Origin of the sequence: Streptomyces parvus (assembly GCF_032121415.1) — a bacterium.
Lineage (GTDB): Bacteria > Actinomycetota > Actinomycetes > Streptomycetales > Streptomycetaceae > Streptomyces > Streptomyces globisporus_A.
On the sequence record NZ_CP135079.1, the window covers coordinates 7064147 to 7121261 of the forward strand.

Here is a 57115-nt window from a genome sequence, read left to right on the forward strand (position 1 = left end):
CGTCGCGGAGAGAGCGGCGTGCACGGTCCTGACGACGGACACGACGGTCGCCGCGTGACCGGTGGTGATGGAAGGAACCGCGTCCGTCGTTCCGACGGCCCGCAGAACGTCGAAGCCGTAGCCGGTGAGCGAGGGGATCATTCCGGCCAGGGACACGGTCCGCGCCCCCAGGGACGAGGCGAGCTCCACCCCGCGCGTGGTGTGCCCGAGCAGGGCGGCGCCGGGGGCGAGTTCGTCCGCGAACAGCGGGACGCACACGAACCCCGAACGGCCCAGCGGCGTACGCAGCGTCTCCAGGAGCCGCGGCCGTCCGTCGGGGAACAGCCAGGTCCGCAACTCCTCGCGCGGCAACGCCCCCTCCGGCAGACCCGCCTGCCGGGCGAGGTCGGCGGGGGGCGGCAGATAGCCGACGAGCGCGGCGTCCACCGGCTCGTTGCGGCCGAAGCGGTCCGGCTCGCCGAGCCGGCCGGGGCGACCCGACCCGTCGAACCCGTCGGTACCTGTCCCGGGCACGAGCGAGGCCGCCGCGCGCGCCAGACCCTCGCGTACGGCGTCCGCGAACGCGGCCAGCGCCTCCGGGGTGAACGCCGTGGCCACCGCGCGAACGGTGACCCTCAGCCGCCCGCCCTCCGGACCGGCGGACAGGAACACATCCGTACCGGCCGGAGGTGGCGTGTACACGCTGTTGCCGTCCTCCCGGCTGAGCGTCAGCGCCTCTCCGCTCTCCGGGCCCAGGGCGGAGAAATCCAGATAGGTGAAGAAGAACTGCGATGCCAGGGGCAGCCCGTTGGGAAGCGAGGGCACGGCCCCCTCGTACGCCCGCGCCTCGGCGGCCTCCGTGGCGAGGCGCCGCAGGTCGTCCTCGAACCCCGTGCCGTCCTTGCGCCCCGACGCCGGACCCGCGGGCCGGAGCGGAACAGCCGTGGCGAAGGGGCCGAACACGCGGTGTACGTCGGGCAGGGCGTCGTCCCGGCCGCTCACCGCGAGACCGAGGACCAGATCCGCCCGGCCCGTGGTGGCTGCGAGCGCCCGGTAGTAGGCGGTGAGCACGGGGGCGTGGAGGGTGGTTCCGCCGCGCGCGGCGAGTCCGCGCAGCGCATCCACCTGGTCGGCGTCGACCGTGAACCCGTGCGTGTGGAACAGCGGGTTCGCCGGGGTGCCCGGCCGAGCGCCGGTGTCCGTACCGGCGGAGAGTACGGGCGGCCGGTAGGGGGCGCTCAGCCGGACCCACCGGTCCTCGCGGGACGGGGCCGTGGGGGGTACGGCGGGCGGGACTGAGCGTGCCGCGAGGCGGACGGCGTGGTCGCGGAAGGTACTGCGCAACGGCGCCCGAGCCGGTACGTCGCCCCGCGACAGGGCGTCGTACACGGTGATCAGCTCGCGTACCAGGAGCGCGGCGCTGTATCCGTCGCCGATGATGTGGTGGGCGTGTGCCACCAGGACGTGTTCGTCCGGGCCGACGGTGAGCACCCGCAGGCGCAGCAGGGGCCAGGCCCAGGGTTCGAAACGGCGCGCCCGCTCGGCGGTGACGCGCCCCTCCACCTGCCCCGGGTCGGTGAGGGTCTCGAAGTCGACCGGCAGGCGCAGTGAGGAGGGCAGCTCCTGCTGGACGGCCGGGCGCGCCCCGGCCGGGAAGACCGTGCGCAGCATCGGGTGGCGCACGACGAGCGAGTCCACCGCCCCCTGGAAGCCGGCGGTGTCGAGGCGGCCGCGAAGGCGGAACCGTGCGAGCCAGGACGACGTCGTGCCCGGCGCGATGGCCTCGGCCAGCAGGAACCCCCGTTGGGTGGGGGTGAGCGGGAAGGGCGTGAGGGCCCCGGCACCAGCGACGGCGTCGGCGGAGGCACCAGCGGCGGTATCGGCCGCGTTGTCAGAGGCTTCGGCCGCCGCCGCGTCCACGGCGGCGGCGAGGGCCGCGAGCGTACGGTTGCGGTAGATGACGGTCGGCCGGGGGAGCGGCCCGCCCTGCCTCTCCAGCCGGGCGAACACCTCCAGTACGAGCAGGGAGTCACCGCCCAGGACGAAGAAGTCGTCCTCGCGGCACACGTCCTCGGCCTGGAGCAGCGCGGACCAGATGACGGCGAGCCGGATCTCGGTCGGCGTGCGGGGTGCGGTACGGGTCGCCGGCGCAGGGGACGGTGAACGGGGCGGCGTTTCGCCGAGGGCCGGCAGCGCACGCCGGTCGATCTTGCCCGTGCCCGTGAGCGGCATCGTGGCGACACGGGTGATCCGGGACGGAATCATGTACGCGGGCAGCGACTCCGCTAGATGACGCCGCAGCGCCACGGCATCCGCTCCGGACGAATCGCAGGCTCCGGATGCATGCGACGATCCGGGCCCGGGCGTCACGAATGCGGTGAGGCGCCCGTCCTCCGCGAGAACGACGGCGTGGGTGACATCGGGATGCGACTGGAGCACCGCTTCGATCTCGCCCGGCTCGACCCGGTTGCCCCGGATCTTCACCTGGTCGTCCAGCCGCCCGAGGAACTCCAGGGTGCCGTCCTCGGACCACCGCGCCCGGTCGCCGCTTCGGTACCAGCGCCGCCCGTGCCGAACGGTGAACGCGGCCTCGGTCAGGGCCGGTTCGCCGAGGTACCCCGGGGTCAGACCGATGCCGGCGATGAGGAGTTCGCCGGCCTCGCCGGGCCGCAGCGCCTCCCCGTCGGGACCGACGACCTCCACCTCCGTACCCGACACCGGGCGGCCGATGGGCAGTCGCCGTATCCGGTCGTCGGGCCGGTCGCGGATGATGTGGCAGCTCGTGTTGATGGTGGCCTCGGTGGGGCCGTACAGGTTGGCGATGCGCTGACCGTCGCCGAAGAGGTCGAACCAGCGGCGTACGTGCGCGGGTGACAGGGCCTCGCCGCCGACATGGACCCACCGCAGCGCGGACAGGTCCGGCAGCGCCGCGCCGGTTCGTACCCGTGCCTCGGAGGCGCTGAGGAGCTGTTCCCAGAGCGTGGGAACGGAGCTCCAGACGGTGATCCGGCGGCGTTCGACGTAGGTCAGCAGACGGTCGGGGTCGCGCAACAGGTCCCAGTCGACCGTGACCACGGTGGCGCCGACGAGCAGCGGGGCGAGGAGCTGGCGGACGGAGGCGTCGAAGCAGGGGGACGCCGTCTGGGCGAGCCGGTCGTGCTCGTCGTAGCCGAAGGTGCCGATCGCCCAGTCGAGGTAGTTCTCCATGGACCGGTGGGTGATGGGCACGGCCTTGGGTCGGCCGGTGGACCCGGAGGTGAAGATCACGTACGCGATGCTGTCGGCGTCGGCGTGCGTGTCCACGCAGACGGCGGTGGTGGAGTCGGTGCCGACCGGGCCGCCTGGCGCAGGGGGCGCCCCGTTCCCGTACCGCACAACATCCTGATCCCGCGGGAGGGGCGGCTCCGGTCCGTCGACGGGCACCAGGGTCACGTCGCCGAGCGTGTCCCCGACCGCTCGGGTCGCTGCGTGGCAGAGCACCGCACGAGCTCCGGAGCGCGTGAGCTGGTCGACCAGGCGCGCGGTCGGGTGCCCGGCGTCCAACGGAACCCAGCCCGCCCCGGCGCGCAGGGCCGCGACGACGGCCACGACGGTGTCGGCGCCGGGCTCGGTGAGGAGCCCGACGAGGCTGCCCGGGGTGACGCCGCGGGCGAGAAGAGAGGCCGCGAGGGCCTGCGAGGCACGGTCGAGTTCGCCGTACGTCAGGGTGGCGGCGCCGGTGTCGACGGCGACCGCGTCCGGGGTGGCGCGGAACCGCTCGACGAGCCGGCGTACGAGCGTGGCGGAACCGGCGGCCGGAAGGGGCGCGGCGGCCGCCGTGAGGACCGTTGCGGCCAACTCGTCGTGGAAGTCACGGTCCAGGCGGGCCACCGTCTCCGGGGCGAAGAGCCGGACGGGGAAGTTCCACGAGAAGCGCAGGACCGCCTCGTCCTGCCAGCACAGCAGGCTCAGCCGGGTCGCGGCGGTGGCGGTGCCGGCGGCGGTCGGCCGCACGCTCACCGGGCACCGTTCGTCGAGGGCGGCGGGGAAGCGCGAGAAGCTGAAGCCGGCCGGGCTGACCGTCCGGGGGCCGGGCCCGGCCGGGTCCGTCGGCAGCAGCCGTGCCAGGTCCAGGCCGGTGAGGCCGGCGTGCCGCTCGCTCTCCAGCCAGATCCCCGCCAGCCGTTCGGCCAGGGCCCCGACGGACTCGTCCGGGTCCGTCGAACACAGCAGGGGGAGGGTGTCGGCGAGCGGCCCCACGAGCCGGTCCAGGCCCGCCAGCCGGTCGTCGCGGCGGGCGCGGGCGACGTTCACCGCGATCTCCCGCTGCCCGCTCCACCGGGCCAGACAGCGCACGTGCACGGCGAGCAGCAGATGGAAGAGGCTCACTCCCTGATCGGCGGCCCGCTTCTCCAACGCGGCGGTCAGCGCGGGGTCGAGACTGCTTTGACGTGTCGTCAGAGGAGCCGAGGGAAGGGCGCACGGATCACCGTCGTACGGCAGGGGGAGCGGCTCGCCACGGGAGGCCAGCCGGCGGGCCCAGTACCGTCGGTCGGCGGCGAGTTCGCGCACGCCGTCCGTGGAGGACCGCTGTTCGGCGGCAGCGGCCGCGTACTGCCCGAAGTCGATGCCGAGCGCGGGCAGTGCCGGTGCGTCCCCGTGGGCGAAGGCGGTGTAGAGCGACCACAGCTCCCCGGCGAGGACGTTGAGGCTGTATCCGTCCCCGGCCGCGTGGTGGATCACCAGCACCAGATGGGACAGCTCGGCGCTCTCCCGCGCGAGGACCGCCCGCAGGGGAGGCTCGGCGGAGAGGTCGAACGGCCGGTTGCACAGGGCCGTTTCCAGCTCTTCGATACGACCGGGGAGCTCGCGGACCTCGTACCAGGTGGACAGGGCGGAGGGCGGCGCGACGTACTGCACCGGTGACGCGGAACCGATCCCGTCCTCGGTGCCGGCGGTGTTCTCGATGCGGATCCGCAGCATGGTGTGCCGGTCGGAGAGCGCGGAGAGCGCCCGCCCCAACAGCCGGATGTCCAGGGGGCCGCGGACGGTCTGGCGGACATATCCGTGAGCCGGGACGTCCGGGTGGAGCCTGCTGCTGGTGTGCAGGGCCAGTTGGACGGGGGTGAGCGGGAAGGGGGACCCGTCCGGGACGGGGTCCGGCGTACGCGGGAGGGCTGCGGAGACGAGGGCGGCTGTGCTGTCGAGGTGCGCGGCCAGTTCGGCGACGGTCCGGTACTCGAAGAAGAGAGTTGCGGGCAGGGTCGTGCCCAGCTCCCGTTCGAGCTGCCTGACGAGGTCGACGGCGGCGAGCGAGTCGAGGCCGAGGGCGAGAAACGGTTCGTCGTCCGGAACCTCGGTGGCGGGCAGTCGCAGCGCCGAGGCCAGCAGGCGCCGAAGCAACGCGGCCGTGCTGATGTCGGTGTCCCCGGCCGACGTACGGCCCGAAGCCGCCGCACCCGGTCCTGATCCCGTTCCCGTGACTTCCGTTGTCGTGGTCGGGGGCTCCGGGGATTTCGGGGCCACGGGCGGCGGGGGCGGCGTCGGATCGGCGAGCAGCAGCTGTGCCGCGTCGACGCCGCACGCGGTACGGAGCGCCGCCAGTGCGGGAGCGAGAGCAACGGGCCGCCCCCCGGCGCTCCGTACGGTGGTGGAACCCGCTCCCGTCCCGGATACGAGCGCCGCCGCCATGCCCGTACCGGCCAGGGCGGCGAGGTTCACGGACTGCCAGGGCCTGCCCGCGTGCCGTTCCGAGGCGGCGAACGCGTCGAGGAAGGCGTTGGCAGCGGCGTAGTCGCCCAGGGCGCCCGCCAGTCCGGGCAGCACGGCACTCACGGAGGAGAAGGCGACGCGGATCGCCGGGTCGATTCCGTGCCGGTGCAGGGCCAGCGAGAGGAGCAGGGTGCCCCGGGTCTTGGCGGCCAGGGCGTCCGCCGTCTCCTGCGGGCGCCTGTTCCGCAGGGTGCCGGGTCGTACGACACCTGCGGCGTGGAAGAGGGCGTCGATGCGGGGCAGGTCGGCGAGGAGCACGTCGACATCCCGCTCCACCGCGACGTCGGCCACGCGGTAGTGGACGGTGGCGCCCAGTGTACGGAGTTCGTCGGCCAGCCCCTCGGGAAGCCCGGGGGAGCGCCCGGTGAGAATGAGGGTGGGCCGGCCCCGGCCCGCGAGGTCCCGGGCGAGTGCGGCGCCGATTCCGCCGCCGCCCCCGGTGATGAGGAAGGTGCCGTCGGGCGGCAGCGGGGACGGCGTCGCCCCGGCCGGTGCTGATGGGTCGGTTGCCGACGGTACGAAACGGCGGGTGAGCCGTCGTCCCGCGCGCCAGGCGACGACGGTCGTGCTGCCCGGGGCACCACCGGACCCCAGCTCGGCCAGCACGGCCGTCAGACGCTGGGACGGGGTGTCCAGCGAGCAGAGGTCGAGGGCGGTGGCCGCAGCGCGCGGAGTCTCCTGCGGCAGCGCCAGCAGGAGGCCGCCGAGGACGGCATGGGCGGGCCGTGGCCTTTCCCGTACGGTGCCCGTGGCATACACGTCCTCGGTCACCACCAGGAGCCGGTCCGCGTGCGTCTCGTCGAACCGTGCGAGGGCCTCGCCGAAGGCGGCCGACGCGGCATCGTGGACCCGGCCGAGGGCGTCGCCGGTGTCCTGGACGGGGGCAGGCCCGGCCACCAGGACCACGGCATCCGGACGCCCGTCGTCACCCGCTTCGTACCGACGTACACCGGCGGCGGAGAGTTGCGAGGCGAGCCGGTCGACGGACGCGGGGTGGGGCCCGGTCAGCAGCACCGAACGCACGGACCCCGCCGCTTCCGCTCCGGGTAGGGCGTCCTCCTCCCACAGGACCCGGTGCAGGAGGGGACGCGCGGGCGGATCGGCCCAGTAGCGGCGGCGCTGGAAGGGGTAGGTGGGCAGGGGGACGCGGTGGTGGCCCGCGTCGAGCGCGGTCCGGTCCAGCGGCATCCCGAGCGACCAGAGCCGGCCGACGGTCTCCAGAAGGTCTCCGCGCCCGCTGTGCCGGTCGTCGGGCAGGGGCGCGTCAGCCGCTCGGTCGGCGGAACGCCCCGCCAGCGCGCACACCACCGTGACGCCGCCGCCGGACTCACCCGGCGCGTACGCCCTTGTGGCCGCGCGGACCGAACCCGACAACGTCGCCCCGTGGCCGACCTCCACGAAGGTGTCGTACCCCTCCCGGGCCAGACGTTCCGCGGCCGCCCCGAACAGCACCGGGCGCTCGGCGTGGTCGCGCAGGTACTCCGGATCGAGGACCGGTTGCCACGCGGCGGTGACCGTGCTCATGAGGGGCACGGACGGGGCTCGCGGAGTCAGCGCACGGGCCGCGTCGGCGAGTCGGTCGGCCACCGGCCGCATCAGGGGTGAGTGGAAGGCCCGCGAGACCCGCAGCCGGCGCGTGGGGACGCCCTGGGCTTCGAGGTCCAGGGCGGCGCGTTCCACGGCGGAGACGGTCCCGGACAGGACCTGGAGTCCGGGACCGTTGTACGCGGCCACGGTGAGGCTTCCGCCGGACTCCGCCATCGCGGCTGCGACGGCCTCCTCACCCCCGCGAACGGCGAGCATGGCGCCGGGAGCGGTGAACACGCCCATGAGACGGCCGCGTTCGGCCGCGAAGCGCACCGCCTCCCGGAGCGTCAGCACCCCGCTGACACAGGCGGCGGTGATCTCCCCGACGCTGTGCCCGACGACCGCTTCGGGCTCCACACCCCAGGTGCGCAGTTGGCGGGCGAGCGCCACCCCGGAGGCGACGAGGAGCGGCTGGGCCACCTCGGTCATGGCCTGGGCGGCCGGATCCACCTCCGGGTCCAGCCCCCAGTCCAGCAGGGGCCGCCCGCAGACAGGGCCGAGGAGCGCGGACGCCTCGTCGAACGTCTCCCGGAACACCGACGCCGTCCGGTACAGCGCCCGGTCCTGGCCGGGGGACTGGGCCCCCTGCCCGGGAAACAGGAAGACGACACGCGGCCGGGAACGGACGACGTTCGCGGCGGGCACGCGGGTCGCGGCTGTTCCGGCGCGTCCGCCCGCCCCGCCGGTCCCTCCGGCGAGATCGGCGAGCCGTTCCCGTAGATCACCGTCGGCGACGACGGCGAGCCGGTGGGGCCCCTCGTCCCGGGACGTGCTCGCGGTCCGGCAGACGTCGCCCTCGCGCACGCGCGGACGGCTTTCCAGATGCGTGGTGAGCCGGTCCACCGCGTCCCGGAGCGCACCCGCACTCCGCGCCGAGATGGTCAGCAGATGAGGCCCCTCGACAGGGACTTCCCGCGCGGAACCCGGCGACGACGAGGCCGGGCCGGCCGACGGCGGCGGGGTCGGGGCCTGTTCGAGCACGGCATGGGCGTTGGTGCCGCCGAAGCCGAACGCGTTGATCCCCGCGACGAGGGGCCCGGCGGACGTCCAGTCCCGAGCCTCGGTGACCACGCAGAAGCCCGCAGGAGCAAGGCCCGCGGCGGGCGGGGTGTGGTGCAGCGACGGCGGCAGCCGACGGTGGCCCAGAGCCAGGACGACCTTCACCAGCGCAGGGAGCGCGGCGGCGTTCAGTAGATGCCCGATGTTCGTCTTCACCGAGCCGAGCAACCGCGGCTCGCCGCCGGGCCGTACGGGAAACGCGTGGGCCAGCGACCGCAACTCGATCGGGTCGCCGACGGCTGTGCCCGTCCCGTGGGCCTCCACATAGGTCACCGCTGCGGGATCGAGGCCCGCCGCCTCGTACGCCCGGGTGATGACCTCGCGCTGCCGCAGCGGATTGGGCGCCATGAGGCTCATCGACCGGCCGTCGTTGTTGACGGCCGTCCCCCGGACCACCGCGAGCACCTCGCCGTCCGCGAGCCGGGCCGCGTCGAGACGGGTGAGGACGATCGCCGCCCCGCCCTCACCGGGGACAAAGCCGTCCGCGTCGGCGCTGAAGGCGCGGCTGCGCCCGGTGGGGGACAGGGCCTGCGCCGCTTCCAGGAGCCGGTGCGGGGTCGAGGTGAGGTGGAGGTTGACCCCGCCGACGACGGCGAGGTCGCACTCGCCGTCCAGCAGGCTGCGCCGGGCCAGATGCAGAGCCACCAGCCCCGACGAACAGGCGGTGTCCACGGCGAGTGCGGGACCGTCGAGGTCGAGGCTCTGCGAGACGCGGGCGGCGATCAGGGAGGGCAGATTGCCGGTGAGCGCGGTCGGCGGGGGAGAGCCGTCGGCCGAAGCCCGGTCCAGGACCTCGCGGTAGCCGCTGTCGCCGACCGCCGCGAACACACCGACCCGGCGACCGCGCCGACGGGGCCCCGCGTATCCGGCGCGTTCGAGTGCCTCGTGCGCGAGTTCCAGAAAGAGCCGCGCCTGCGGGTCGATCGCGCGAGCTTCGTCCTCGCCGATACCGAAGTAGTCGGCGTCGAAGGCGGCCGGGTCCTTGAGGAGCCCCGCCCAGCGCTGCCGGGGAGCGGCCTGACGGCCGCGGGCGTCGTCGTCCCAACGCCCGTACGGTACGGGGGTGATGGCGTCACGTCCGTCGATGAGCAGGTTCCAGAAGTCCTCGGGGGTGTCGGCGCCGGGGAACCGGCACGCCATCCCGATGACCGCTGCGACGACTTCCCCGCGTTCCGGGGCTTCCCCGGCCTCGGGGGCGGACGCCGCGGGTCCGGGCGCCACCCTCAGCAGGTGGCCGGCGAGGGCGGCCACCGTGCCGTGGTCGCGGATGACCGCCGGAGGCAGCGTCACCCCGAAGGCGTCCTCCAACGCCACCAGGACCTCCATCGCCTTGAGCGACGTCCCCCCGAGGCTCCCGAACGACTCATCCACACCGATCGACCCGGTGGGCCGGTCCAGCACGCGCGCCCACACCTCACGGACGGCCTCGACGGTTCGAGCCCGCGCCCGGGGCACCTCCGGGCGGGGCTCCGCGGACAGAGCACCGTCGCCGGCGCCCGTCGGCCGCCCACCCCCCGACAGCCGGCCCGTCGCGATCGCATCGGGCCCGAACACACCGGCCTCGAAACGCTCCCGCAACCGTCGCCGCTGCAGCTTGCCGCTCGTCGTACGGGGGAACGCCCCCGGCGGCAGGGCCAGCACCCGCACATCGTCGTGCAACAGCGCCTCGCGCACCCGCGCCGCGACGCGTTCGAGCACGTCCGGCGCGTCGCGAGGGGGCCGCGCCCAGGGGACGAAAACCACGACGCGCTCCGCACCGGTGACCGGATCGGTCGAACCGACCACCGCCGGGGCGCCGGAGGGCAGCCCGGGTGTCGCCGCCGCGACCTCTTCCAGGTCCGTGGCGTGGAAGGTGCGGCCGTTGAGGAACAGCACGTCCTTGTGCCGGCCCGTGACGCAGAGCCGGCCGTCCCGCAGGAACCCGAGATCACCGGTGCGCAGCCACCCCTCGGTGAACGTCTGCGAGCTCACGCCGGGAAGGCCGTGGTAGCCACGGGCCAGCTGGGGGCCGCAGACCATGATGTGCCCGACCCGCCGGTCCCCGAGGACATCGCCCTTGTCATCGACGATGCGCACGGCGCAGCCGGCCACCGGACGCCCGACGTCCATCAACTCGACCGCGTCTTCGCCCGGTTCGGCGTCCACCGCCACGCCACCGCTGAGCGACGCCCGGTCCAGGACCAGCGGCTCGGCCACTTCCCCCGGCGGCGGGAAGGTCACCGCGAGCGTCGCCTCCGCCAGGCCGTAGACGGGCTGGGCCGCCGCCGGATCCAGCCCCGCAGGCCGCGTCTTGGCAGCGAAGGCACGCCACACCGCGGGCGCGATCGGCTCCGCCCCGACCAGGAGCAGCCGCACGGCCGAGAGGTCCAGCCGGGCCAGGACGTCGTCGGGAACGCGCCGTACGGCCAGCGCCAAGGCGAAGTTGGCCGCCGAGAGCACCGTGGCCCGGTGCCGGGCCGCCACCTCGAACCACAGGCGGGGCCGCTTGGCGAACGACAGCGGACCGATCTTGACCTGCCGGGCCCGGGCGGCCAGCGGAGCGAGATGCGTACCGATGAGCCCCATGTCGTGGAAGTACGGCATCCAGCTGACCAGCACGTCGTCGGCGTTCAGCGCCGAGGCGGCCCGTATCTGCTCCAGATTGGCCAGCACCGCACGATGCGTCACCTCCACCCCCTTGGGCGCACCGGTGCTTCCCGAGGAGAACTGCAGGAACGCCACGTCGTCGCGCCCGCCGGGTGCGGGTTTCCGCAGCACCGGCCCGGAGCGCAGGGCATCGAGGGCCAGGGCGCGTGCGCCGTCGGGAAGCTCATCGACCAGCGGCGCGGTCGAGGCGTCCACAACGAGGGGAGGCCGCCCCAGTCGCTCCCAGACCGGCAGGACCCGACGGGCGTCGGCGGCCAGCGGAACGGGAACGAGACCGGCCGCCACCGCGCCCCAGAACATCGGCTGGAAGTCCTCGCTGCGATCGGCGAGCAACGGCACACAGGTCCCGGGCGCGACGCCCGCCTCCCGGAAGCCGCCGGCCACCCGCAGAGAATCGTCCAGAAGTTCGCGCAGCGTGACCGTCAGCTCGCTTCCGTCGCCACGGACATGCACGACGATCTGCCCGGGGGCTTCACGGACCGCGTCCAGCAGTACATCCAGCAGTGTCATGTGGTGCTCCACCGGTCGATCGATCCGTTCTGCGCGAGTTTCCGGAGTTCCCGGATGTTCTCCGAAGAATGATCTTAAAAACGCGTGGGCCGGGCGGAATCAACCGTCGGGAGGAGAACGCGTGCACCCTGGGACCGACAGGGCGGGGGAGTTCGGGCCGCGGGCCGGACCCGGGGCCGCCGGCGTACCGTGGCCCGGCCCCCGGCGGCCTCGCACCCCGCAGGCCGGGAGAGCGATCTGCCCGGCCGGTCATGGGCCGGCCGGGCAGGGTCGTACATCGGTGCGCGCTCGCCTACGCGCCGGTCGGCGCCGCCTGCTGCACGACCTCGAAGGACCACACCGTGGACCCGCTCGCCGCCGGCTTGGGGCGTTCGCCGCCGGAGGCGTCGCCGCCCTGGTGGGCCGCCTTCATCGGACCCTCCATCCACGCCTGGAAGGAGGCCTCGTCACGCCAGCGCGTGTAGACGAGGTAGTCGTCCGTGCCCTCGACGGGCCGGAGCAGCTCGAACCATTCGAATCCGTCGGAGCTCTCGACGGCATGGGCGCGGGACGCGAAGCGCTTCTCCAGCGTCTCGCGCTGTTCCTGGGGGACGGTCAGCACATTGATCTTGACTACGCTCATGGCACCATCCTGCCGTACGGGGTCCGGACCCCGTCGCTTCAGGGGGAGGGAAGAGTTCGCGCCGGTCCCCCGTCCCCGCTCCCGGCGGCCGAGGGCAGTTCCACCGTGGCGCGCAGCCCGCCGCCGGTGCGCGGGGCGAGGACGAGCGTCCCGTCGTGTGCGCGAGCGACGGTCTCGACGATGGCCAGACCGAGGCCGACCCCCGCGTGGTGGGTGCGCAGGCGCTCGGCGCCCCGCTGGAACGGTTCGGTGAGCGTCGGGACCAGCTCGGGGGAGAGGGGCACTCCGGCTCATCGCCCGGCACGGCAACGCGACGGCCCCGGCGCTCCCTGTCTGCTTGGACGACGACGAGGCACGACCCGAGGCCGCCGGGCACCCGGCGCTGCCGCCGGCGGTCGTCACCGATCTCGTGGCGGGGGCCGACCGGCGGTCGGCGGAAGCGGCCGCCGCCAACCCGTCGCTCCCGCACACGGTGATGACGGAACTTTTGCCTCCCCTGCCCGTACGCGGGGAGAGCCCGGGCGGCGGCATCGCGCCTCCCGCCGCACCCTGCCCTCCCCGAGCCCGGGACCGGCGTACGCGCTAGGCTGCTGAATCGCCACGGGGGAAGTCCGGTCGAAATCCGGCGCTGACCCGCAACGGTAGACGGACCCCCCCGGTCCGTGAGCCCGATCACCCGCGGCACAGAAGGCTCCTGACCATTCGCCGTGGACTGCGAAACGGGCGCTGCGCGGGACGGCCGCCGTCCGGGGCCGCTCCTCCTTGCGCGACGCACGGCCCGAGGCGAAAGCGACCGGCCGTGAACACGTCTCTCGACCGCATACCCGCCAAGCCGCCAAGTCCCGCGCGCGTCGGCTCCGGACCGGCGCCGCCCCACCGCGTATCCGTGCCCCTCCTGGTGACCGGGTTGAGCCTCGCCCTTCCGCTCTCTCTCGTCTGCGGCGCGGCACTCGGGGCGTCAGGGCTCTCCTGGGCGGAGGTGACGCGCTATCTGTGGGCAGGGCTGACCGGCGGAGCCATCGGCTCCGAAGAGGCCCCGGCCTACACCATCGTCTGGGAACTGCGCCTGCCCCGAGCGGTTCTGGCCGCTGTCGTGGGCGCCGGCCTGTCGGCCATCGGCGTCGCCGTCCAAGCCATGGTGCGCAACGCGCTCGCCGACCCGTTCGTGCTCGGCATCTCCTCGGGCGCGGCGGTCGGTGCCAACGCCGTACTCATCTTCGGCGCCTTGGGCGCGCTGGGCATCTGGGCGCTGTCCACGGCGGCGTTCGGCTCCGCGCTCCTCGCGATGCTGCTCGTGTACGCGGTCGCCCGCACCGAACGCGGTCTCACCCCGCTCAGGCTCGTGCTGACGGGGACCGCGATGTACTACGGCTTCTCGGCCGTCACCACGTTCATGGTGTTCGCGGCCGAGCGCGGGGAAGCCGCCCGCTCCGCGATGATGTGGCTGCTCGGCAGCCTGAGCGGCGCCAACTGGGCCGCCGTGCCGATCGCCGCCGGAGCGGTGCTCCTCGGCCTCGCGCACCTCGGCTGGTCGGCGCGGCGCCTGAACGCCCTCGCCATGGGCGACGAGACCGCCGCCGCGCTCGGTGTCGACCCCGGGAGGCTGCGCAAGGAACTCTTCCTGGTCTCCGCGGCCGTCACCGGGGCGGTCGTCGCGGTCAGCGGGGCGATCGGCTTCGTCGGCCTGATGGTCCCGCACGCCACCCGGATGCTGGTCGGCGCGGACCACCGGCGGCTTCTGGCCGTCGCACCCCTCGCGGGAGCCGTCCTGCTGATCTGGGTCGACATCCTCTCGCGCGTGGTGCTCGCCCCGGCCGAACTGCCGGTGGGCGTCCTCACCGCGGTCATCGGCGTTCCCTGCTTCATCCTCCTCATGCGCCGGCGCGCCTACTCCTTCGGGGGCATCTGATGCGGATCGACATCGACGCGCTCACCGTCGAGACCGCCGGCGCACGCCTGGTGGACCAGGTCACCCTGGGCGCGGCCGATGGGCAGCTCGTCGGGCTGGTCGGCCCCAACGGCAGCGGGAAGTCAACCCTGTTGCGCTGCGTCTACCGCGCTCTGCGACCGTCCGCCGGCGCCGTCAGGATCGGCGGTGAGGACCTCCACGCCCTCTCCACCCGGGAAGGCGCCCGACGCCTGGCCGCACTTCCCCAGGACGCGGTCGCCGAATTCGACTTCACCGTCGCAGAGATCGTCGCCATGGGCCGTCTGCCCCACCAGGGGCCGATGGCCCGGACGACCGACGAGGACCGCAGCCGCTGCGACGAGGCGCTGGACGGCGTCGGGGCGGGACACCTGGCCGAACGCGGCTTCCTCACCCTCTCCGGCGGCGAGCGGCAGCGCGTCCTGATCGCCCGTGCGCTCGCCCAGCAGCCCCGGGTCCTGGTGCTCGACGAGCCCACCAACCACCTGGACATCGCCCATCAACTGGAAGTCCTCGCCCTGGTCCGCGCCAGCGGCCTGACCGTGCTGACCGCCCTGCACGACCTGAACCTCGCCGCCCTGCACTGCGATGTCGTCCACGTCATCGACAGCGGCCGGATCGTCGCCTCCGGACCGCCGCACGACGTCCTGACCGCAAAACTGCTGGCCGACGTCTTCGGCGTACGGGCACACCGCGTCACCCACCCCGGGACCGGTGCGCTGCAACTGCTCTTCGACCTTCCCACCTCCTGAAGGAGACCCGCGCCCATGCCCCACCCCCTGCGCCCCGCGGCCCTCGCCCTCGCCGCCGCCCTGGCCCTCACCGGCTGCGGAGCGGACGTCACACCGGAAGCCGACCGGAAGGACAGCACCGCACAGGCCGACCGCCACTACCCGGTGACCGTGGAGAACTGCGGTGAGAAGAAGCGCTACGACAAGGCCCCGCAGCGCGTCGTCACCAACGATGTCGGCATCACCGAGATCATGTTCGCCCTCGGGCTCGAGGACCACATGGCCGGATACGTGATGCCCGACGACAAGGGCGACATGACGTCCGTGCCCTGGAAGGACGGTTACCAGAAGACCAAGTGGCTCTCCAAGGAGCGCATCAACAAGGAACTGGTCCTCGACGCCCGGGCCGACCTGGTCTTCGCCGGCTGGAACTACGGATTCACCGAGGGCGAGGGCTTCACCCCCGCCGAACTGAAGCGCGTGGGCATCGACTCCTACCTGCTCAGCGAGTCGTGCCGCAACGGGCAGGGAAAGGCCCGCGGCGTCATGCCCCCGCTCGAAGCGCTCTACACCGACCTGCGGAACCTCGGAGAGATCTTCGACGTCGAGGACCGGGCGAACACTCTCATCACCTCTTTCCGGAAGGAGATCGCGGACGCGCGCTCCCGGGCGGCCACGGGCGATGACCGCCTCCGCGTCTTCCTGTACGACGACGGGAAGGACAAGCCGCTGACCTCGGGCGCGTACGCCGGACCGCACGACATCATCACCAAGGCCGGCGGCGACCACATCATGAAGGACCTGAAGGACAGCTGGACCACGGTGGGCTGGGAGACGGTGGTCGACCGGGACCCCGAGGTCATCGTCATCAACAACTACGGCGACACCGGCGCGGACGAGAAGCGGAGGTTCCTGAAGTCCTACAAGCCCCTCGCCGGCGTATCGGCGGTCAAGAACGACCGGATCGTCGTCCTCGACTACGTGGACCTCGTCGAGAGCCCGCGCAATCCGGCGGCCATCAGCTCGCTCGCCGGGGACCTGAGGAAGTTCGCGCGGTAGGGGTCATCGCGGGCGTACGCGGTGGGGACCAGCGCCTGCGCACGCCGAGCGGGCCCGGCCCCGGAATGTTTCCCGGGCGCCGGGCCCGCCGCACTCCCGGGCCGGGTCAGCCGTTGAACGTGTCCGGGTCGAACCCGGTGCGCTCGTCACGGTTGAGGGCGGAGATCTCGCCGATGTCCCCTTCGGTGAGCTCGAAGTCGAAGAGCGCGAAGTTGTCCTGGATGCGCTTCAGCGTCACGGACTTGGGGAACACGATGTCCCCGCGCTGAAGATGCCAGCGCAGCACCACCTGCGCGGCGGTCCTGCCCACCCGCTCGGCGATCCGCACGATCGTCGGGTCGGAGAGCACCTTGCCCTGGGCGATCGGCGACCACGCCTCCGTGGCGATGGCGTGTTCCGCCCCGAAGGCCCGCAGAGGCTCCTGCGTGAGGTAGGGGTGCACCTCGATCTGGTTGACGGCGGGCACCACCGTGCTGCTGTCCAGCAGCCTGCGCAGATGGTTCTCCTGGAAGTTGGAGACCCCGATCGCCTTGGCGCGCCCGGACCGGTAGATCTCCTCCAAGGCCTTCCACGTCTCCACGAAGTCGCCCGAACCACCCGGCAGGGGCCAGTGGATGAGGAAGAGGTCCAGGTAGTCGAAGCCCAGCTCTTCCAGGGAACGGTCGAACGCCCGGAGCGCCTCGCCGGGTGCGTGCGCGCCGTTGTTCAGCTTGCTCGTGACGAAGACGTCGGCGCGGTCGAGTCCGGATTCCCGGACGGCCCGGCCGACCTCCTTCTCGTTGCCGTACATCTGCGCCGTGTCGATGTGCCGGTAGCCGGTCTCCAGAGCGGCGACCGTGGTCTCGCAGGTCTCGTCCGGCGGGATCTGGAAGGTGCCGAAGCCGAGCTGGGGGATGGTCACACCGTTGTTGAGGGTGACGGACGGTACTGAAGGCACGGTTGCTCCTTGCTCTGTCGACGGCCTCGGAGGCGGTGTGAGGGACGGATGCGATGAGGCGGGAAAGCCGCCTCTCACTGGCGTACCCGACTGCCCGAGCAGAAAACTTCCCACAAGCATCTATATCGGTAATATCCCGCGTGCGCAGAGTGGCGGAGAGAGGCGTGCCCCGCCCGCTACGCGGGCCCTGCCGTCACGTCGGCGGGGACGGGAACGCCCAGCCGGCCCGCCGCGGCGGTGAGGGCCGATCCGAGCGGAAGGGCGATACGGGTCACGGCGTGCCGGTCGCCCCGGGTCGCATCCCGGTTGACGATCAGCACCGGCGTACCGGCATCGGCGGCCTGGCGGACGAAGCGGAGCCCCGACATCACGGTCAGCGAGGAGCCCAGGACCAGCAGGGTGCGCGCCCCGCGGACCAGTGCGCGGCAGTGTTCGACCCGCTGCGGGGGCACGGCCTCGCCGAAGAACACCACGTCCGGTTTGAGGACGCCCCCGCACGCGGCACACGGCACCACACGGAAGTCTCCGACCTGCTCGTCCGTGAGATCGGCGTCGCCGTCCGGGTTCATCGAGGAGGCCACCGGCGCGAAACCCTCGTTGGCCGCCGCCAGCCGGTGCGCCAGCTCGCGGCGCGGGCTGAAGGCGCCGCAGGAGAGGCAGACGACCCGGTCCAGGCGCCCGTGCAGATCCACGGCGTCCTTGCTGCCCGCGGTCTGGTGCAGCCCGTCGACGTTCTGGGTGATCACCCCCGCGAGCAGGCCCTGCCGCCCGAACGCGGCCACCGCCCGGTGCCCGGCGTTGGGCCGGGCGCGGCCGAACGTACGCCAGCCGAGATGGCTGCGCGCCCAGTAGCGCCGGCGGGCCCCGGCGTCCGCCGTGAAGTCCTGGTAGGTCATGGGGGTGTGGCGGCTCAGGCTCCCGCCCTCGCCCCGGTAGTCCGGGATGCCCGACTCCGTGGAGATGCCCGCCCCGCTCAGGATCAGGACACCGCCACCGCGCAGCGCCTCGGCCACCGGCTCCAGGTCCGTCGTGCCCGGCGGCAGCTCCTCGGCGGAGGTCCAGCTCAGGGTGGGTCGCATGCGCATGCCCTCCAGAGTACGGAACAGGCCCCCGGCGTCGTCGGACTCGCGTCGGCACACGGCCAGGGTCGGTTTCCGGCCTCATTTCGTGACAGGGGCATGACCAAGGAGCGATCGCGGCATAGGTCCTGCGGCCCGGGAGGAACGGCAACCGGCCATCGAGGCCGTTCGGTTCCCCGCGAACCGGCCGTTCTCCCGCTCGCCCGGCTCCGCGCGGAGCCGAGCCCCCCCCCATGAGTGAAGGGACGAACAATGCTGGATTCCCGATGGTTCAAGGCGGCCGGTGTCGCCGTGGCGCTCACCCTGGCCTCGGCCACGGCGGCGCACGCGGCTCCCGCGCCGGACCCGGCTGCAGAGAGCACGGCAGCCGTGGTCACCCTCCGCTACGACGACAGCCGGGCCGGCGGCTGGGAGGCGGCGATCGCCGCAGGGGTCGCCTCCTGGAACGCGAACGTCGGCAACGTCAAGCTCGTCGAGGCCGCACCCGGCACGCGGGCCGAGATACAGATCGTGGCCACCAGTGGCTGGCCGCAGGCCACGCTCGGCCCGGTCCGCCCCGGCGGCCGGGCCCGGGTGGAGCTGGGCAGCCAGGCGGTCGCCCAGGGCCACGACAAGACCCGTATCGCCGCCCATGAACTCGGCCACAGCCTGGGCCTGCCGGACACCAAGCCCGGCCCGTGCTCCCAGTTGATGTCGGGCTCCAGCGCTGGTACGAGCTGCAGGAACGCGGTGCCGAACGCGGCCGAACGGTCCCGCGTGGAGTCCGCCTACGCGGGCGGCCTCGCCTCCCGCGTCCCGGCCGACGGACGCATCCTGGTGGACGCCCCGTAATCGGCTGTTGGGCGAAAGGCGGGGAGCCGGGCTCGTTCCGAACCGGCTCCCCGCCGACCGGCGACGGGGTGTGCGGCTCCCCGCCGACCGGCGGACGAGGCGCTCGGCGGGGAGTCGACCGGTGACCGGGTGCTCGGATCACCGGTCCTGCGGAGCGAAGGGCCCACCGCGGCCGAAGGCGTGCCGGGCGAAGCGTTCGGCGATACGCCGGTGGGTGGCGGGATCCGGGTGCAGACCGTCCGGCAACGGGAGCTCGGCGTGATCGTCCGCGCCGTAGAGGTCCAGCCCGTCGAGGTGGTGCAGGTGCGGGTCCGTGGCCGCGCGCTCCCCGACGATCCGGGCCAGCTCGTCCCGGATCACGGTCAGAGTGAGCTTCCCCGCGGCGACCTCCGCCGGGTCGCCGGTGGCCTTGAACCCGACCCGCCCCTCGCGCATCGCGGTGAAGTCCGGGGCGAGCGGACCCGGGGTGTTCTCGTGGATGGGGCAGCAGATCGGCGAGATCACCAGCAGCGGTGCGGTGGGGTGCCCGTCGCGCAGGGTGTCGAGGAAGCCGTGGACGGCGGGGCCGAACGCGCGCAGCCGCATCAGGTCGGTGTTGACGACGTTGATGCCGATCTTGACGCTGAGCAGGTCGGCGGGGGTGTCGCGCATGGCGCGGGCGGTGAAGGGGTCGAGCAGGGCGCCGCCACCGAACCCCATGTTGATCAGCTCGGCGCCGCCGGAGGCCGCGGCCAGGGCGGGCCAGGTGCCGGTCGGGGTGGTGGCGTTGGAGCCGTGGCTGATGGAACTGCCGTGGTGCAGCCAGACCGGCCGGCCGCTCGGCCGGGGGCTGCGGACCGGAGCGTCGGTGCGCAGGGCGACCAGGCACGTCGTCTCGTCGTGGGGGAGCCAGATCTCGACGTCCTTCTCGTCGGCCGGCAGGCCGGTGAACCGGAGCGTCTCCATCGGGCCCGGCTGGGCCTGAGCCGTTCCCGCGGACATGTCGATGGTGAGCGTGTCGCCGGCGGGGACACCGGCCCGGCCCACCAGGCGGCCGTCGACGAGGAGTTCGTACACACCGTCGGGGCGCGGCGGCGCTCCGACGTAGACGCGCTTGGTGGCCACCACGTCCAGCTCGACGGCGGTGGCCCGGGTGCGGAACGCCAGCCGGACCCCTGAGGGCTGCGACTCGGCCATGGCCAGCTGGCCGTCGGTGATCTGCCGCCGCGCCCGGGCGGGCAGCCGGTGCGGCAGTACCCCGCGCTCGGTCTGCTCCAGGTCGAGCGCACCGCGCAGGATGTCGGCGCTGATGGGGGTTGTCGTCCAGTCGTGCCGGGTGGTCATGGGCTCGTCTCTTCGTTCGTCGTGAGGGGGAGGGTGTCCGGGTCAGGAGGGTGCCCAGGTCAGGAAGGGGCGGGCCAGTTGCGCAGCAGGGAGTCGAGCGCGGCGAGGATCTCCGTCCAGCTCTCCTCGGAGGAGGGGGCGCTGTGGCTGAAACCGCCCGCCATCTCCAGCTCCACGTAGCCGTTGAACACGCTGCCCAGGAGCCGCACCGCGTGCGTCTCCTGAAGCTCGGGCAGGTCGTACCCGCGCAGGATCGCCCGTGTCATCCGGGAGTGGCGCACCGCAGCGCTCGTGGCCGCCGTCTCCGCGTCGAGGCGGAACCGTGCCGCGGCGAAGCGGCCCGGGTGCTGGAACGCATAGTCCCGGTAGGCGTGGGCGAAGGCGGCGAGCGCGTCCCGGCCCGCCCGCCCCGCGATGGCCGCCGACGCCTGGTCGGCGAGTTCCTCCAGGGCCAGCAGGGTGATCCTGGTCTTGAGGTCGTGGGCGTTCTTGACGTGCGAATACAGGCTCGCGGTCTTGATGCCCAGCTTCCGCGCGAGCTCCGACGGGGTCACCCGCTCGAAGCCGATCTCGTCCGCCAGCTCGGCGCCCGCTCGCACCACGCGCTCCGCGGCCAGTCCCGGTCGTGCCATGCCACCCTCCGAACGCTTCTCCATGATTGCCTAAAGGAATATACATTTGCCTAATAGGCTTAGGCAAATTAGCGTGGATCTCATGAAACCCCTGACCGAGCGAGAGATCCGCAGCGCCTTCGTGAACTGCACCAAGGGCGAGGCCAAGCGCCTTGCCGTCCCCCGTGACCTGGCCGACCGGCCCTGGGGCGACCTGGACTTCCTGGGCTGGCGCGACCCTCAGGCCCCCGACCGGGCCTACCTGGTGATGCCGTTCGGTGAGAGTCATGTCGGGCTTCAGCTGCGCTCCTCCGACGCCGGCTCCTCGCATACTCGCCGCAGCATGTGCTCGATCTGCGTGACCGTCCACACCGGAGGCGTTCGTCTGCTCGTGGCCCCCAAGCCGGGGAAGGCGGGCAAGCAGGGCAACTCCGTCGGCGCCTACATGTGCGGCGACCTGGCCTGCTCCCTCTACGTACGCGGCAAGAAGGACGCCGGCGTGGGCGGGCGACTGCGTGAGTCCCTCACCCTGGAACAGCAGATCGACCGCACCGTGACGAATCTCGCCGCGTTCATCACCAGGGTGACGGCGTGACTCGCGGCCGCTCGGCAAATGCCCGGAGAGGTGCGGACTGCATGGTTCCGGACAGGCTGGTGAACGGATTCGGGCCCCAGGGGCGCCGACGTTTTGTCCGCATCCCGTCCATCGCTCCTTCCCGGCCTCAGGGGATGCGCAAGCGTTCGATCATGTGCGAAAAACACCGGCCAGATCCGAGGCCCCGTGATGTGGCCGGTCCACCCGTCGACCGGATAGGAGCCTGAGGCATCCAATTGATGGTGAGGTGCGGAGCGACCCGCTTCGCACCCACCACCGAGCACTGCGAGGCGACCGCTCCCATGACGGAATCCACGACGGAACCGGCCCGCCAGGACCATGCCCTCACCGGCACCGCCACCGAACCGACCTCCCCGCCACCGTTCCCGCAGGACCGCGAGTGCCCCTACCACCCGCCCGCCGGCTACGAACCGCTGCGTGCGCGGGGTCCGTTGAGCCGGGTCACCCTCTTCGACGGACGCCCGGTCTGGGCCGTCACCGGGCACGCGCTGGCCCGTCGACTCCTGGCGGATCCCCGGCTCTCCGCCGACCGCACCCACCCCGGCTTCCCGATTCCGGCCGAGCGGTTCACGCAGACGCCCCGCCGACGCGTGGCGCTCCTCGGCGTCGACGACCCCGAGCACAACGCCCAGCGCAGGAAGCTCATCCCGAGCTTCTCCGTGAAGCGGATCGCCGCGCTGCGCCCACAGATCCAGGAGACGGTGGACGGGCTGCTGGACGCGATGAAGCGGCAGGGGCCGCCCTCCGAACTGGTCGCCGACTTCGCGCTGCCGGTGCCCTCCATGGTGATCTGCGCACTCCTCGGCGTGCCCTACGCCGACCACGCGTTCTTCGAGGGCTGCTCGCGCCGCCTTCTGTGCGGCCCGGCCGCGAGCGATGTGGACGGCGCGCGGATCGAACTGGAGGAGTATCTGGGCGCGTTGATCGACCGCAAGCGCGCGGAACCGGGGGAGGGGCTGCTGGACGAACTGATCCACCGGGACCACCCGGACGGGCCCGTCGGCCGCGAGGACCTCGTCTCCTTCGCCCTGATCCTGCTCGTCGCGGGACACGAGACGACGGCGAACATGATCTCGCTCGGCACGTTCACGCTGCTGCGCCATCCCGGTCAACTGGCGGCGCTGCGGTCCGGGGAGACGACGACGGCTGCGATGGTCGAGGAACTGCTGCGCTTCCTCTCCATCGCCGAAGGTCTGCAACGGCTGGCGGCCGAGGACATCGAGGTGGACGGGACGACGATCCGCAAGGGCGAGGGCGTCTTCTTCTCGACCTCGCTCATCAACCGCGACGCCGACGTGTTCGAGGATCCGCAGACGCTGGACTGGGAGCGGTCCGCCCGCCACCATCTCGCCTTCGGCTTCGGCGTCCACCAGTGCCTGGGCCAGAACCTGGCCCGGACCGAGCTCGACATCGCCCTGAGCACCCTCTTCGAGCGGCTGCCGGCCCTCAGGCTGGCCGTACCCGCGGACGAGATCCGGCACAAACCCGGCGACACCATCCAGGGCCTGCTCGAACTGCCCGTGGCCTGGTGAGGGGCATGGGCATCCGGGTCTTCAGGGAACGCTGTGTGGGGGCCGGCATGTGCGCGCTGACCGCGCCGGACGTGTTCACCCAGGACGACGACGGGTTCAGCGAGCTGCTCCCCGACCGCCCGGCGGTTACGGAGAACCACCCGCTGGTACGGGAAGCCGCACGGGCCTGTCCGGTCGGGGCGGTGGCCCTCACCGACGACTGAACCCCGACGGCTGACGGCGGCGACGGACGGGCCGGGACACCGGGTCCGGCCCGGTGTCGTGCCCCGCCCGAACCGGACGGGCCGTCGGAGAGGAGCCCCGATCGCTCCGACGGCCCGTGAGGCGGGCCCGTCGCCCGGCAGACAGGACCGGGCGATGCGGCACCGGACGGCTCAGAGACCGAACTCCTGCGGGGAGACACCGAGCGCCATGCACGCCTCCCGCAGAATCTGCGCCTCTGCCGGGGCGATGTACCCGTCCGCGCCGGCGATCACGAAGCCGGTCTGGACGACCGCCTTGGCCTCCACCGGCTTCTTCGCCGCCTTGGCGATCTCCTGCATGGCATCGGCCTTGCCCTGCTGGAAGTTGAACATCAGCTGGTCGACGTGCTTGTTGAACCGCTGCCGCAGCTGCTCGGGAGGGAAGTTCTGCAGGACGTCGTTCTGCAGGATCAGGTTCTCCACGTGGTGCCGCTCAGCGGGGTCGACGGAACCGTCGGCGGCCGCGACCAGCGCGCACATCGCCATGCTGGCGTCCCGGTAGGCCCCGCTCTTGAGCTCCGTCTTGAGGGAGCCGAGCTGCGACTTGAGCAGCCCGACCAGCTTCTCCTTCGAGCCACCCGAGGCCCCCGAGCCCCCTGTCCCCGGCTGCCGCTGACCGGCGGGGCCCCTCGTGCCCTGCGCCTGCTGCTGGAGCCCCTTGGCCTGGTCCTTGATGCGGTCCCACATTGCCATGCCTGCCACCTTGTCGATCGGATCGATGGGCCGCGCACCGCGCGCGGCCCTTGAACGGTCATGCCTGGAAAACGGTCATACGTGGTTGGTCCGCCGCTCGTCCCGTCGGGCACGCACCCTGCGAACGACCGCCACGACCAGCGCCGCGACGACCAGCCCGAGCACCACCTTGGAGAGCACCCCGACGTAACGCTCCACCAGGTCCCACTGGTCACCCAGCAGATATCCGGCCATCACGAGGGCGAAGTTCCATATGAAGCTGCCCAGCGTGGTGAAGAGAACGAAGATCGGCAGGGGCATCCGCTCGACGCCTGCCGGGACGCTGATCAAGCTCCGGAAGATGGGAATCATCCGGCCGAAGAAGATGGCCTTCCTGCCGTGCTTGAGGAACCATCGCTCGGTCTTCTCCAGGTCGGACACCTTCACCAGAGGGAGCCGCTCCCACAGGGCGTACATGCGCTCCCGGCCGAAGAGGGCACCGATGTGATAGAGCGCGACCGCGCCCACCACGGACCCCAGCGTCGTCCAGAAGAGCGCGGAGAACAGGCTGATCACTCCCTGCCCCGCGGCAAAGCCCGTCAGCGGCAGAATGATCTCACTCGGCAGCGGAGGGAAGAGGTTCTCCAGGGCGATCGCCAGCCCGGCCCCGGGGCCGCCCATGGTGTCGACGAGGCTGGTCGCCCACCCGGCGATGCCGCTCGTCGGTTCCGAGGCGAGGGGGAAGTGGTACATGTACGTCTGCTCCAGGACTGGGTCATAGGTTCGGGTATCCCGTACGGCCCGTATCGCGAAGGAATTTCCGCGATCCACGGGCTGGGAAAGGGATCAGAAATATGAAAGACGAAAGAGGGGAATGCGCATGCGCGATGCGTACGAAACGGGACGCCGCGGCGCATGGGGGCGAGCCGGAGATCAGCGCTCGCATTCCGGACGATCACCGGGTGACCGGAAAGGCTCGCTCAGCAGCGAAGGATCCGGGCCTGGGCGGGGCCTCGCGATCCCGAAGGCGAAGCGTGGTGCCGGGAGACGCCCGCCGAGCAGTCGTGCAGATCCGGTGCCGAGGAAGGAACGCCTGCCTGAACGGGGGACGAAGTCGTCGTGCTTCCCGCTTTGTGGCGCTGCTGGAGAGTGACGTCACCGTCCACGCCGTCCAGCGGAACATCCGGCCCCGATGTGTCGACCACGGACACGGCATGGGCCGGGGAATGCGCTGCCGCGTCGACGGTCCCGAGGGCCTGGGAAGAGGAGCCCAGGGCGAACGCGGAAATCATCAGGAGCACGGCGATACCGGCATAGAGGGCCAGCATCTCCCTGCAGCGCATTCCTACGCTCCTTGTCCCGGTTGATTCGGCCCGTAGAACGAACTGTCAAAGCCGCTCGGCGAATTGCCGCCGCAGGACTGCACTCTAACAGCCCGAACTGAAGGGAACCTGAAGCCTATTTCGCCCAGCGCCCACGGGATCAGTACGGCAGACCCTCCGCGGCGGCTCGCAGCGCGGCCAGGACGCAGGCCGCGATCTCGTCGCCCGACGCCTCGGGATCGTCCGCGTACCGGTGGGCGAACTCCTCCGCCGCCGCGCGCAACGCGCCGTTGACCGTCGCCGCGTGCACCTTGGTCCGCAGGGCGTCGGCGCTGCCCCCGGATCTCCGGGCGAGGAGGTCCGCGAGCACCGGCAAGGCGTCGTCGTGGGCCTGCAGCCAGACGGCCCGGAGCGCGGGCTCGGTGTACGTCATGCGGATCAGATCGAGGATGGCCGGAGCCGTGGGGGGCAGGGTCCCGCTCCGCCCGGACCGCGTCACGAAGTCCACCAGCGTCATCCCGGGCGGCCACGCGGCCAGCTGGTCCACGGCGAACTGGAGCCCCGCCGAGAGCACCGGCAGGACGCAGCTCTCCTTGGTGGGGAAATGCCGCCACAGCGTGCGGGACGAGATGCCGACGGCCCGGGCGATCTCCTCGCCCGTGGTGCGGGTGACACCCTGCGAGGTGAACAGGCGGACCGCCTCGCCGGCGATCTCCAGGCGGAGGGCGGCCCTGCGCCGCTGAGCGAGCGACGGCTTTCCGACGGCCCCCGCCCTGAGCCCGTCCGCCCCGAGCCGGCCCTCCGCGGGCGGCAGTTCACACACCTTCGCCCCCGGCTTCCGTTCCCGTCCGTGGCTCCGTTCCGTCCCGGCAGCATAGCGAGCCGCGAAGGAAATGGCGCATGCAGACGTCTTGTCACTGAGTGACACGCAGACCTACGCTGCCGAAACTGACCGGCGAGTAACAAGGCTGGCCCGAAGGGGCTCCGTGTGCGCCGCCGCCTTCTCGCCCCCGCCAAACCGGCCGCCTCCACAACCCTCCGCACGAGAAACGAGGAGCACACCGTGAGCCGCACGAGAACCCGTTTCCGCTCCGCCGCCATTCCGAACCCGAACCCGGACCAGGGCGCCGCCCGTCCGGAAGAGGCCGGGCGTCACCGTCTCCCGCCCCGACTGCGCCTCCTGGCGTGCACCCTGGCCGCCGGGACCGCCTGCGCGGGCCTGTCGGCCGTCCCCGCGTCCGCGGCCGGGACCCCGCCCGTCGTCTCCCGGGGCGTCACCATCCCGGAGTTCTACACGCCTCCGACCGAACTGCCCGCAGCCAACGGCGCGTTGATCCGTACCGAGGCCCTGCCCCTCGGGCTGGACATCCCCGGCCTCGACGGCCGCCCGATGCCGGGTACCGCTACCCGCCTCATGTACAAGTCCACCGACTCCGCCGGGCAGCCCGTCGCCGTGACCGGCGCCTACATCGAGCCCTCGGCGGGCTGGAAGGGGTCCGGCCCGCGCCCCCTGGTCGCCGTCGCCTCCGGCACCATGGGCCAGGGCGACCAGTGCGCACCGTCCTTCGCTCTTCAGCACCCGCTCACCCTCAACGGCGACACCGTCTCCGTCGGCTACGAGGCCCTGGCCATCTACCGGATCCTGGCCACCGGGGCGGCCGTCGTCGTCACCGACTACGTCGGCCTGGGCGCCACGGACCGCCTGCACACCTACGTCAACCGTCTCGACCAGGGGCACGCCCTGCTGGACGCGGCCCGCGCCGCGCGCTCCGTGCCCGGCGCCTCGGTCACCGCGGACTCCCGGACCGGCCTGTACGGCTACAGCCAGGGCGGCGGTGCCAGTGCCGCGGCCGCCGAGCTCCAACCCTCCTACGCCCCCGACGTACCCCTCGCCGGCACCTACTCCGGTGCGCCTCCCGCCGACCTGACCGCCGTCATGAAGGGCATCGACGGCAGCGCGCTCGCCGGCGCGATGGCCTGGTCGATCAACGGTTTCGCCCAGTCCGACCCCGACCTGCGCGCGGTCGTCGAGGCGAACATCAGCACCACCGGGAAGGCCGCCCTGACGGACGCCTCCACGATGTGCGTGGGTGACGCGATCTTCGGCTACGGATTCGCCAAGAGCAGCAAGTGGACCACCAGCGGCACATCCATCGGAGAGATCATCGCCGCCGAGCCCAAGGCCCGGGCCGCCCTGGACAAGCAGCGCATCGGAACGCTCAAGCCGGCCGGTCCCGTACGTCTGGCCACCGGCGTCAACGACGACATCGTCCCCCACGCGCAGGCCCGCCGACTGGCCGTCGACTGGTGCCGCAAGGGCGGCGACATCACCTACGACGCCGTCGTCCTGCCGAATCTCGGTGACAAGATCCTCACCAACCACCTGGTGCCTCTCCTCACCGACCAGGGCGAGGCGATCGGCTGGCTGACCGACCGGCTCGCGGGCAAACCGTCCACCTCCAACTGCTGGTCCATGCCGATCCAGCCCTGAGCCCCGACCGGCCCTCCGCACACCCCGGCGGGTGTCCAGCCGTGCACCGGTCGGCCTCAGCCGCGGCGAGCCTCGGCCGCACGGACGCCGGCCGGTGAAGGATGACCGCGGGCGGCCCCGGTCCGGGGCCGCCCGTACCACCCCTGTCGCGTGGAGAGGCCCGGCCATGGAACTGCTCGACGACCCGCCGACCCCCGCCGCGTGCGGCGCGGCGCCACGACGGAACAGCGGCCCCCGGCCCGGTGCCGCAACGGTGACGGCGTGAACTCCTCCCCTCCCGGGGACACGCCGGGCGAGGGCCGCTACGGCGAGGCGTTCTTCCGCCCGGAGCGGGCGGGGGAGGCGGAGCGCATCGACTTCGGTGCGCTCGCCTACGACGACATCACGATGGCCCGGCTGCGGGCGCTCGGCGCCGGACCGGGTTGGCGCTGCCTCGACATCGGAGCCGGAACGGGCACCGTCTCCCGCCGGCTGCTGGGCGAGGCCGGGGTGGCGAGCGTGCTCGCCGTGGACCGCGACGTACGGTTCCTGGACGCACGCCCCGCCCCCGGTCTCCGGACGCTCCAGGCCGACGTCACCGCCCCCGACTTCGCCCCCGGCACCTTTCAGCTCGTACACGCCCGGTTCGTGCTGATGCACCTGCCCGGGCGGGACCGCCTGGTCGGCGAGCTCGGCGATCTCCTCACACCCGGCGGCCTGCTGGTGCTCAGCGACGCGGTCGACCTGACGAGCGAGCGGACACCGGCCACCCCGTACACCACGGCGATGCGCGCGATGTGGCAGGGGCTGCGGGCCACCATCGGCACCGACGTCTCCTCGGTCCCGTCGTACCCGCACCTGCTGCGCGGGGCGGGGCTGGACCACGTGGCAGCCGAGCTCCACGTTCCGCCGCTGGTGCCGGGCAGCGCCATCAGCCGCTTCTGGGCCGACACCTGGCAGCGCAGCAGGGAGGCCATGCTCTCCACCGGCCTGCTCGACGACGCGGGCGTCGACGCCGCGATCCGGTACCTGGAGAGCGACGCGTGCGCGGCGTTGTCGGCCGGGATGCTCACGGCGTGGGGGCAGAAACCCCAAGGTGCCACGGGCTGACCGCCCGGGCTGCCCCCTGTCCCCCTTCCCCTGGACCGGCGGCCCGTACGGGGCTCCGCGTGAGCGGCTCCCCTATGCTCCCGGTGGGGGAGGGCGAACCGGAAGGCATGCTGGAACATGACAGGGCAACGCGACCGTTGGGCGGAACTGACCGGTGGGCAGGCGGGGGAGGAGTACGCGCGGCGATTCGCCCGGCTCGCCGCATCGGGCCATGACGTCCACGGCGAAGCCACCTTCTGCACCGCGCTGCTGAAGCCCGGGACCCGTGTGCTCGACGCGGGCTGTGGCACCGGCCGCATCGCGATCCGGCTCGCCGAACTGGGCCACCACTGCACCGGCGTGGACGTCGACGCCTCGATGCTGGCCGTCGCCCGCCGCGAGGCGCCCGCACAGGACTGGCTCCTCGGTGACCTGGCCCGGCTGGACACCCTCGGCCTGCATACGGACTTCGACCTCGTCCTCGCCGCCGGCAACGTCATCCCTCTCCTGGCCCCCGGCACCGGAGTGACCGTCGTCGGCCAACTCGCCGCCGTACTGCGCCCGGGCGGTCTCCTGGTCACGGGCATGGGACTGGACGCGGCCCACCTGCCGCTGGAGGAAGCACCGATGACCCTCGCCGAGTTCGACCAGTGGTGCGCCCGGGCCGGACTGACCTTGCGGCAGCGTTACGCGACCTGGAGCGGCGACCCCTACAGCGAGGGCGGCGGTTACGCCGTCAGCGTGCACACCCGCCCGGCCGGCTGAACCTCACCGCTGATGCGGTGCGACCGGGTTCCTCGCGCCGAACCACTGCTCGGCGCCGAACTCCTCGAACCGCGTGACCTCGGTGAACCCCAGCTTCAGCGCGAGGCGCACCGAGGGGGCGTTGGCGATCCGGGTGCAGAGCACCACCGGCTCACCGGGGAGCGCGGCAGCGAACCAGTCGAGCGCGGCGGAGCATGCCTCGGCGGCGTAACCCGCCCCCCACGCCTCCGGCAGGAACATGTAGCCGAGTTCGGTCGAGCCGCCGTCCGGACGGAGTCGGCCCGGACGCTCGGGGTCCCGCTGTTCGAGGGTGACCGTGCCGATCATCGCTCCGTCGCGCTCCACGACGAAGAGCCCGGGCCGCCGTCCCGGCACCTCGGGAACCGCGCGTTCGAGCTCATCCCGCGGGTCGGGGCCACCGAGGTGGGCGCGGACCTCCGGCGATGCGAACAACTCGACGAACGCCGCACGGTCCCGGGCCTCGGATGCACGGAGCACGAGCCGTGCCGTGCCGATCGGGGCAGGTGGCCAGGTGAACGATGCGCGTCCCGTCATAGCGGGGAACCTATCGCACGCGTGTTCCTTGGCAAGGTCAGACGTATGGTCGCGTGGCCCGACAGGGCCGGGCGTCCCTCCAGGCGTCTTCACCCGCGCCCGCGCCACGCATCGGCGCTGCGGCAGCATCGACCGCGCCGAGGTCCACACGGACCGACCGGTCCGTACGCCTCCGCAGATGTCAGCGGACGCGGCGGATCCGGATCGGCCCCCGGGCGTCCTCCGGCGCGACGGGCCGCCCACCCTGGGTGATCTCGACCCGACCGGCCCCGACCAGCCGCCGAGCCGCCCGGCGGGCGGGCTCCATCAGGGACCGCCAGCCGTCGTCGTCGCCCCCGTACACCGAGCGCGCGGCATCGGAGGGGCAGATGGTCGAGGCCGGGCCACGCTGCTCCAGCAGCTCGAGGATCGCCTGCTCCAGACGCCGGAGGGTCCGCTGTTCGTGCGAGGTCACCTCTTCATGGTGGCACCGATACGCCGACGGCGCCCCGGCCCGGGGGCGTGCGGCGGCCCCGCCCCGACCCCATGGCCCGGCCCTCGGCCGGACGGCCGTCCGGCAACGGTCCCGATCACCAGGCGTCGACAAGCGGAACACCCGGGTCGTGCCGCCGCCAGGCCTCGTCGAGGCGCGTGAGCCGGTGTGCGGCGGAGATGCCGTACAGGGCCGCGACTTTGCCGTCGCCGACGTCGAACGCCACGGCCCCCACGACCCGGTCCCCGACCACGGCGACGACGGCCGGGGAGCCGTTGACCCGCGCGACGTACATCGCCGCCGGGCCACCGGCCAGCCGGCGCTTCGCCGGGGTGGACGTGAACCCGGCCCGCACGAGGGAGGCGACCCGCTCCGGCGTCCGGTACCGCAGCAGCCGCCTGGCCAGTCCCGCCCCGTCCGAGACCGCCGTCACGTCGTCGGTGAGCAGCGCCACCAGCCGGTCGGTGCGCCCTGAGGTGGCGGCGGCGAGGAACTCCTCGACCACCCGGCGCGCCGCCACGGGGTCGGCCGCGCCGCCGGTGCGGCGGCGTTCGTCGGCGAGCCGGGTCCGGGCCCGGTGGGCGTGCTGCTGGCTCGCCGCCTCCGTGATGTCGAGGATCGCGGCGATCTCGGCGTGGCTGTACGCGAAGGCCTCCCGCAGGACATAGACGGCCCGCTCGTTCGGCGAGAGGCGCTCGACGAGGGTCAGCACGGCCAAGGACACCGACTCCCGCTGCTCGAAGGTGTCGGCGGGGCCGAGCATCGGGTCGCCCTCGAGGAGCGGTTCGGGCAGCCAGGCGCCTGCCGTCCGCTCGTGACGTGCCTGCGCCGAGCGGAGCCGGTCGAGGCAGATGTTGGTGGCGACCTTCGTCAGCCACGCCTCCGGCACCTCGATCCGTTCGCGGTCCGCCGCCTGCCAGCGCAGGAAGGTGTCCTGCACGGCGTCCTCCGCGTCGGCCGCCGACCCGAGCAGACGGTACGCGAGCGAGGCCAGCCTGTCCCGGCCGGCCTCGAACGTCGCGAGGGTTGCGCTGTCCATGCGAAACACCCTAGGCGGCGACCCGCACACCGGCCCGGTCGGAGGCCGGGTCCAGCCGCCGCCTTCGCGTCGGCAGACCGAAGGTCGGGTGGGCGATACCCCACTCGGCCCCCTTGAGTATCCCGGACTTGAGCCGCGCGGCCGTCCGGCCGCCCAGATACCAGGGCTTCGACCGGACGTCCCCGTCCACCATCTGGAAGATGGCGTCCCGGCGGCCGAGGCTGATGTGGTTGCCGACGTACTTCAGCCCGGAGGCCGGGACCTCATCGCCCGTCAGGCGCGCGATGATCGCTCCGGTCGCCCGCATATTGGTGATTCCGGCCGACGCGCAGGACATCGGCAGGGGCCGGCCGTTCTCCCCGAGCGCGTAGGCGCAGTCGCCGGCGGCGTAGACGTCCGGGTGCGAGACCGAGCGCATGGACCGGTCGACGACGATCTGCCCGGTGGCGGCGGCCTCCAGGCCCGCGGCGGCCGCGATCGGGTGCACGGTGAAGCCGGCCGACCACACGGTCACCTCGGCCGGCAGGACCGTACCGTCGGCGGTGATCGCTCCGGCCGGTTCGACGGCTGCGACGGCGGTGTGCTCGTGCACGGTGACGCCGAGCCGGTCGAATGCTTCCCGCAGATGACGGCGGGCCTTGGGGGAGAGCCAGGCGCCCAGCTCACCACGGGCGGCGAGCGCGACCGAGAGACCGGGCCGCGACTCGGCCAGCTCGGTCGCGGTCTCGATGCCGGTCAGCCCCTCGCCGACGACCAGGACGGACCCGCCCTCGCCGAGGCCGTCCAGGCGTTCGCGCAGACGCAGCGCCGAGCCCAGACCGGCCACGTCGAAGGCGTACTCCGCCACGCCGGGGACACCGTGGTGGGCGGCGGAGCTGCCGAGGGCGTAGAGCAGGGTGTCGTAGGACAGTTCCCCGGACCCGTCCTCGCCGGTCACGGCGACCGTCCTGCGCTCGGGGTCGAGACCGGTCACCCGGGCCAGGCGCAGCCGTACTCCGGTGCCCGCGAACACGTCGGCGAGCTTGTGGCGCGCGATGTCCTGCCCGGCCGCCACCTGGTGGAGCCGCATCCGCTCGACGAAGTCGGGTGCGGCGTTGACGACGGTGATCTCGGTGTCGGCGGGGGAGAGCCGACGCGCCAGATTCCCTGCGGCGAAGGCCCCGGCGTACCCGGCGCCGAGTACGACGATGCGGTGCTTCATGAGCGTCATGACGGGCTCCTGTCTCGTTCGCGTACCCCTTGAACGGGACAGCGCTGCGATTGCTGACAGGACACGGATGTGACGCGCGTCACCAGGCAGCGGCGGCGCGGGTCTGCCGATGTCTCCCGTGCCGTCCCGTGGCCGGGGACATGCTCAGCGAGCGGGCCCCCGCGCCGCGAACGGGTTCGGCACCGCCCCCGTCCAGCGCCGCAGCACCGAGCGGCCGGTCCGCAGCGTGGTCCCCCCGGAGTCGACCGTGCCGGCCTCGGCCACGTAGTAGCGGCCGTCGCCGAGCGAGACCAGACCGTACTGGCCGCCCGATTCGTAGCCGTGCACGCCGGAGGGCCCGTGGTGCAGCCCGCGCGGGAGGAGGGGGACGAGAGGGCCGGACTCGGGGCGCGGCTGCCCCTTCACCTCGCCCCGGCGGGCGGGTTTCGAGCCGTCCAGGACGTAGAGCGCGTAGTTGGGGAAGGCCGTCTTCCTGCCCCTGTACACCGCCATCAGCCAGTTGCCGCTGTCCCTGTCGTACTCCAGATTCTGGACCCCGTAGGTGGTGTTGCCGGTGTAGGCGAAGAACTTGCCGTCGGGGGAGGCGGGGCCGCTGGTGTGCAGCGCGTCCTCGCTGAGCGGCCGCTCGTACGTCCGCCAGTCGCGTACGTCGTACTGGAGCAGCACCTGGTGGTCGTTGTCGGTGCGGGCGGTGTTGGAGTACACCCCGTACGCGACCGTGAGCCGCCCGCCGCCCCTGCCGTTCAGGTCGGGACCGAAAGCGAGCCCGTCGATCCCGCTGCAGCCGTAGCGGTGGTCGGGGGTGTTGCCGGTGTCGCCGTCGAAGACGCCGTCGCCGTTCATGTCGGCGGTGTAGTCCCGCACGACCTCACGGAGATGGACGGTGGAGAGCACATCGGTGGTCCGGGCGTCCATGTTCATCCGGGTGATCCGGGACCCGTCGAAGATCGCCACGTAGAAGGCCTGGGCCGTCTTGTACTCCAAGGAGCCGTAGACCCGGCCGTCCGCGCTGTTGACGTCCAGATCGCCCAGATGCCCGGTGAGGCCGGTGACCGAGCCGATCGGTCTGCCCGCCAGGTCGGTCTTGACCAGCAGATTGGTGAAGGAGAAGTACATGTGGCCCCGGCGGAGGTCGATGGCCGTGCCCTGGAGATGCCCGGACGCCCAGGCCCCGCCGTCCACGGAAGCGGGCAGGCGGAAGGAGGGGGGCGGTGACGAGGGCGGGGACGGCGTACGGGCATGGGCCGCGCCCCCGCCCGTCGCCAGGAGGGCCGACGCGACGACGGTGGACAGGAACAGGGTGGCGACGTGAGCGCGTGATCGGCTTGGCATGGTTCCCTCCGAGATCGTGATCCTGGGGTGTGCGGGCCCTACCGGAGACGAACGGGGTCTCAGGCCCTGCCGTGGGAGACCCGCGAACGCCGGGCGACCGCGTCCAGCGACACCGCCAGGAGCAGTACCCCGCCGGTGACCATGAAGCGGTAGGCGGAGTCGAGATTCAGCAGAGTGAGTCCGCTGGAGATCGACTGGATCACGAGGACGCCGAGCAGAGCGGCGAACGCGGTGCCCCGGCCGCCGAAGAGGCTGGTGCCGCCGATGACGGCCGCGGCGATGGCGTTGAGGTTGACGTCTCCGCCGCCGCTGCTCTGGTTGGCCGCCGCGAGGCGCGAGGCGGAGAGCATCCCGCCGACGCAGGCGAGCGTCGTGCACAGCACGAACGCGGTGGTGAGGACGGCCCTGACATCGACGCCCGCACGCCGGGCGGCCTCCATGCTGCCGCCGACCGCGTACATCGACTTGCCGAACGACGTGCGGGACAGGACGTAGTGCAGCACCAGCACCAGAGCCAGGAAGAACACGAACATCCAGCCCACCCCCCGGTCCCGGTTGAGATACCAGACCGCCGCTCCGAGACCGGCCAGCAGCGCCAGGCTCCGCCCGGCGAGCAGCCGCCGGGACGCGGCGGCGAGACCGGACCGACGGCGTTCCGCGGCGCGTGCGGCACCGGTCGCGTACAGGACCGCCGCACCCGCGACGACCAGCGTGTACGCCAGCCAGGGCGGCAGGAACTGGAGTTGGGCGAAGGCCACGAGACCCGAGTCGAAGGGCAGGTTGATCGAGCCCTTGGGCCCGAGGATCCACAGCTGGACACCGAGGAATCCGAGGAGGCCGCCGAGCGTGATGACGAAGCTCGGCACCCCGATCCGGTTGTGGACCTGGGCGTAGAACCAGCCGATCAGAGCCGCGAGGACCAGCGACGCGGTGACGGCGAGCCAGGCCGGCAGCCCCCGGTCCACGAAGAGGACCGCCAGGACAGCGGCGCCGAGTCCGCTGATCGAGCCGACCGACAGATCGATCTGGCCTACGAGGAGGACGCAGACGACTCCCAGGGCGATGATGCCGACCGGCACGCTTTCGAGGGCGAGGTTCGTGAGGTTCGCGCTCGAAAGGAAGATCGGGTTGAGGATCTGCATGACGACCCAGATCACGACGAGCCCGGCGAGGACGGGCAGGAGACCGAGGTCGCCGCCGCGCAGCCGATCCGCCACCGCGCGTCGCCGGTCGCGGGCCCAGCCGGACCAGGTCGTCGGCTTGCCGGGCTCGGCGTGGGCGAGTTCCGGGCTCGTGACAGCGGCCGGCTCCGTCATGATGCGTCCCCCTTGTGCGCCGCTTCCGTTCCGCTGTCCGCTGCTCGCTCGCTCACGGCTCGGCCGCCCACGTCCCGATCGTCCCTGGCCCGGCTGCCCGCGTCTCGGCTGCCCGCGTCCGTACCCCGGACGGCCAGGTCGTCCCCGGCCCGCTCCCGTCCGGCGCGGCGGCTGACCACGTTGTCCGTGGCTCCGGTGATGGCGGCCACCAGGTCCGCCGCCGTCGCCCCGGCAGTGTCGAAGACGCCGTTGTTGCGGCCGAGCCGCAGGACGGCCACGATGTCGGCGACGGCCCGCACATCGGCCATGTTGTGGCTGACCATGATGACGCCCAGGCCACGCTCCCTCAGCCGCTCGATCAGGTTGAGCACCTCCGCCGTCTGCGCCACCCCCAGCGCGGCGGTCGGCTCGTCGAGGATGATCACCTTGGGGTCGCCCAGGAGGGTCCGCGCGATGGCCACCGTCTGCCGCTGCCCGCCGGACAGGGCCGCGACCGGGGCACGTACCGAGGGGATCTTCGCCGACAGCTCCCCGAGAAGAGCGCGGGAGCGGACCTCCATGGCCACCTCGTCCAGGCGGAGGCCGCGCAACTCCCGTCCGAGGAAGAGGTTTTCGACCACGTTCAGGTTTTCGCACAGGGCGAGATCCTGGAAGACGGTCGCGATGCCGAGCCGCTGCGCCGCGGCGGGGGAGGGGATGGAAACGGTCCCGTGGTCGAAACCGACGGTTCCGGCGTCCGGCTGGTGCACCCCGGAAAGAACTTTCACCAGGGTGGACTTCCCCGCGCCGTTGTCGCCCACCAGGGCGACGACCTGCCCCGCTGAGACGTCGAGGTCGACATCGGTGAGGGCGGCGACGGCGCCGAAGGACTTGCTGACCCCACGGAGCGAGAGCAGCGGGCCTTCTGACGGCACGTGAGGGGAGGGCAAGGACTCAGCGGTCATGACCGGCCTTCCGAGGCAGAAGGGCAGAAGGGCAGGCGGAGAGGGGGAGCAGGGCCGGCCGACTACGTGATGCCCACCTCGGCGCAGGCGGCCGCGTACGTCGCCGTGCACACCTCGGCGGTCTCCAGCGGCTTCCCGTCGCCCACCAGAACCTCCGCGATGTTCTCGCGGGTGACCACGGTGGGGGTGAAGAGTTCCGAGGGGGTGTCGAAGAGCGTGGTCTCGCCCTTGGGCTTCTTCCCCTGGACGAAGGAGAACGCGGCGACGGCCGCCGCTTCCGCGACGGTCTTGATGGGCTTGGAGATGGTGTTGTACTGGTCGCCCTTGATGATCCGCTGGGCGGCGGCGAGTTCGGCGTCGTTGCCGGTCACCGGTGGCACGGGCGCTCCGGCCGCCTTGAACGCGGCGATGGAACCGCCGCCCGTGCCGTCGTTGGCGGCCACCACTCCGGCGATCTTTCCCGGGAACTTGGCTATCTGGCCGCTGACCCAGCTCTGCGCCTTCCCCGGCTCCCAGGCCGGGGTGTCGTACTCGGCGAGGAGCTTGAACCCGCTGGAGTCGACCGCGCTGTGGACGCCCTTCTTGATCAGGCCCGCCGCCGCGTCGGTCGGCGACCCGTTGACCTGGAGGAGGCCGCCCTCGGCCGAGGCGGACTTGAGGTGGTCCACCAGCGACGTGCCGATCATGGCGCCGATCTTCTCGTTGTCGAACGAGACGTAGTAGTCCGCCCTGACCGCCGGGATCGGCCGGTCGTACGCGATGACGGGGACCCCTCGCCCCTGTGCCGTGCGGACGGTGCTGGCCGCAGCGGCGGAGTCCACCGGGTCGATCACGATGACGTCGGCGCCCTGCGCGAGAGCGGAGTCGGCCTGCTGCTGTTGCTTCGCGGCGTCGCCGCCCGCGTTCTGGTAGAGCACCTCGCAACCGCCGCACAGATCCTTCACCTTGGCCTTGAAGAGCGGCGCGTCGTACAACTCGTAACGGGTGGAGGCGATATCGGGCATCAGGAACGCGATCTTCGCGTCCTTCGACGGCTTGCCCTGCGAGCTGTTGGGCGCTTTCGTCGAACAGGCGGCGGCGGAGACGATCACCGTCACCACCGACAGAGCCGCGGCAAACGATCTGACAGAGCGTTGCTTCACTGGAATCTCCCGGTCTTCAGGCGGAGAGCCTCCTTCGCGTCAAATGAACATCGTGTGTGTTATGAGTGTCAATGGTCATGTCATAATTAACAGGCGGGCGGGGAATCAGCGGGGCCCGGGGCGTCCGACCGGCCGCGTGTGAGCTCCCCACACGGTTCGGGCGGTCGCCAACTCCGCCCGATAGCGCCCGTATCCGTCCTCGTACAGCGCCCGTACGTCCTCGCGCGGATCGACCACCTGATGGCGTCCCGGCGGCGCCGCGTACCCGGGGGACAGCGAGGCCCTGGCGACGGACACCACACCGAGCGCGCCGACCTGCTCCTCCAGCGGGATGCGGACGGGCCGGCCGAGGACGTCGGCGATCAGCCGGGCCCACGTCAGCGACCGCGTGCCGCCCCCGCACAGGGCGAGTGTGCCGCTCAGCCCCGCCGTGTCCAGGCAGTGCCGGGCCGCGTAACCGATGGCCTCGCAGACGGCCCGGACGGCGTCCGCCCGGCCGGTCGCCAGGCTGAGCCCGTCGAGTCTGCCCTGCGCCGACGGCTCGACGAAGGGGGCCCGTTCGCCCGCTTCGGACAGGAAGGGGAAGGCCCGGACACCCCGGGCGCCGGGCGGGCTGTCGGCGAGCAGGGCGTCCACATCGGCCGTGGTCGCGCCGACGAGGGCGAGCACCCACTCCAGCGCCGCCGTCCCCACCATCGCGGGCATGGCACGCAGCCACCGGTCGGGAGCCGGTGTGCACAGCCACATGCCGGCGGGCTCGGCGAGCGGATCGATCTCGACCCGGTCGGTCAGCACCTGGCTCGCCAGGGTCGTGCCGAGGATGAGGACCCCGTCCCCCACCTCGCGCACCCCGCTGCCGATCGCACAGGCCGGCAGGTCGTAGGGCCCCGCCACGACCGGCAGCCCCTCGGGCAGCCCCAGGAGCCCGGCGCCGTGACCGTGGAGTGCGAGCACCGCGCCCGGGGCGGCGGGAGTGGGCAGCAGCCCCGCAAGCTCCGCGACGCCGCACGCCGCCAGCGCCTCGGGCGCGTAACGCCGGGTACGGGGATCGAGGAACGGCAGCGTCGCGTCGGAGGCGTCGAGGCACACCCGGCCGGTGAGGCGCTGGGCGACCGCGTCGACGCAGTAACCGGCGACGGCGGCCCCCTCCACAGAGTGGGGCTCGTGTTCCTGGAGCCAGTGCAGCAGCGGGCCGTGGCACCCCGGGAACATCCCCGAGCCGGTGTGCCCGTAAGCCGTGCTGATCGTGCCGTCCGCCAGCCAGCGGGTCACCAGATCCGATGCCCGCGCGTCCATCCAGGAGATGGCGGGCCGCACCGGGCGTCCGGCGGAGTCCCGCAGCCACAACCCGTCCCCCTGCCCGGTGAGCGCCACCGCGTCCGGCAGCCGGCCGAGCTGCGCGGCGACCTCCCGTACGACAGCGCCGACACCGGACACGACATCGTCGAGATCCTGCTCGACGCGACCGCCCGGCAGCATCTCCAGATGCGAGCGCCGACTCGCGCAGGCCAGGGCAGCGCCGCCCTCGTCGAACGCCACCGCCTTGGTGACCGACGTTCCGATGTCCACGCCGATGATGGTCCTCAACCCTGCCACCTCCTGTGCGAGCCGATGGATTCCGGGGCGCCGGCGGCGAGGACGGCCGTCAGGCCCCGCCGTCCGCAGGGGCGTCCCCGTTCGCGAGATGCCGCAACTTCTCCCCCCGCACGAAGCGGCCGACCTCGGCGGCGGTGACGGCCGCCGCACGGTGCGCCGTCTGCCGCGTCGCGCCCGCGAGATGAGGCGTGGTGATCACATTCGGTACGTCACGCAGGGCCCAGTCGGCGGGGATCGGCTCGATGTCGTACACATCGAGGGCGAGTGCCCCGAGAGCACCGCTGCGCAGCAGCTCTGGCAGGGCCGCGTGGTCGAGCAGTCCGCCGCGGGCGGAGTTGACCAGGACCGCACCGCGCGGCAGCAGCCCGAGGCGCCGGGCGTCGAGCAGGTGGCGGGTCTCCTCGGTCAGGCGGGCATGCAGGCTCACCACCGAACTCCGGATCAGAAGGTCGTCCAGCTCGACGGGTTCGACACCCTCCGCCGCGACCGCCTCCGGGTCGGCGTACGGGTCGGCCGCGAGCACATGCGCCCCGAAGGCGCGCATCACCCGCGCCACGATGCGTCCGATGGCCCCGTAGCCCACGAGCCCGACCGTGGCCCCGCCCAGCTCGCCGCCGACCTCCTCGTACGCGTAGAGGTCGCCCCGCCAGACGCCCCGCTTCAGCTCCGCGTCGGCGGCCGCGATGCGCCGCATCGCGGCGAGCATCAACCCCACCGCGAACTCCGCGGCAGCGGGGGCGTTGCGGCCGGGGGCGAAACTGACCCTGACCCCGTGCCGGGTGGCGGCGGCCAGGTCCACATTGACCGGCCCGCCCCGCGAGACGGCGACGAGCCGCAGCCCGGGCGACGCGGCGAACACCCGCTCGGTGAACGGGGCCATCTGCGTCACACAGACGGCCGCGCCGTCCAGCGCCTCCACCAGCTCCTCCTCCGTACCGCTGGCCTCACGGACCTCCGCGACCGGGCCGAAGGGCTCATGGGGCCAGGGGAGAGTCAGCTCCGTGAACTCCGGAAGCTCCCCGCCCCCGTGGGACAGCTCCTGAGCCACCGCCTCGCGAATCAGCGCGGGACGGACGAAATGGTCGCCTGCGGCGAGGATGCGCATGACGTCGGATTCCTTCTGCGAGGAGAGCCGCTGGGGTCGGTGCCGAGCAGGTCGGAGCCGTGATCCGAGCCTGATCCGAGCCATGAGGGCCCGGTCCCGGGCTGTGGAATTTCTGTTAAATTTAACAGCGCCCACGTGAACCGGCAATGCGCCCGGCCGACACGGGCAACGGCAACTCCGGCACTCGACCCGGCCCCCGACCCGGAAAGGGCGGTCTCCATGACCACGCGTCTCCTGCTCGCACGGCACGGCGAGACCGAGTGGCACGCGGAGAACCGGTACGCCGGCGTCACCGACGTCGCCCTGACACCCCGAGGGGTGGCCCAGGCAACCGACCTCGGAGCCTGGGCCGTGCGCAGCGGCGTGGACGCGGTCGCCTGCTCCCCGCTCAGCCGCGCCCGCCTGACGGCGAGCCCCGCGGCGGAGGCGCTGGGCCTGGCGGTGGAGGTCCAGGAAGGGCTGCGGGAGGTGGACTTCGGATGGGGCGAGGGCCGGACGATCCAGGAGATGGCCGATGAGGACCCCGAAGCCGTAAGGCGGTTCAGCGAGGACGCCGACTCCGGCGCCTTTCCCGGCGCCGAACCCGTCGCCCGGGCGGCGGCACGGGCGACCGCGGCCCTGCGCGACCTCGCAGACCGCCACCAGGGGGACAGGGTGCTCGTCGTCGCCCACAACACCCTGCTGCGCATCGCCCTGTGCGAACTCCTCGGACTGCCCCTCGGCCGCTACCGGCGCATCTTCCCCCGGCTGGACAACGGGGCCGTCACGGAGATCGAGCTCCGCGGCACGGAGACGGCGCTGCGCTCGCTCAACGTACCCGCGGCGCCGCCCCCCGCCACCGCGCACGGTCCGAGCCCTGCGGGAGACTGATCCCCATGACCAAGAGATCCGCCGAAGAGCGCCGACGGCTCATCGCCGACCACGTGGTGGAGCAGGGCACGGCCACGGGCGCCGCCCTCGCCCAGCTCACGGGCGTGAGCCTGATGACCGTCCACCGGGACCTCGACGACCTGGCGCGACAAGGGGTGCTGCGACGCTTCCGCGGTGGCGCGTCCGCCCTGCCCTCCACGGTGTTCGAGTCGAGCCTCGACTACCGGCTCGGCGTCAACACGGCGGAGAAGAAGGCCGTCGCGCGCGCCGCCGCCGCACTGGTGGAACCCGGCATGTCGGTGATGCTCGACGACTCCACCACGGTGCTGGTCATGGCGGGCCTGCTGGTCGACCTCGCCCCGCTCACCGTCGTCACCAACGCCCGCCGGGTGCTGGACGTCTTCGCCGGATGCGAGGGCATCCGCCTGATCGCCCTGGGCGGCGAGTACTCGCGCACCCATGACTCCTTTCTCGGCATGCCCTGCGTCGAGGCGGTGGAGGCGCTCTCCGTGGACCTCGTCGCGGTCTCCACGTCGGCTCTCGACGCCAGGACGGCCTACCACCAGGAGCAGGACGTGGTGCTGGTCAAGCGGGCGATGCTCACGTCGGCGGCGACGAAGGTGATGCTCATGGACCACACCAAACTCGCCCGCACCGCGTTGCACCGGGTGGGCCCTGTCGGCGACCTGGACCATCTCGTCGTGGACGACGGAGCCGACGCCGACCTGCTGGGCAAACTCCGCGAACGGACCCAGGTCACGGTGGCGGCCGTCGGTTCATGACCACGCCCCTCCCACCGCGATAGAACAGATGTCAACTTCACAGACGGGCCACCACGGCGATGGACGGCCACCCGCCCCGGTGGACCGACGTGGACACGTGAGGCCCTTTGGGGAAGGACGCTTTCCGCATGAGCAGTGCATCCCGTCGCCCCGCTCCGCCCTCTCCGGCCGTGATCGGCATCGACGTGGCGACCGCCTCCGTCCGTGCGCTGTGCGTGGACGGCCAGGGACGCGTACTCGCCGAGGCGCGGGCCGACCTTCCGCCCCCCGTACGGACCGCCACGGGAACGAGCGAGCAGGACGCCCGGTCGTGGTGGCCCGCCGTACGGTCGGCCCTGCGCCGCACCACGGGCGCGCTGCCCCGGGGCGGACGGGAGGTGATCGCGGTGGCCGTGTCCGCCACATCCGGCACCGTCGTGCCCACCGGGACGGACGGCGAACCGCTCGGCCCGGCCCTGATGTACGACGACCGGCGTGCCGCCGACCTCAACGCCGAGGCCCAGCGGGCGGGGAGTGCCCGGTGGGACGCGCTCGGCCTGTCGGTGGGCCCCACCGCCGCGCTCGGCCGCGCCGTGTGGTGCCTGCGAACGTACGGCTCCGCTCTGCGCCACGTCCTGCACACCCCCGAGCTGATCGGCCGCGAACTGACGGGCCACCCCGTGTCCACGGACTGGAGCCACGCCCTCAAATCCGGCTACGACGCCCGTGCCGGGGAGTGGGCGCACGAGGTCTTCGACGCCCTCGACTTCCCGCTCGGGCTGCTCCCGTCCGTGGGAGCCCCCGGTACCGGGGCCGGGGTCGTCGGCCCGGAGGCGGCCGAGGCCACGGGTCTGCCCGAAGGGTGCTCCGTACGCCTCGGGATGACGGACGGCTGCGCGGGCCAGATCGCCACCGGCGCGGTCGAACCGGGCCGGTTCGTGGGCGTCATCGGCACGACGTACGTCCTCAAGGGGGTGTCCGAGCACCTGGTGCGCGATGCGACCGGCGCGTTCTACAGCCATCGCCACCCCGAGGGCTGGTGGCTCCCCGGCGGCGCGTCCAACACGGGAGGGGAGTGCCTGGCCGACGTAGCCCCGGCCCGCCTGGCCACGCTGGACGCAGCCGCGGCGGCCCGGGGCCCGGCGTCGTACGTGCGCTATCCGCTGTGCCGCGACGGTGAACGCTTCCCCTTCGTCTCCGGCGCGGCGCGCGGCTTCGAGCTGGGCGGCCCCCGCGACGAGGCGGACGCCCACCGCGCCGCACTGGAAGGAGTCGCCTTCCTCGAACGCCTGGCCCTGGACCGGGTCGTGCGTCTGGGCGTCCCGGTGCTCGGCCCGCTGCACGCGGCCGGCGGGGGAAGCCGCAGCACCGTGTGGACGGCGATCCGGGCCACTGTCCTGGACCGCCCGGTCCGGGCCGTCGAGCGCGCGGAGACGGCGTTCGGCGCCGCACTGCTCGCCGCGACCGGCACACTCCACGAGGACCTCGCGGCGAGCGCCGCCGCCATGGTGCACAGGGGCGCTCTCGTGGAGCCGGTGCCGGCGGAGCGTCCCGCTCTGGAGGAGAATTACGGCCGCTTCGTCGAGGCGCTGCGCGAGCGCGGCTGGATCCCCGACGACTGACGCGACTGCGCGCCGACGGTGCGAGCACGGCCGCGTGTGCTGTCTACGGCCTCGTAAGTTGATGCATCAACCACCTGGGGTAAGGTGGGGCCGCGGTCGACGGATCTCCGTCGGGCCGGTCGTGAGCAGGCATTCGAGGAGGAAACATGGCGGTCGAAGTGAGCGACGTGCCCGGGGCGAGCCGGTATGAGGCCCGCGTCGACGGAGAGTCCGAGCCGGCGGGCATCGCGCAGTACATCCGTACTGCGGAGCTCGTCGCATTCGTGCACACCGAGGTCGAACCGGCCTACGAGGGCAGGGGAGTCGGGTCCGCGCTGGTCCGGGCCGCTCTCGACGACGCGCGCGCGGCCAACCTGCGGGTGCTGGCCACCTGCCCCTTCTTCGCGGGCTGGATCGCCCGGCACCCCGACTACCAGGACCTGCTGTACCAGTCCCGCAGCAAGGTCAGTGACTGAGGGGTCGGGCGCGGCGGGGGGCCGGCTGCGGCGTATCCGCCCGCCGACAAGCTAGGTTGACGTTTCAACTAACTGGGTGATTGGCTTTCCGGTACGCCTCCGCCTCCCAGGAAGGGACGGCGGTGCGGCAGTCATCCCGAGGAGGGAACCATGGCAACTCACGTGGCGGACAACCCCGATGAATCGCGTTTCGAGATCTTCGACGGCGGTGAGCGGGCCGGATTCGTCGAATATCACCGCTTCCGGGACGAGATCGCCTTCCTTCATACGGAGATCGACCCGCGGTTCGGGGGGCGAGGCCTCGGTGGTGCGCTGGCCCGCTCGGTTCTCGACGAGGCCAGGAAGCAGGAGCTCACGGTGCTTCCCTTCTGCCCCTTCATCCGTGGCTGGCTCGGCCGCCACCCCGAGTACACCGACCTGGTGCCGGAGGCGCAGCACGCGCGATTCGGGCTGTGACGCCTGAGGCCGCCGCCGACGGGCGGTCCGGGCCGCCCGCCGGCACTCCGGCGCTCGCCACCGGCGCGGACGGCGGATGAACGCGGCTCGTCTCCACGTCCTTGCGGTATCGGGGAACCCGCTGCGCCGAGAACGGCAAGTCGTTCCGGTCTGGCCCACCCCCTCCCCGGGGCCGTTGCCGTCGAGGGTCGTGTGGCAGGGGAGGGGGGCGGTTCCGTCGACCGCGCCGGTGTCAGACCTCCTTCACCGGGTGCCCGCTCATGATCGACACACGGTTGAACGCGTTGATGCTGATGGCGACCCAGAGCACGGCCGAGATCTGCTCGTCGGTGAGATCGTCGCGTGCCGCGGCGGCCGCGCCGCCCCGCGCGGATCCGTTCAGGCTGGTCGTCGCCTCCGCCAGAGCCAATGCGGCGCGTTCCGCGGAGGTGAAGACGTCCGCCTCACTCCAGGCCGCCAGAAGTCCGAGGCGCTGCGGGCTCTCCCCGGCTTCGAGCGCCGCGCGCGTGTGGGCGCGCAGGCAGTAGGCGCACCCGTTGATCTGGGAGACGCGGAGATTGACCAGTTCCACCAGTGTGACCGGCAGGCCGGCACGGGCGGCCGCCGCCCCGGCGGCCTGGGCGGTGCGTGCGAGAGCACGGAACGCTTCGGGATCGAACTTGTCGATGAACACCTTGTCGTCACGGCTCGATGCCGAGGTGATGGCCACGGGAACTCCCTGCAATCGATATAATGTTGAATGGTGAACTATATATCCGGAGAGTCGAGCATGAGCAACGTCGAACGTGATCCCGTCGGCATGCGCTGCGCGCGGGGACCGGAGGAGGCTGAACCCGCCCTCCACCGCGTCGAGATCCTGACGCCGCGTGATGTCCCCCTGGGCGGCCCGCGATCCATGAGCGTGCGCCGCACCCTTCCTCAGCGGGCCCGCAGTTTCGTGGGCGCCTGGTGCTTCGTCGACCACTACGGACCCGACGACGTCGCCCTGCGCGGCGGCATGGATCTCCCGCCGCATCCCCATACCGGCCTGCAGACGGTCACCTGGCTGTTCGACGGCGAGGTGGAGCATCGGGACAGTCTCGGCAGCCACGCCTACGTGCGCCCCGGCGAGCTCAATCTGATGACGGGGGGCCGCGGCATCTGCCATTCCGAGGTCTCCACGGATCGCACCACCGTTCTGCACGGCGTACAGCTGTGGGTGGCGCTGCCGGACGAACACCGCGAAGCGGAAAGGGACTTCCAGCGCTACGTGCCCTCGCCCATCCGGAGGGACGGCACCGAGATCAGGGTGTTCCTCGGCTCGCTGCTGGAAGCGGTCTCACCGGTGCGCACCTTTACGCCGCTGCTCGGCGCGGAGCTGATTCTCGAGGCCGGCGCGTCCCTCACCCTGGGCGTCGACACCGAGTTCGAGCACGGCCTCCTCGTGGACGAGGGGGACATCGAGCTGAACGGGACGGCGTTGAGCCCCGCCCAACTCGGATTCCTCCGTCCGGGTATCGACTCGTTGAGTCTCCGCAACACATCTCCCGCCCGGGCCCGAGTCATTCTGCTGGGCGGACCGCCGTTCCAGGAGGAGATCGTCATGTGGTGGAACTTCATCGGCCGCAACCACGACGACATCCAGCGGGCCCGAAAGGACTGGGAGGAGCAGTCGACACGCTTCGGCGCGGTGGAGGGGTACGCCGGAGACCGGCTGCCCGCCCCGGAACTGCCCAACGCGACGCTCGCGCCCCGCCGCAATCCGCCCAGCTCCTGAACCACGGTCCGCGCAGGAGCCGAGCCAGAACATTCGGTACGGTCCGCGTGCCGAGCGAAATGGCGAGCGGGACTGCATATTCCATACGTCCGGTGATGCGCCGACAAGTTTTTTCCGCGACGCTCTGAGGTTGCCCTTTCTCATGGAGGAGGATGAATGCGGTCGATCATTCCCGACTATCTGACCGAGGTTTTGGATGCTGTGCGGCCGGACGAGTCCGGCGAGCTGGCGGGATACATCCCCGAGCTCGCCGCAGCGGACCCCGAGCGCCTCAGCGCAGCCTTTGCCATGGTGGACGGAGAGGTATACGGCTCCGGTGACATCGACACGGAGTTCACGATTCAGTCGATCTCCAAACCGTTCGCGTATGCGCTGGCGTTGGCGGATCGCGGGTTCGACCCTGTGATGGACAAGGTCGGTGTCGAGCCGTCCGGAGAGGCGTTCAACGAGATCTCCCTCGAAAGCGGCACCGGTCGGCCCCGCAATCCGATGATCAACGCCGGCGCGATCACCGTTCATTCCCTGGCCGGTGCGGAGGGCCTGAACGCGGCCGAGCGGGTGGAACGGGTGGTCGACGGTCTTTCGGCCTTCGCGGGACGCCGATTGAGGACGGACGATGCCGTATACGCGTCGGAGATGAAGCACGCCCACCGGAACCTTGCCATCGCGCACATGCTCCGCAGCCACGACATTCTCGTCGAGGACGCGCGGGCCGTCGTCGACGGCTACACCCGCCAGTGTTCCGTGCTCGTCAGCACACGCGATCTGGCCATGATGGCCGCGACCTTGGCGAACCGCGGGATGAACCCTCTCTCTGGCGAGCAGGTGGTGCCGGAATCGGTGGTGCGCCAGGTGCTGAGCGTCATGTTCAGCTGCGGGATGTACGACGCGGCCGGCGACTGGGGCACCCAGGTCGGTATCCCCGCGAAGAGCGGTGTCGCTGGAGGCCTGATCGGTGCGCTCCCCGGCCACCTCGGCATCGCCACCTTCTCACCGCGCCTGGACAACCACGGAAACAGCGTTCGCGGGGTGTCACTGTTCGAACGATTCTCTTCGGACATGGGTCTGCATGTGATGGAGGTCCCCGCCGCCGCGCGTGCGGCTCTGCGAACCAACCATGTCGTCGGCAGCGGACCGGACGCCCTCCGCGTTCTTGAGCTCCAGGGCGGCATCGGCTTCGCCGGAGCCGAGAGGATCATCCGGGAGACCGTGGGCACCTCCTACCCGGAAACCAGGGTGGCTCTGGACCTCACACGGGTCCATTCGCTCGATGACGTGGCCCGGCGCATGCTTCTGGAAGTCACGCGCCGGCTGACGCTCGACGGTCACGAGGTCTACTTGGTCGATCCGGAATCGATCATGCCCGACCCCGATCCAGGCGATGGCGGACGCGTGACCGTAGTTCACGGCGTGGACGAGGCGGGCTGAAGCGATACGGGCGGCCCAGCGTGTGGTGCGAAGCACCGGCTCGGCCCCTCACCCGGAGGCACGGCCCGACTGAAGCTCCGGGCCGGGCCCGGGACTTGCCCGGTCGGTTTCTCCCCCGCGGCGTCGGTGAGGTATCAGCGGGGACGGTCCTGCGCTTACGTTGCGGCGGGGACCTGGCCCTGAGGCTGCTGCCGGGCGGTCGGTGCGCCCCTGCGCTCAGTTTCGTCCCGCACGAGGAGGGAGAGCAGTGAGGCTACGGGCAGGCCGGCTTCGGCGGGATGGCGCAGCGCTTTGTCCGGGCCGATGCGGTAGGTGTTCGTGCGTCCTTCGCGGGTGTGCGAGAGGTATCCGTCCTGCTCCAGGTCGGAAATGATCCTCGACACGGCACGCTCGGTGAGCCGACAGTGGGCGGCTATCTCACGGATGCGGACGTTCGGGTTGTCGGCGATGGCTGCCAGCACACGCGCGTGGCTGGTGATGAACGTCCATCCGGTGTGGGATTCAGGTACAGCGGCCATGTCCACCATTTTAGGGGACCCAGGTTGCCGGAAGCATGTTGCATGACATATTTTTCCGGTAACCGATGACGTGCCCCCGCGGGGGAGAAGCACAGAAGGAGCCCGAGGTGTTCTTGAACGAGGCCGCCTTGTCGACGCGCACGAGCAGCGCCGGCGGGACGCCGGCCCCGGAACGAACCCCTTCGTACGGCTCTGAGGTGCGGCGTTACGAGTACCGCGGGGCCTGCGTGATCGTCGCGTCCGGTGAGTTCGACCTGGGCTCGCTCCCTCCGCTCCACGATGCGCTGAGTAGCGCCGTCAGGCATTACCCGAAGGTCCTCCTCGAAGCCTCGGCCGTCACTTTCGCCGACTCGACGTTCCTCAACCTGCTGATTTTCACCCACCAGACGGGGACGCTGCGCGTCGTCGCACCCTCAGCACAGGTGCGACGCCTCTGCGAGATCACCGGCGCCGACACCGTCCTGGAGATCCGACGGACGATCGAGGAAGCGACCGCTTCGTAAGCCGGCGCCCCGGCAGCGACAACTAGGGCTGACCGCGCGCCGGGGCGGGCCGGGTGGGGAGCTGCCCTGCGTGTGGTGAGGCCGTGCGGGAATGGCGGACCACGGCCTAGTCCACTTCCCACGCCCGGCGGGCCTGGGACACGCCTGCCGTTGACCGTGGGCAGACCGCCTCGTATCAGGCGCAGCATCGATGCCGCGCTGGTCCCGGGGCGCAGCCTGAGGAGCAGCCGAATCGGGCATCCGCGCCGTGGCCCCATGGGTAACGGGCCGGAACCGCTGCCGGCGATCGATGTCATATGCGCAGGACAACTGGGCACTTGAACGGGGCTACGAAGGGAGTCTTTGCTATGGCCATGGTTGAACGGCATGCCGGTTACGCCCCTGGTCGGCCCGACCATCCTTGCCGCTGTGCCCCCGCGTCTCAGCAGAGAGCTGAGCTGCCCCCGACGCCGTCGCCAGTATCTGTGCGTTCAGCCTGCACGCACGGGCGTGCGTCGGACGAAGTCCCTGAAGAGCCCGAGACAGCACGGGAGCGCGTGAACCGGAGATGGAACGAGGTGCTGCAGGAAACCAGGGTCGCGCAGACCGGTGTGCAGATCCTTTTCGGCTTCCTGCTCAGTGTTGCTTTCACGCCTCTCTTCCGAGATTTGGGACTCTTTGACCGTATCGTCTATGTGGCGACCGTGGTATCGGGCGCGTCGGCAACCGCGTGCCTCATAGCCCCGGTTTCCATCCACCGCTTTCTTTCCGGTCAGCGGATGAAGGACGAGATGGTCGAGGTGGCCGGCCGTTTGATGATCGCGGGGATGGTCCTGCTCGCCCTGACCATCGGGGGTACGTTGCTGCTCATTCTGCGGGTCGTGGTGCCGGGCATCCTGGCTGAAATCCTGGTGGGGGCGGTCATGCTGTGGTTCGCTCTCTGCTGGTACGCACTGCCCATGGCCCTTCGCCACCGCTCGGCAAGGCGCCAGCTCCATGGGGCCGGCCAGTGACGTGTCTGCTGTGCCTGCGCCGTCCTTGGCCGGTGTACACCGTGGGCCGCCCGCAAGCGGGTCAGAGGTCTGTTGGCCTCGCTCGACTGCGGGATGCCGTGACTGGGCGCGCCAGTTGGAGCCGATCACCCACGTCGGTGACTCCCGGCAGGGCCCCGCACGCGCCGACGTCGCCACCCCCTCGTCGCTTACGCCCGCGCCGCAGCCGCGGCGATCCGGGACCGGGTCGCCGCCGTGGTCGACATAGCCTGGCGGCCGTCGACGTCGCCGCGACCGTGTTCGAGATGAAACGGGTGAGGGCGCTTCCAACGCCGTCACCTGCTCGCTGAAGCCCGCAAGCCAGTCGTCGTCAGCCCGGACGTGCCTGCGGCTCGCCGGGTGAGCTCGTCATGGACGGCTTCGTCCCCGCCGCGGGGCGCGGTCTGCTCCATTGCGTTCAGCTCGGGCGCATGCGTGTCCCGCGAAGCGGGCCGGGAAGCCCGAGGCCCCGACCGGACGCCGTCCTGGCGGACTGCGCGTACTCATCTCGCGAGATCCGCAATCACCCCCGCCGACGGGGAACCTGCGTTGTCCCCCAGCCGTCCGACCAGATCGGCCACCTGCGGCGAGGGCCGCGCCGGCACTCGCCCACCGGCTTTCGACACCGAGGCGTATCGGCAACGCAACGCGGCCGGGCGATGCATGAACCGGCTGAGGCAGCGGCGCGGCCTGGCCAGGTGAACGGACAGACTCTCCATCGCCCACCAGACCGCGCTCCACCTCGCCGTCGTCCTCATCCGGGCACACCGATGGCCACGGAACAAGAACCTAGACCCGTTCCAGCGGGCGGTGAGGGGGCGGCGGGGGCTCGACCTGGATGGAATCGTCGGGGCGGACGGTCCCTCCACGGCGGACCACAGCCATGACGCCGCACTTGAACGTGAACTCGCCGGACGAAGGGTCCATGGCGAAGACCTCCCCGAGCAGCCCTGTGCGGAAGTCGTTGATCTTCGAGCACGGGTTGCGCAGTCCGGTCACCTCAAGTACCGCCTGTTCCCCGATATGGAGCAGGGTGCCGGTGGGCAGGCCCAGAAGGTCCGTCCCGCGCGTGGTGATGTTCTCGCCGAGCTGGCCCGCAGAGACTCCAAAGCCTTTGAGCGCGAGTTCGTCGAAGAGTTCTTCGTGCATCAGGTGGACCTGGCGCAGGTTGGGCAGGTTCGGCTCGTAGGTCATGCGGAACTGGTGACGGATCGTCTCACCTGCGTGAACGTCTCCTTCCACTCCGAGCCCCGTGAGCAGCCTGATGGAATCGCGATTGGGCTTGCTGAACGAGTACCTCTCGTTACGGCTCACTGCGGTCACCTGACCAGGCATCACGCTCTCCACCTGTCGTTGTTCTGCGGCCGGTCGATCATAGAGGCGGTGCAAGCAGCCTTGTGAGGGAAGCGTGCAGGCGGCGACGCGCTGACCGGGCCGTGGCACGGCCAGTGGTCCGGGCGGGGTGCTGGAGGCCACAGGGCCTTGTCGCGGGTGGGGCCGCGGCCGGAGTGGTGCCGGGCTTGATGGCGGTCAGCCGTACGCCGTTCACGGTGGCGCTCCCGTCCCAGTCGAGTTCGATGATGTGGGCCGCGGGGGCGTTCCACGACCACTACGACCAACTCGGCACGCCCACCGTACGCGCCCCCACCCGCACTCGGACCGCCCCTTCGTGGTGCCGCTCGGCGAGGCAAGGGTCATCAACCCGGCGGGATCCAGGAAGGAGGCTGGCCCGCCCCCCCCGGAGGAGCAATCGTCGTGCAGGGCCACGGGGCCAGGCAGATCGAGCGCGATCCGCGGACCGGTGCTCAGCCTGTCATGAGATCTTGGCCGGTGGCGGTCGCGGCGTCCGGGACGATGGTGAAGACCTGGTCCAGACCGACGATGCCCAGGGTGCGGGCCGTGTTGGCGGGAACAGCGGCCAGTACTATTCCGCCGCCCTGCTCGACGGCCACGCTTCTGGCTGAGATCAGAGCACTGATTCCGCTGGAGTCGCAGAAGTCCAGACCGGCCAGGTCCAGAACCAGCAATTGCCCTTCCGCGACGGTGAGACCGTCCACGGCCTTGCGTAGTTCGGGCGCAGTCTCGTAGTCGAGTTCGCCGATGATCTCCAGTACGGGACCGGTGGCGGCGAGGCGGGTGGTGATCGTCAGCGGGCTCATGTCAGGTTGTCACTCCCGGGGTTGCGGACAGGGCGGGCACGCCGAGGGCCAGCAGCGCGGTGTCGTCGTCGAGTCCGTCACCGAAGGAGGCGAGCAGCCCGGTCAACGCCGTGATCAATGCCCGTGGGCCCTGTGCGGGCTGGGCGGTGGTGAAGGCGCGCAGGGCTTCGTCGCCGTACAGCGCGCGGCCTGGTCCGGTCCGGGCCTCGGTCAGGCCGTCGGTGTACAGGAGGAGGGTGTCGCCGGGGAGCAGCCGGGCGCGGGCGGCGGTGAATCGGGCCTGGGGGAGTACGCCGATGAGCATGCCGCCGGGGGTGTGGAGGTAGTCGGCGCTGCCGTCGGCGCGCTGGATCAGAGTGGAGGGGTGCCCTCCGGAGGCCAGGTGTACCTCGACGTGGCCGTCCTCGGGTTGAAGGACGCCGAATACGGCGGTGCAGTAGCGGCCTTCGCCGCTGGAGTACCGATCGTGCAGCACCGTATTCAGAGTGGTGAGCGCCGTGACGGGGTCGGAGTCATGGAGAGCGGCGGCGCGCAGGGTGTAGCGGGCCAGCGAGGTGACCGCGGCTGCCTGGGGGCCCTTTCCGCACACGTCGCCCAGGAAGAACGCCCACCGGTGGGCGTCCAGGGGGAAGAGGTCGTAGAAGTCGCCGCCCAGCAGATCAGGGGACGCCGTGTGGTAGTAGGAGGCGGCTTCCATACCGGGAACCGCGGGCAGCTCGGCGGGCAGCAGGCTCTGCTGGAGGACGGCGAGCGCCTCCTGGAGCCGGACGCGGTCGGCCTCGGCCTGCCGACGCGCCTCGTCGGCCGCTCGGCGGCCACGCAGCAGCTCGGCCTCGTACGCGCGGCGGTCGCGCGCGTCGAAGACGGTTGTTCGGATCAGCAGTGGTTCGCCGCCCTCGCTGGTCTTCACCTTCGAGGTGACCAGCACCGGCATCCGCCCGACAGCACCCTTGATGTCCAGGGCGATGCCGCTGACCTCGCCCTTCATCTGAAGCAAGGGGGCGAAGTGCGTCTCGTGGTACAGCTTCCCACCCACGGTCAGCAGGTCGGTGAACCGCATCCGTCCCACCACCCGGGACCGCTCCAGCCCCAGCCACTCCAGCAGCGTGGCGTTGATCTTCGCGATGGTGCCGTCCATCAGCGTCGACAGATACCCGCACGGAGCCTGCTCGTACAGCTCCTCGGCGCTGTCCTCCAGCAAGGAGGTGAAGACCGCGTCCGTGGCGTGGACGTCCTCTTCCTCCCCCGGGTCCGGGGCCTGGCCGGTGCGGCACATCACCAGGCGGCTCCGACGAAGTCGACGATCGCCGCCGCCGTCGCCTGCGGTGCGCTCAGCTGCGGACAGTGCCCTGTCGCTTCCAGGGTGACCAGCCGGCTGGTGGGGATCGCGTCGTGGACGTAGGCGCCGACTTCACGGGGGGCAATGACGTCCTGCCGGCACTCCAGGATCAGCGTCGGCACCGTGACCGCCTTGAGGTCCTCGCGGCTGTCGGACAGGAACGTCGTGCGGGCGAAGACCCGCGCCATCTCAGGGTCGGTCGCGCAGAACGAGGCGGTCAGTTCCTGGCCGAGTTCGGGCCGGTCATCGTTGCCCATGATGACCGGGGCCATCGCCGCCGACCAGCCCAGATAGTTCGACTCCAGCGACTCCAGCAGCTCGTCGATGTCCTCGGCGCTGAACCCGCCTCGGTACTCCTCGTCGTCGATGTAGCAGGGGGAGGGAGCGACCATCACCAGTCGGGCGATGCGCTCCGGTGCTTTCGCCGCGGCGAGGACTCCCACCATCGCGCTGACCGAGTGCCCCACGAACACCACATCCCGCAGGTCCAGGTCCTCGACCACCTCCAGCACGTCCTGGGCATAGCCGTCCAGCGAGCTGTAACGACGCTCGTCCCAGGCGGACGGGTCCGCCCGACCTGAGCCCACGTAGTCGAAGAGAACCAACCGATGGCTCTCCGCCAGCTCCGGGGTGACCAGACGCCACATGTTCTGATCACAGCCGAACCCGTGCACCAGTAGGAGCACCGGCCCATCCGGACAGCCGGTGACGGTGACGTTGTTCCTGCGGCGGATATCCATACCCGCCAGTCTTCCACCTCTTGGTACCCGCAACGCGAGAGGGGGCTGACGCCTTGATCCCTTTCGCGCTCAGTCACCAACTGTCGCGCTCGGTCACAACACCCTGGACTCCCTGAGAACTGGCCCGTTGATTCGAACAGGGGTTCTAATGGAGGTATGGACCGCTTCCCTTTCCCCGACGACCTGATCCGCGCCCAGCAGGACTGGCACGCCACCTACCGCGCCCTCGCCGCACCCAGCCCGCGCCATGCCACGGAGCTGCGCCGCCGCCTGCTCCTGCTCTCCGTCCGCATCCACTGGCACCCCTTCTGGTCGACTCCGGCCGGGTGGTCGCCGGCCGCGCGGGTGGAGCTGCGACGGCTCACCGGAGGGGACCGGCAGGCGGACGCGGCGTGAGGCGGGAGCCCCGCCCCCTCACGGCGCGACAGGAAGCGGTCTTGGCGGTCATCCGGGTGTGGCTCACCGAGCACGGGCACGGGCCCACGGTCCGGAAGATCGGGGCGCGGGTCGGTCTCTCCAGTACCAGCTCGGTCGCCCACCAGCTCACCCAGCTCGAGAAGCGCGGCCTGGTCAGCCGGACCGGCCGGGACTGGAGCTCGTGCGTTCTGCGCGAGGAGAAGCCCGTCCGTCCGTCGGGACTGCGGAGCCGATGATCCCGCCGGAGGAGCTTCGGTATCTGCCCGTCACCACCCCGAGGGACGCGGTAGCGCGCGTCCACAGCGACCTCGGCCCTCACTGCTCTCCGCGTGACGGAACGCAGTATGGGCGCCACAGTCACCTCGGCGGACGGTCTTGGCGAGCCGCGCCGCCAAGGTGACGATGGCAGGGGCCCGGCGCTCTGTGGCACCGGGGCCGTGGCATACAGGCGCTCCCGAACGAACGCCCAGGTGGCTGCGGAGCGGTAATGCCGCGACGGCCTCCTGGAGACAACGGTCGTCCTGGACGGGCTCGCCCTGCGCCACGGACACGGCATCTACCTGCTCCGTCGCCGCGCCCGCACACCGACTTCGGGCCGCCGCTCCCGCGCCCCGGCGGGGGAGCGGGAACCGCGGCTGCGCGGGGCGTGTGGGCTCGGGGGCAAGGCCGACACGCTGCGTCGTTCCTACGCCCACCCGCCCCGGAGGTGCGCGGGTACGTCAGATCTGAACGACGGCCTCGGCACTCATCCAGCCCCGGCCGTCGGCTGCCGCGTCGGTGGCGACCAGCACGTAGCCGTACTCGTTGTAGCCGGCGCCCTCGCAGGTCGAGGCGCCGACTATGTCGCCGGCGTGCTTGGTCTTGACGACCACGCTGTCCGGGTGCGGGTTCTCGTACACTCCGGCGGTCGGCCACAGCACCTTGTACTGGCACCCGAACGAGGCTGAGGCGCCGGCTGCCGGGCCGACGGCGAGGACACCGGCGCAGCCGAACGCTGCGGCCAGGACGATGGTGGTGAGACGGTTCATGCGCATGAGCGGTGATGCCCTTCAGGAGCCGACGGTCTGTCAGCGCACAGAATCGCAGGGCCGTCGCGGGATTGTCGCGCACTCGCGCATCCCGACACCTGCCGGGCACCGGAGAGCTTCGCCAACTTCCCTGTGCCGCCCGCACCAAGCCGTGGTTCCGGCCGCCGTTCCCCGGGCGGCCCACGATCCCGAACTCCGCGCCACCCTCGCCGACCACAACAGCTTGAACCGATCATCTACGGTTCCGTCATGACGACTACGGAGCCGCGCCCCGATCTTCGGCCCCCGGGCCTGAACGCCGACGAAAAGACCACTCTGCTGACCTTTCTGGACTACCTCCGTGAATCCGTCCTCGCCAAAACGGCCGGCGTCCCGGAGCCCGCGGTCCGCACGGCCGGCGTCCCCTCCGGGACCAGCCTGCTCCAGTTGCTCAAGCACCTGACGGCCGTCGAGCTCAACTGGTTCGTCTGGGCCTACGCCGGCGTAGGCAGTGAACTCGGGGAGGACGAGGGCGCGGTGACCGCAGACGACACCGCCTCGGACGTGGCCGACGCCTATCGTGAGGCGATTGCCCGGGCCAACGAGGTCGCCCGCGCCTGCACCGACCTGGACCGCCCCGGTGCCCGCTCCCTGCGCGAGACCCCGCCGCCGTCGATGCGCTGGGTGCTGGTCCACATGATCGAGGAAACGGCCCGGCACGCCGGTCACGCGGACATCCTGCGCGAACAGATCGACGGCTCGACCGGGCGGTGACGCAGGTCCGGTGAACAAGGCCGCTCGCACCGGCCGACCGGTTATGGACGGCCCAACCGCCCACGCCCCCTGAGCCCCTTGGAGCCGGTCATCCGGGCAGCGCTGTCGACAGCGTGCAGGGGCGGAGAGGCGGTCAGGGGCTCTTCGACCAGTCGGCGCGAGGGCCGATCAGGCCGACGCCATGGGCGCGGGCGTCCAGCAGCCTCGCCGATACCGTGGTCCCAGGCTCGGCCCGTACGGGGTGGCCTCGGCGCCGGCAGACTGCATCGCGGCGAGTTGCCGGTCGAGCAGCCGCGGACAGTACGCGTCACCGCCGGGTAGGGAAACGCGACCTGCCCGGCACCGCGGCGGCCGGCACGGCGGTCGTACCGGGCCTGGTGGCTGAGCCGGGCAGGGAGGATCGAACAGATCACCGCACGGGCGGCGGGCCCGGCACCACCCGCATCCCCAGCCCCCGTACCCGGTAGATGCACGTGTCGTCGCCCCACAGCGTCGCGTCCGCCACGGCATAGGGCCCGCGTCCGTCCGTACCGGTCTCCACGATGTCCATGTCCACCCGGATCAGCCGGGTGGCGGGGGTGATCTGGCCCCGGTACGTCCACACCGTCTCCCGGCCGGACAGCACCGGCTCGAACCGGGGGTGGACGATCCCGTCCGCCGCGCCGCCTTCGATCAGGTGGTACTGGAGCAGCTGGCACATGGCCTCGACCCCCAGGGAGCCGGGCTGCACCGGGTCCTGGAAGAAGTGGGCCCGGAAGAACCAGGCGTCCGGGCGCACGTCCTTCTCCGACCGCAGCCGGCCGAGCCCCGCGCTTCCGCCCTCCGGCCAGGAGCCCGTGACCCGGTCCAGCATCAGCAGCATGCGGCCCGGCAGGCGCGGCTCCCCGGCGCAGTAGCGGGCGGGCCGGGCGGTCAGGTCGACCACTCGGTCGCAGGGCTCGTCGAGACGGGCGCGCTCCTCGGCCGGGACCGGGAGCCCTGGCTGGTCGTCGAAGGCCGACCGGGGGAAGTATCCGAAGACCGTGGTGAGTTCGGCGAGGGGCGCGTCGTCGGCCGTGCACACCACCCGGAACGACTCGATGATCATGTCCCCGCTGCGCGAGAGACGGGTCAGTTCGGCCCGGGTGCGGATCGTGCGCGTCCCGGCGGTGACCTCGCCGGTGACCGTCTTCGCTCCGTCCAGATTGCGGAACAGCAGGTCCTGCTCGCTGGTCGTCGCGCTGCCGACG

49 protein-coding genes and 2 pseudogenes (2 of these 51 cut by a window edge) are annotated in these 57115 nt (G+C 71.8%); 23 read left to right on the forward strand and 28 right to left on the reverse strand.

Annotated elements, in window-relative coordinates:
- The 3 genes and pseudogenes from RNL97_RS32700 to RNL97_RS32710 form a co-directional block, all read right to left on the reverse strand.
- Positions 1 to 11544, reverse strand: partial view of a non-ribosomal peptide synthetase/type I polyketide synthase gene (locus RNL97_RS32700; RefSeq protein ID WP_313751584.1) — the 5' portion only. Its footprint begins 702 nt before the window's first position; only the first 11544 of its 12246 coding nucleotides appear in the window; it begins with the start codon at positions 11542 to 11544; its stop codon lies beyond the left edge, outside the window.
- A gap of 280 nt (positions 11545 to 11824) precedes the next feature.
- A complete protein-coding gene (locus tag RNL97_RS32705; protein WP_030590653.1) occupies positions 11825 to 12154 on the reverse strand; it encodes an antibiotic biosynthesis monooxygenase family protein in 330 nt (109 codons plus the stop codon).
- Between the two features lie 38 nt (positions 12155 to 12192).
- A pseudogene (locus RNL97_RS32710) lies at positions 12193 to 12441 on the reverse strand (ATP-binding protein); the annotation flags it as partial.
- Positions 12442 to 12953: 512 nt separating this feature from the next.
- On the opposite strand from RNL97_RS32710, the gene RNL97_RS32720 reads away from it, so the two are divergent.
- Genes RNL97_RS32720 through RNL97_RS32730 form a run of 3 tightly spaced genes read left to right on the forward strand, consistent with a single transcriptional unit; the run spans position 12954 to position 15871 of the window.
- Complete coding sequence (locus RNL97_RS32720; RefSeq protein WP_030590645.1) at positions 12954 to 14063, forward strand: FecCD family ABC transporter permease; 1110 nt, start codon at positions 12954 to 12956, stop codon at positions 14061 to 14063.
- Complete coding sequence (locus RNL97_RS32725; protein ID WP_030590642.1) at positions 14063 to 14833, forward strand: ABC transporter ATP-binding protein; 771 nt, start codon at positions 14063 to 14065, stop codon at positions 14831 to 14833. Before RNL97_RS32720 ends, RNL97_RS32725 begins: the two co-directional genes overlap by 1 nt.
- 15 nt (positions 14834 to 14848) lie before the next feature.
- Complete coding sequence (locus tag RNL97_RS32730) at positions 14849 to 15871, forward strand: ABC transporter substrate-binding protein (RefSeq protein WP_243316233.1); 1023 nt, start codon at positions 14849 to 14851, stop codon at positions 15869 to 15871.
- A 106-nt stretch (positions 15872 to 15977) separates the two neighbouring features.
- Here RNL97_RS32730 and RNL97_RS32735 read toward each other — a convergent pair whose 3' ends face one another.
- The gene (locus RNL97_RS32735; RefSeq protein WP_030590635.1) at positions 15978 to 16808 is read right to left on the reverse strand and encodes an aldo/keto reductase; all 831 of its coding nucleotides are present in this window, start codon (positions 16806 to 16808) and stop codon (positions 15978 to 15980) included.
- 176 nt (positions 16809 to 16984) lie between these two features.
- Positions 16985 to 17893: an NAD-dependent protein deacetylase gene (locus RNL97_RS32740; protein WP_032766473.1), complete on the reverse strand. Its 909-nt coding sequence runs from the start codon at positions 17891 to 17893 to the stop codon at positions 16985 to 16987.
- Between the two features lie 246 nt (positions 17894 to 18139).
- On the opposite strand from RNL97_RS32740, the gene RNL97_RS32745 reads away from it, so the two are divergent.
- On the forward strand, positions 18140 to 18718 hold the full coding sequence (locus RNL97_RS32745; RefSeq protein ID WP_030590629.1) for a snapalysin family zinc-dependent metalloprotease: 579 nt from the start codon (positions 18140 to 18142) through the stop codon (positions 18716 to 18718).
- Between the two features lie 138 nt (positions 18719 to 18856).
- Here RNL97_RS32745 and RNL97_RS32750 read toward each other — a convergent pair whose 3' ends face one another.
- Both RNL97_RS32750 and RNL97_RS32755 read right to left on the reverse strand, forming a co-directional pair.
- Positions 18857 to 20041, reverse strand: a complete 1185-nt coding sequence (locus tag RNL97_RS32750; protein ID WP_313751585.1) for a GDSL-type esterase/lipase family protein — start codon at positions 20039 to 20041, stop codon at positions 18857 to 18859.
- A gap of 59 nt (positions 20042 to 20100) precedes the next feature.
- Entirely contained in the window at positions 20101 to 20673 is a 573-nt protein-coding gene (locus RNL97_RS32755; RefSeq protein WP_243316237.1) for a TetR/AcrR family transcriptional regulator, read from the reverse strand.
- Positions 20674 to 20755: 82 nt separating this feature from the next.
- On the opposite strand from RNL97_RS32755, the gene RNL97_RS32760 reads away from it, so the two are divergent.
- The 3 genes from RNL97_RS32760 to RNL97_RS32770 all read left to right on the forward strand — a co-directional run bounded on the left by RNL97_RS32760 (position 20756) and on the right by RNL97_RS32770 (position 23003).
- Entirely contained in the window at positions 20756 to 21247 is a 492-nt protein-coding gene (locus RNL97_RS32760; RefSeq protein WP_030590620.1) for an FBP domain-containing protein, read from the forward strand.
- Between the two features lie 302 nt (positions 21248 to 21549).
- The gene (locus RNL97_RS32765) at positions 21550 to 22800 is read left to right on the forward strand and encodes a cytochrome P450 (protein ID WP_313751586.1); all 1251 of its coding nucleotides are present in this window, start codon (positions 21550 to 21552) and stop codon (positions 22798 to 22800) included.
- Between the two features lie 5 nt (positions 22801 to 22805).
- Positions 22806 to 23003 carry a ferredoxin gene (locus tag RNL97_RS32770; RefSeq protein WP_030590613.1) on the forward strand — a complete coding sequence of 66 codons (198 nt, stop codon included), beginning with the start codon at positions 22806 to 22808 and terminating at the stop codon, positions 23001 to 23003.
- Positions 23004 to 23174: 171 nt separating this feature from the next.
- Here RNL97_RS32770 and RNL97_RS32775 read toward each other — a convergent pair whose 3' ends face one another.
- The 3 genes from RNL97_RS32775 to RNL97_RS32785 form a co-directional block, all read right to left on the reverse strand.
- Positions 23175 to 23735, reverse strand: a complete 561-nt coding sequence (locus tag RNL97_RS32775; protein ID WP_030590610.1) for a tellurite resistance TerB family protein — start codon at positions 23733 to 23735, stop codon at positions 23175 to 23177.
- A 75-nt stretch (positions 23736 to 23810) separates the two neighbouring features.
- Positions 23811 to 24467 (reverse strand): DedA family protein, encoded by a 657-nt coding sequence (locus RNL97_RS32780; RefSeq protein ID WP_030590606.1) that lies wholly within the window; start codon positions 24465 to 24467, stop codon positions 23811 to 23813.
- A 729-nt stretch (positions 24468 to 25196) separates the two neighbouring features.
- The gene (locus RNL97_RS32785) at positions 25197 to 25850 is read right to left on the reverse strand and encodes a TetR/AcrR family transcriptional regulator (protein ID WP_050500172.1); all 654 of its coding nucleotides are present in this window, start codon (positions 25848 to 25850) and stop codon (positions 25197 to 25199) included.
- Between the two features lie 249 nt (positions 25851 to 26099).
- Between RNL97_RS32785 and RNL97_RS32790 the strand changes: the two genes are divergently transcribed.
- The 3 genes from RNL97_RS32790 to RNL97_RS32800 all read left to right on the forward strand — a co-directional run bounded on the left by RNL97_RS32790 (position 26100) and on the right by RNL97_RS32800 (position 29360).
- Positions 26100 to 27527, forward strand: coding sequence for a lipase family protein (locus RNL97_RS32790; RefSeq protein WP_030590598.1), 1428 nt, complete (start codon positions 26100 to 26102; stop codon positions 27525 to 27527).
- 261 nt (positions 27528 to 27788) lie between these two features.
- Entirely contained in the window at positions 27789 to 28616 is an 828-nt protein-coding gene (locus RNL97_RS32795) for a class I SAM-dependent methyltransferase (RefSeq protein ID WP_030590596.1), read from the forward strand.
- Between the two features lie 117 nt (positions 28617 to 28733).
- Entirely contained in the window at positions 28734 to 29360 is a 627-nt protein-coding gene (locus RNL97_RS32800) for a class I SAM-dependent methyltransferase (protein WP_030590594.1), read from the forward strand.
- A gap of 3 nt (positions 29361 to 29363) precedes the next feature.
- On the opposite strand, the gene RNL97_RS32805 is transcribed toward RNL97_RS32800, so the two are convergent.
- The 10 genes from RNL97_RS32805 to RNL97_RS32850 form a co-directional block, all read right to left on the reverse strand.
- Positions 29364 to 29915, reverse strand: a complete 552-nt coding sequence (locus RNL97_RS32805) for a GNAT family N-acetyltransferase (RefSeq protein ID WP_243316241.1) — start codon at positions 29913 to 29915, stop codon at positions 29364 to 29366.
- 181 nt (positions 29916 to 30096) lie between these two features.
- Entirely contained in the window at positions 30097 to 30369 is a 273-nt protein-coding gene (locus RNL97_RS32810) for a DUF3253 domain-containing protein (protein WP_313751587.1), read from the reverse strand.
- Positions 30370 to 30484: 115 nt separating this feature from the next.
- Positions 30485 to 31426 carry a sigma-70 family RNA polymerase sigma factor gene (locus RNL97_RS32815; RefSeq protein WP_313751588.1) on the reverse strand — a complete coding sequence of 314 codons (942 nt, stop codon included), beginning with the start codon at positions 31424 to 31426 and terminating at the stop codon, positions 30485 to 30487.
- A 10-nt stretch (positions 31427 to 31436) separates the two neighbouring features.
- On the reverse strand, positions 31437 to 32627 hold the full coding sequence (locus tag RNL97_RS32820; RefSeq protein WP_313751689.1) for an NAD(P)/FAD-dependent oxidoreductase: 1191 nt from the start codon (positions 32625 to 32627) through the stop codon (positions 31437 to 31439).
- 153 nt (positions 32628 to 32780) lie between these two features.
- On the reverse strand, positions 32781 to 33968 hold the full coding sequence (locus tag RNL97_RS32825) for a hypothetical protein (RefSeq protein WP_313751589.1): 1188 nt from the start codon (positions 33966 to 33968) through the stop codon (positions 32781 to 32783).
- 59 nt (positions 33969 to 34027) lie between these two features.
- Positions 34028 to 35284, reverse strand: a complete 1257-nt coding sequence (locus tag RNL97_RS32830) for a sugar ABC transporter permease (protein ID WP_030590579.1) — start codon at positions 35282 to 35284, stop codon at positions 34028 to 34030.
- Positions 35281 to 36228, reverse strand: a complete 948-nt coding sequence (locus RNL97_RS32835; RefSeq protein WP_030590576.1) for an ATP-binding cassette domain-containing protein — start codon at positions 36226 to 36228, stop codon at positions 35281 to 35283. The genes RNL97_RS32830 and RNL97_RS32835 overlap by 4 nt, the downstream gene beginning before the upstream one ends.
- 62 nt (positions 36229 to 36290) lie before the next feature.
- Positions 36291 to 37370 (reverse strand): substrate-binding domain-containing protein, encoded by a 1080-nt coding sequence (locus RNL97_RS32840; protein ID WP_243316246.1) that lies wholly within the window; start codon positions 37368 to 37370, stop codon positions 36291 to 36293.
- 105 nt (positions 37371 to 37475) lie between these two features.
- On the reverse strand, positions 37476 to 38957 hold the full coding sequence (locus tag RNL97_RS32845; protein WP_030590571.1) for an FGGY-family carbohydrate kinase: 1482 nt from the start codon (positions 38955 to 38957) through the stop codon (positions 37476 to 37478).
- Between the two features lie 58 nt (positions 38958 to 39015).
- A complete protein-coding gene (locus RNL97_RS32850) occupies positions 39016 to 40071 on the reverse strand; it encodes a 2-hydroxyacid dehydrogenase (RefSeq protein WP_030590568.1) in 1056 nt (351 codons plus the stop codon).
- A 219-nt stretch (positions 40072 to 40290) separates the two neighbouring features.
- Between RNL97_RS32850 and RNL97_RS32855 the strand changes: the two genes are divergently transcribed.
- The 5 genes from RNL97_RS32855 (at position 40291) to RNL97_RS32875 (ending at position 44235) form a co-directional block, all read left to right on the forward strand.
- Complete coding sequence (locus RNL97_RS32855; protein WP_030590565.1) at positions 40291 to 40941, forward strand: histidine phosphatase family protein; 651 nt, start codon at positions 40291 to 40293, stop codon at positions 40939 to 40941.
- A 5-nt stretch (positions 40942 to 40946) separates the two neighbouring features.
- Positions 40947 to 41723, forward strand: a complete 777-nt coding sequence (locus RNL97_RS32860) for a DeoR/GlpR family DNA-binding transcription regulator (protein ID WP_030590562.1) — start codon at positions 40947 to 40949, stop codon at positions 41721 to 41723.
- Between the two features lie 128 nt (positions 41724 to 41851).
- A complete protein-coding gene (locus tag RNL97_RS32865; RefSeq protein ID WP_313751591.1) occupies positions 41852 to 43324 on the forward strand; it encodes an FGGY-family carbohydrate kinase in 1473 nt (490 codons plus the stop codon).
- Between the two features lie 146 nt (positions 43325 to 43470).
- The gene (locus RNL97_RS32870; protein WP_030590556.1) at positions 43471 to 43779 is read left to right on the forward strand and encodes a GNAT family N-acetyltransferase; all 309 of its coding nucleotides are present in this window, start codon (positions 43471 to 43473) and stop codon (positions 43777 to 43779) included.
- 150 nt (positions 43780 to 43929) lie between these two features.
- On the forward strand, positions 43930 to 44235 hold the full coding sequence (locus tag RNL97_RS32875; protein ID WP_030590553.1) for a GNAT family N-acetyltransferase: 306 nt from the start codon (positions 43930 to 43932) through the stop codon (positions 44233 to 44235).
- Between the two features lie 232 nt (positions 44236 to 44467).
- Here the strand turns inward: RNL97_RS32875 and RNL97_RS32880 are convergent, their stop codons facing one another.
- Complete coding sequence (locus tag RNL97_RS32880) at positions 44468 to 44944, reverse strand: carboxymuconolactone decarboxylase family protein (protein ID WP_106978459.1); 477 nt, start codon at positions 44942 to 44944, stop codon at positions 44468 to 44470.
- Between the two features lie 60 nt (positions 44945 to 45004).
- Here RNL97_RS32880 and RNL97_RS32885 point away from each other — a divergent pair, with 60 nt between their 5' ends.
- Both RNL97_RS32885 and RNL97_RS32890 read left to right on the forward strand, forming a co-directional pair.
- Positions 45005 to 45991: a pirin family protein gene (locus RNL97_RS32885; RefSeq protein ID WP_313751592.1), complete on the forward strand. Its 987-nt coding sequence runs from the start codon at positions 45005 to 45007 to the stop codon at positions 45989 to 45991.
- Between the two features lie 156 nt (positions 45992 to 46147).
- Positions 46148 to 47419, forward strand: a complete 1272-nt coding sequence (locus RNL97_RS32890) for a glutaminase (RefSeq protein WP_313751593.1) — start codon at positions 46148 to 46150, stop codon at positions 47417 to 47419.
- Between the two features lie 155 nt (positions 47420 to 47574).
- On the opposite strand, the gene RNL97_RS32895 is transcribed toward RNL97_RS32890, so the two are convergent.
- Entirely contained in the window at positions 47575 to 47937 is a 363-nt protein-coding gene (locus tag RNL97_RS32895; RefSeq protein WP_243316254.1) for a helix-turn-helix transcriptional regulator, read from the reverse strand.
- Positions 47938 to 48050: 113 nt separating this feature from the next.
- Here RNL97_RS32895 and RNL97_RS32900 point away from each other — a divergent pair, with 113 nt between their 5' ends.
- The 3 genes and pseudogenes from RNL97_RS32900 to RNL97_RS32910 form a co-directional block, all read left to right on the forward strand.
- Positions 48051 to 48440, forward strand: coding sequence for an STAS domain-containing protein (locus RNL97_RS32900; protein ID WP_234313489.1), 390 nt, complete (start codon positions 48051 to 48053; stop codon positions 48438 to 48440).
- A 464-nt stretch (positions 48441 to 48904) separates the two neighbouring features.
- Entirely contained in the window at positions 48905 to 49432 is a 528-nt protein-coding gene (locus RNL97_RS32905; protein WP_050500158.1) for a DUF6328 family protein, read from the forward strand.
- 440 nt (positions 49433 to 49872) lie between these two features.
- Positions 49873 to 50245, forward strand: a pseudogene (locus tag RNL97_RS32910) (IS5/IS1182 family transposase); the annotation flags it as partial.
- Here RNL97_RS32910 and RNL97_RS32915 read toward each other — a convergent pair.
- From RNL97_RS32915 to RNL97_RS32930, 4 genes are all read right to left on the reverse strand, one after another.
- Complete coding sequence (locus RNL97_RS32915; RefSeq protein WP_030590518.1) at positions 50240 to 50785, reverse strand: MOSC domain-containing protein; 546 nt, start codon at positions 50783 to 50785, stop codon at positions 50240 to 50242. The pseudogene RNL97_RS32910 and the gene RNL97_RS32915 sit on opposite strands and share 6 nt — an antisense overlap.
- 470 nt (positions 50786 to 51255) lie before the next feature.
- Entirely contained in the window at positions 51256 to 51609 is a 354-nt protein-coding gene (locus tag RNL97_RS32920) for an STAS domain-containing protein (RefSeq protein ID WP_030590515.1), read from the reverse strand.
- A 1-nt stretch (position 51610) separates the two neighbouring features.
- Positions 51611 to 52885, reverse strand: coding sequence for a PP2C family protein-serine/threonine phosphatase (locus RNL97_RS32925; protein WP_030590512.1), 1275 nt, complete (start codon positions 52883 to 52885; stop codon positions 51611 to 51613).
- Positions 52885 to 53688, reverse strand: coding sequence for an alpha/beta fold hydrolase (locus RNL97_RS32930; RefSeq protein WP_030590509.1), 804 nt, complete (start codon positions 53686 to 53688; stop codon positions 52885 to 52887). The genes RNL97_RS32925 and RNL97_RS32930 overlap by 1 nt, the downstream gene beginning before the upstream one ends.
- A 156-nt stretch (positions 53689 to 53844) precedes the next feature.
- On the opposite strand from RNL97_RS32930, the gene RNL97_RS32935 reads away from it, so the two are divergent.
- The gene (locus RNL97_RS32935) at positions 53845 to 54084 is read left to right on the forward strand and encodes a hypothetical protein (protein ID WP_030590506.1); all 240 of its coding nucleotides are present in this window, start codon (positions 53845 to 53847) and stop codon (positions 54082 to 54084) included.
- The gene (locus RNL97_RS32940) at positions 54081 to 54341 is read left to right on the forward strand and encodes a LexA family protein (RefSeq protein ID WP_313751594.1); all 261 of its coding nucleotides are present in this window, start codon (positions 54081 to 54083) and stop codon (positions 54339 to 54341) included. The genes RNL97_RS32935 and RNL97_RS32940 overlap by 4 nt, the downstream gene beginning before the upstream one ends.
- A gap of 483 nt (positions 54342 to 54824) precedes the next feature.
- On the opposite strand, the gene RNL97_RS32945 is transcribed toward RNL97_RS32940, so the two are convergent.
- Complete coding sequence (locus RNL97_RS32945; RefSeq protein ID WP_243316258.1) at positions 54825 to 55133, reverse strand: glycosyltransferase; 309 nt, start codon at positions 55131 to 55133, stop codon at positions 54825 to 54827.
- Between the two features lie 249 nt (positions 55134 to 55382).
- Here RNL97_RS32945 and RNL97_RS32950 point away from each other — a divergent pair, with 249 nt between their 5' ends.
- On the forward strand, positions 55383 to 55886 hold the full coding sequence (locus RNL97_RS32950) for a DinB family protein (protein ID WP_030590497.1): 504 nt from the start codon (positions 55383 to 55385) through the stop codon (positions 55884 to 55886).
- A 409-nt stretch (positions 55887 to 56295) separates the two neighbouring features.
- Here RNL97_RS32950 and RNL97_RS32955 read toward each other — a convergent pair whose 3' ends face one another.
- Positions 56296 to 57115 carry the final stretch of a polyketide synthase gene (locus RNL97_RS32955; RefSeq protein ID WP_313751595.1) on the reverse strand. Its footprint extends 5948 nt past the window's final position, so only the last 820 of its 6768 coding nucleotides appear in the window; the start codon falls outside the window, past its right edge; the stop codon is at positions 56296 to 56298.

Bases quoted from the DNA above. Each gene is read 5' to 3' on its own strand.
- RNL97_RS32705 (WP_030590653.1), bottom strand. From the start codon at position 12,154: ATGAGCGTAGTCAAGATCAATGTGCTGACCGTCCCCCAGGAACAGCGC.
- RNL97_RS32725 (WP_030590642.1), top strand. From the start codon at position 14,063: ATGCGGATCGACATCGACGCGCTCACCGTCGAGACCGCCGGCGCACGC.
- RNL97_RS32730 (WP_243316233.1), top strand. From the start codon at position 14,849: ATGCCCCACCCCCTGCGCCCCGCGGCCCTCGCCCTCGCCGCCGCCCTG.
- RNL97_RS32740 (WP_032766473.1), bottom strand. From the start codon at position 17,893: ATGCGCATGCGACCCACCCTGAGCTGGACCTCCGCCGAGGAGCTGCCG.
- RNL97_RS32745 (WP_030590629.1), top strand. From the start codon at position 18,140: ATGCTGGATTCCCGATGGTTCAAGGCGGCCGGTGTCGCCGTGGCGCTC.
- RNL97_RS32750 (WP_313751585.1), bottom strand. From the start codon at position 20,041: ATGACCACCCGGCACGACTGGACGACAACCCCCATCAGCGCCGACATC.
- RNL97_RS32755 (WP_243316237.1), bottom strand. From the start codon at position 20,673: ATGGCACGACCGGGACTGGCCGCGGAGCGCGTGGTGCGAGCGGGCGCC.
- RNL97_RS32760 (WP_030590620.1), top strand. From the start codon at position 20,756: ATGAAACCCCTGACCGAGCGAGAGATCCGCAGCGCCTTCGTGAACTGC.
- RNL97_RS32765 (WP_313751586.1), top strand. From the start codon at position 21,550: ATGACGGAATCCACGACGGAACCGGCCCGCCAGGACCATGCCCTCACC.
- RNL97_RS32770 (WP_030590613.1), top strand. From the start codon at position 22,806: ATGGGCATCCGGGTCTTCAGGGAACGCTGTGTGGGGGCCGGCATGTGC.
- RNL97_RS32775 (WP_030590610.1), bottom strand. From the start codon at position 23,735: ATGGCAATGTGGGACCGCATCAAGGACCAGGCCAAGGGGCTCCAGCAG.
- RNL97_RS32780 (WP_030590606.1), bottom strand. From the start codon at position 24,467: ATGTACCACTTCCCCCTCGCCTCGGAACCGACGAGCGGCATCGCCGGG.
- RNL97_RS32800 (WP_030590594.1), top strand. From the start codon at position 28,734: ATGACAGGGCAACGCGACCGTTGGGCGGAACTGACCGGTGGGCAGGCG.
- RNL97_RS32805 (WP_243316241.1), bottom strand. From the start codon at position 29,915: ATGACGGGACGCGCATCGTTCACCTGGCCACCTGCCCCGATCGGCACG.
- RNL97_RS32815 (WP_313751588.1), bottom strand. From the start codon at position 31,426: ATGGACAGCGCAACCCTCGCGACGTTCGAGGCCGGCCGGGACAGGCTG.
- RNL97_RS32820 (WP_313751689.1), bottom strand. From the start codon at position 32,627: ATGAAGCACCGCATCGTCGTACTCGGCGCCGGGTACGCCGGGGCCTTC.
- RNL97_RS32825 (WP_313751589.1), bottom strand. From the start codon at position 33,968: ATGCCAAGCCGATCACGCGCTCACGTCGCCACCCTGTTCCTGTCCACC.
- RNL97_RS32830 (WP_030590579.1), bottom strand. From the start codon at position 35,284: ATGACGGAGCCGGCCGCTGTCACGAGCCCGGAACTCGCCCACGCCGAG.
- RNL97_RS32835 (WP_030590576.1), bottom strand. From the start codon at position 36,228: ATGACCGCTGAGTCCTTGCCCTCCCCTCACGTGCCGTCAGAAGGCCCG.
- RNL97_RS32850 (WP_030590568.1), bottom strand. From the start codon at position 40,071: ATGCGCATCCTCGCCGCAGGCGACCATTTCGTCCGTCCCGCGCTGATT.
- RNL97_RS32855 (WP_030590565.1), top strand. From the start codon at position 40,291: ATGACCACGCGTCTCCTGCTCGCACGGCACGGCGAGACCGAGTGGCAC.
- RNL97_RS32860 (WP_030590562.1), top strand. From the start codon at position 40,947: ATGACCAAGAGATCCGCCGAAGAGCGCCGACGGCTCATCGCCGACCAC.
- RNL97_RS32865 (WP_313751591.1), top strand. From the start codon at position 41,852: ATGAGCAGTGCATCCCGTCGCCCCGCTCCGCCCTCTCCGGCCGTGATC.
- RNL97_RS32870 (WP_030590556.1), top strand. From the start codon at position 43,471: ATGGCGGTCGAAGTGAGCGACGTGCCCGGGGCGAGCCGGTATGAGGCC.
- RNL97_RS32875 (WP_030590553.1), top strand. From the start codon at position 43,930: ATGGCAACTCACGTGGCGGACAACCCCGATGAATCGCGTTTCGAGATC.
- RNL97_RS32885 (WP_313751592.1), top strand. From the start codon at position 45,005: ATGAGCAACGTCGAACGTGATCCCGTCGGCATGCGCTGCGCGCGGGGA.
- RNL97_RS32890 (WP_313751593.1), top strand. From the start codon at position 46,148: ATGCGGTCGATCATTCCCGACTATCTGACCGAGGTTTTGGATGCTGTG.
- RNL97_RS32895 (WP_243316254.1), bottom strand. From the start codon at position 47,937: ATGGCCGCTGTACCTGAATCCCACACCGGATGGACGTTCATCACCAGC.
- RNL97_RS32915 (WP_030590518.1), bottom strand. From the start codon at position 50,785: ATGCCTGGTCAGGTGACCGCAGTGAGCCGTAACGAGAGGTACTCGTTC.
- RNL97_RS32920 (WP_030590515.1), bottom strand. From the start codon at position 51,609: ATGAGCCCGCTGACGATCACCACCCGCCTCGCCGCCACCGGTCCCGTA.
- RNL97_RS32925 (WP_030590512.1), bottom strand. From the start codon at position 52,885: ATGTGCCGCACCGGCCAGGCCCCGGACCCGGGGGAGGAAGAGGACGTC.
- RNL97_RS32930 (WP_030590509.1), bottom strand. From the start codon at position 53,688: ATGGATATCCGCCGCAGGAACAACGTCACCGTCACCGGCTGTCCGGAT.
- RNL97_RS32935 (WP_030590506.1), top strand. From the start codon at position 53,845: ATGGACCGCTTCCCTTTCCCCGACGACCTGATCCGCGCCCAGCAGGAC.
- RNL97_RS32945 (WP_243316258.1), bottom strand. From the start codon at position 55,133: ATGAACCGTCTCACCACCATCGTCCTGGCCGCAGCGTTCGGCTGCGCC.
- RNL97_RS32950 (WP_030590497.1), top strand. From the start codon at position 55,383: ATGACGACTACGGAGCCGCGCCCCGATCTTCGGCCCCCGGGCCTGAAC.